Origin of the sequence: Nonomuraea diastatica (assembly GCF_004349015.1) — a bacterium.
Classification (GTDB): Bacteria; Actinomycetota; Actinomycetes; order Streptosporangiales; family Streptosporangiaceae; genus Nonomuraea; species Nonomuraea diastatica.
Window position 1 is genome coordinate 1 of the sequence record NZ_SMKP01000027.1, and the last position, 53971, is coordinate 53971.

The 53971-nt window shown below is 69.3% G+C and carries 65 protein-coding genes, 1 tRNA gene and 1 pseudogene (1 of these 67 cut by a window edge); 22 read left to right on the forward strand and 45 right to left on the reverse strand.

Translation table 11 applies throughout. The features are described 5' to 3' along the window. From E1294_RS12165 to E1294_RS12175, 3 genes are all read right to left on the reverse strand, one after another. The coding region (locus E1294_RS12165; RefSeq protein WP_132507895.1) for an MFS transporter at positions 1–327 on the reverse strand (327 nt) is incomplete at its 3' end. Then, complete coding sequence (locus E1294_RS12170) at positions 324–974, reverse strand: LppX_LprAFG lipoprotein (RefSeq protein ID WP_132507897.1); 651 nt, start codon at positions 972–974, stop codon at positions 324–326. The genes E1294_RS12170 and E1294_RS12165, both read right to left, overlap by 4 nt. Before the next feature lie 59 nt (positions 975–1033). Next, positions 1034–1492 (reverse strand): MarR family winged helix-turn-helix transcriptional regulator, encoded by a 459-nt coding sequence (locus tag E1294_RS12175; protein ID WP_181958489.1) that lies wholly within the window; start codon positions 1490–1492, stop codon positions 1034–1036. Between the two features lie 33 nt (positions 1493–1525). Between E1294_RS12175 and E1294_RS12180 the strand changes: the two genes are divergently transcribed. Continuing rightward, the gene (locus E1294_RS12180; protein ID WP_132507901.1) at positions 1526–2440 is read left to right on the forward strand and encodes a cation diffusion facilitator family transporter; all 915 of its coding nucleotides are present in this window, start codon (positions 1526–1528) and stop codon (positions 2438–2440) included. A gap of 13 nt (positions 2441–2453) precedes the next feature. Here E1294_RS12180 and E1294_RS52635 read toward each other — a convergent pair whose 3' ends face one another. From E1294_RS52635 to E1294_RS12235, 12 genes are all read right to left on the reverse strand, one after another. Continuing rightward, the gene (locus E1294_RS52635) at positions 2454–2630 is read right to left on the reverse strand and encodes a hypothetical protein (protein WP_165977244.1); all 177 of its coding nucleotides are present in this window, start codon (positions 2628–2630) and stop codon (positions 2454–2456) included. Beyond that, the gene (locus tag E1294_RS12185; RefSeq protein ID WP_246082961.1) at positions 2608–3207 is read right to left on the reverse strand and encodes a 4'-phosphopantetheinyl transferase family protein; all 600 of its coding nucleotides are present in this window, start codon (positions 3205–3207) and stop codon (positions 2608–2610) included. Before E1294_RS12185 ends, E1294_RS52635 begins: the two co-directional genes overlap by 23 nt. A gap of 38 nt (positions 3208–3245) precedes the next feature. Then, positions 3246–4121, reverse strand: coding sequence for a hypothetical protein (locus E1294_RS12190; protein ID WP_132507905.1), 876 nt, complete (start codon positions 4119–4121; stop codon positions 3246–3248). Next, entirely contained in the window at positions 4118–5560 is a 1443-nt protein-coding gene (locus E1294_RS12195) for an MlaD family protein (RefSeq protein ID WP_132507907.1), read from the reverse strand. The genes E1294_RS12190 and E1294_RS12195 overlap by 4 nt, the downstream gene beginning before the upstream one ends. Further along, positions 5557–6570 (reverse strand): MCE family protein, encoded by a 1014-nt coding sequence (locus tag E1294_RS12200; protein WP_132507909.1) that lies wholly within the window; start codon positions 6568–6570, stop codon positions 5557–5559. The genes E1294_RS12195 and E1294_RS12200 overlap by 4 nt, the downstream gene beginning before the upstream one ends. Then, positions 6567–7586 carry an MCE family protein gene (locus tag E1294_RS12205; protein WP_132507911.1) on the reverse strand — a complete coding sequence of 340 codons (1020 nt, stop codon included), beginning with the start codon at positions 7584–7586 and terminating at the stop codon, positions 6567–6569. The genes E1294_RS12200 and E1294_RS12205 overlap by 4 nt, the downstream gene beginning before the upstream one ends. Next, positions 7583–8608: an MlaD family protein gene (locus E1294_RS12210; protein ID WP_132507913.1), complete on the reverse strand. Its 1026-nt coding sequence runs from the start codon at positions 8606–8608 to the stop codon at positions 7583–7585. The genes E1294_RS12205 and E1294_RS12210 overlap by 4 nt, the downstream gene beginning before the upstream one ends. Then, positions 8608–9651 (reverse strand): MCE family protein, encoded by a 1044-nt coding sequence (locus E1294_RS12215; RefSeq protein WP_132507915.1) that lies wholly within the window; start codon positions 9649–9651, stop codon positions 8608–8610. The genes E1294_RS12210 and E1294_RS12215 overlap by 1 nt, the downstream gene beginning before the upstream one ends. Next, positions 9651–10670, reverse strand: coding sequence for an MCE family protein (locus tag E1294_RS12220; RefSeq protein ID WP_132507917.1), 1020 nt, complete (start codon positions 10668–10670; stop codon positions 9651–9653). The genes E1294_RS12215 and E1294_RS12220 overlap by 1 nt, the downstream gene beginning before the upstream one ends. Before the next feature lie 4 nt (positions 10671–10674). Beyond that, complete coding sequence (locus E1294_RS12225) at positions 10675–11532, reverse strand: ABC transporter permease (RefSeq protein ID WP_132507919.1); 858 nt, start codon at positions 11530–11532, stop codon at positions 10675–10677. Further along, a complete protein-coding gene (locus E1294_RS12230) occupies positions 11532–12323 on the reverse strand; it encodes an MlaE family ABC transporter permease (protein ID WP_165977245.1) in 792 nt (263 codons plus the stop codon). The genes E1294_RS12225 and E1294_RS12230 overlap by 1 nt, the downstream gene beginning before the upstream one ends. A gap of 141 nt (positions 12324–12464) precedes the next feature. Then, the gene (locus E1294_RS12235) at positions 12465–13877 is read right to left on the reverse strand and encodes an aminopeptidase P family protein (RefSeq protein WP_132507921.1); all 1413 of its coding nucleotides are present in this window, start codon (positions 13875–13877) and stop codon (positions 12465–12467) included. Between the two features lie 132 nt (positions 13878–14009). Here E1294_RS12235 and E1294_RS12240 point away from each other — a divergent pair, with 132 nt between their 5' ends. From E1294_RS12240 to E1294_RS12250, 3 genes are all read left to right on the forward strand, one after another. Further along, entirely contained in the window at positions 14010–14438 is a 429-nt protein-coding gene (locus tag E1294_RS12240; protein WP_132507923.1) for a CBS domain-containing protein, read from the forward strand. A gap of 90 nt (positions 14439–14528) precedes the next feature. Beyond that, positions 14529–15095 carry an Rv1352/Rv1906c domain-containing protein gene (locus E1294_RS12245; protein ID WP_132507925.1) on the forward strand — a complete coding sequence of 189 codons (567 nt, stop codon included), beginning with the start codon at positions 14529–14531 and terminating at the stop codon, positions 15093–15095. Between the two features lie 443 nt (positions 15096–15538). Beyond that, on the forward strand, positions 15539–16273 hold the full coding sequence (locus E1294_RS12250) for an endo alpha-1,4 polygalactosaminidase (protein WP_281284424.1): 735 nt from the start codon (positions 15539–15541) through the stop codon (positions 16271–16273). Between the two features lie 46 nt (positions 16274–16319). On the opposite strand, the gene E1294_RS57125 is transcribed toward E1294_RS12250, so the two are convergent. Then, positions 16320–16442, reverse strand: a complete 123-nt coding sequence (locus E1294_RS57125) for a hypothetical protein (RefSeq protein WP_281284418.1) — start codon at positions 16440–16442, stop codon at positions 16320–16322. 28 nt (positions 16443–16470) lie between these two features. On the opposite strand from E1294_RS57125, the gene E1294_RS55675 reads away from it, so the two are divergent. From E1294_RS55675 to E1294_RS12285, 9 genes and pseudogenes are all read left to right on the forward strand, one after another. Continuing rightward, entirely contained in the window at positions 16471–17034 is a 564-nt protein-coding gene (locus tag E1294_RS55675) for a carbohydrate kinase family protein (RefSeq protein ID WP_281284419.1), read from the forward strand. Continuing rightward, on the forward strand, positions 17031–17267 hold the full coding sequence (locus tag E1294_RS54445) for a hypothetical protein (RefSeq protein ID WP_220447691.1): 237 nt from the start codon (positions 17031–17033) through the stop codon (positions 17265–17267). Before E1294_RS55675 ends, E1294_RS54445 begins: the two co-directional genes overlap by 4 nt. Then, complete coding sequence (locus E1294_RS54450) at positions 17183–17485, forward strand: family 4 glycosyl hydrolase (protein WP_220447694.1); 303 nt, start codon at positions 17183–17185, stop codon at positions 17483–17485. The genes E1294_RS54445 and E1294_RS54450 overlap by 85 nt, the downstream gene beginning before the upstream one ends. Positions 17486–17503: 18 nt before the next feature. Then, a complete protein-coding gene (locus E1294_RS54455) occupies positions 17504–18319 on the forward strand; it encodes a family 4 glycosyl hydrolase (RefSeq protein ID WP_220447692.1) in 816 nt (271 codons plus the stop codon). Beyond that, positions 18316–18978: pseudogene (locus E1294_RS57985) on the forward strand (ABC transporter substrate-binding protein); the annotation flags it as partial. The gene E1294_RS54455 and the pseudogene E1294_RS57985, both read left to right, overlap by 4 nt. A gap of 67 nt (positions 18979–19045) precedes the next feature. Beyond that, complete coding sequence (locus E1294_RS57140) at positions 19046–20206, forward strand: extracellular solute-binding protein (protein ID WP_281284425.1); 1161 nt, start codon at positions 19046–19048, stop codon at positions 20204–20206. Next, complete coding sequence (locus tag E1294_RS12275; RefSeq protein WP_246082962.1) at positions 20203–21015, forward strand: carbohydrate ABC transporter permease; 813 nt, start codon at positions 20203–20205, stop codon at positions 21013–21015. Before E1294_RS57140 ends, E1294_RS12275 begins: the two co-directional genes overlap by 4 nt. Positions 21016–21081: 66 nt before the next feature. Next, complete coding sequence (locus tag E1294_RS12280; RefSeq protein WP_132507931.1) at positions 21082–21843, forward strand: cyclase family protein; 762 nt, start codon at positions 21082–21084, stop codon at positions 21841–21843. Continuing rightward, entirely contained in the window at positions 21840–23483 is a 1644-nt protein-coding gene (locus tag E1294_RS12285; protein ID WP_132507933.1) for a thiamine pyrophosphate-binding protein, read from the forward strand. Before E1294_RS12280 ends, E1294_RS12285 begins: the two co-directional genes overlap by 4 nt. A gap of 160 nt (positions 23484–23643) precedes the next feature. Here the strand turns inward: E1294_RS12285 and E1294_RS12290 are convergent, their stop codons facing one another. From E1294_RS12290 to dhaK, 4 genes are all read right to left on the reverse strand, one after another. Beyond that, on the reverse strand, positions 23644–24018 hold the full coding sequence (locus tag E1294_RS12290; protein WP_132507935.1) for a PTS-dependent dihydroxyacetone kinase phosphotransferase subunit DhaM: 375 nt from the start codon (positions 24016–24018) through the stop codon (positions 23644–23646). Further along, the gene (locus E1294_RS12295; RefSeq protein ID WP_132507937.1) at positions 24018–24251 is read right to left on the reverse strand and encodes a hypothetical protein; all 234 of its coding nucleotides are present in this window, start codon (positions 24249–24251) and stop codon (positions 24018–24020) included. The genes E1294_RS12290 and E1294_RS12295 overlap by 1 nt, the downstream gene beginning before the upstream one ends. Beyond that, positions 24248–24865 carry a dihydroxyacetone kinase subunit DhaL gene (gene dhaL, locus E1294_RS12300; RefSeq protein WP_132507939.1) on the reverse strand — a complete coding sequence of 206 codons (618 nt, stop codon included), beginning with the start codon at positions 24863–24865 and terminating at the stop codon, positions 24248–24250. The genes E1294_RS12295 and dhaL overlap by 4 nt, the downstream gene beginning before the upstream one ends. Before the next feature lie 143 nt (positions 24866–25008). Then, complete coding sequence (gene dhaK, locus E1294_RS12305) at positions 25009–25983, reverse strand: dihydroxyacetone kinase subunit DhaK (RefSeq protein ID WP_132507941.1); 975 nt, start codon at positions 25981–25983, stop codon at positions 25009–25011. A 172-nt stretch (positions 25984–26155) separates the two neighbouring features. Between dhaK and E1294_RS12310 the strand changes: the two genes are divergently transcribed. Next, positions 26156–26902 carry a lysophospholipid acyltransferase family protein gene (locus tag E1294_RS12310; protein WP_132507943.1) on the forward strand — a complete coding sequence of 249 codons (747 nt, stop codon included), beginning with the start codon at positions 26156–26158 and terminating at the stop codon, positions 26900–26902. 45 nt (positions 26903–26947) lie between these two features. On the opposite strand, the gene E1294_RS12315 is transcribed toward E1294_RS12310, so the two are convergent. The 5 genes from E1294_RS12315 to E1294_RS12335 all read right to left on the reverse strand — a co-directional run bounded on the left by E1294_RS12315 (position 26948) and on the right by E1294_RS12335 (position 32226). Continuing rightward, entirely contained in the window at positions 26948–27754 is an 807-nt protein-coding gene (locus E1294_RS12315; protein WP_132507945.1) for a serine/threonine-protein kinase, read from the reverse strand. A 215-nt stretch (positions 27755–27969) separates the two neighbouring features. Then, on the reverse strand, positions 27970–28593 hold the full coding sequence (locus E1294_RS12320; RefSeq protein ID WP_132507947.1) for a DJ-1/PfpI family protein: 624 nt from the start codon (positions 28591–28593) through the stop codon (positions 27970–27972). Between the two features lie 2 nt (positions 28594–28595). Further along, positions 28596–29555, reverse strand: coding sequence for a GlxA family transcriptional regulator (locus E1294_RS12325; protein ID WP_132507949.1), 960 nt, complete (start codon positions 29553–29555; stop codon positions 28596–28598). A 127-nt stretch (positions 29556–29682) separates the two neighbouring features. After that, positions 29683–31308, reverse strand: coding sequence for an L-glutamate gamma-semialdehyde dehydrogenase (pruA, locus tag E1294_RS12330; protein ID WP_132507951.1), 1626 nt, complete (start codon positions 31306–31308; stop codon positions 29683–29685). After that, complete coding sequence (locus E1294_RS12335; protein WP_132507953.1) at positions 31309–32226, reverse strand: proline dehydrogenase family protein; 918 nt, start codon at positions 32224–32226, stop codon at positions 31309–31311. 75 nt (positions 32227–32301) lie between these two features. Between E1294_RS12335 and E1294_RS12340 the strand changes: the two genes are divergently transcribed. After that, positions 32302–33369 carry a PucR family transcriptional regulator gene (locus E1294_RS12340; RefSeq protein WP_132507955.1) on the forward strand — a complete coding sequence of 356 codons (1068 nt, stop codon included), beginning with the start codon at positions 32302–32304 and terminating at the stop codon, positions 33367–33369. Here the strand turns inward: E1294_RS12340 and E1294_RS12345 are convergent. The 3 genes from E1294_RS12345 to E1294_RS12355 form a co-directional block, all read right to left on the reverse strand. After that, positions 33354–34073 (reverse strand): glycoside hydrolase family 16 protein, encoded by a 720-nt coding sequence (locus tag E1294_RS12345; RefSeq protein WP_165977246.1) that lies wholly within the window; start codon positions 34071–34073, stop codon positions 33354–33356. The two genes, E1294_RS12340 and E1294_RS12345, sit on opposite strands and share 16 nt — an antisense overlap. Before the next feature lie 153 nt (positions 34074–34226). Next, positions 34227–35330 carry a glycosyltransferase gene (locus E1294_RS12350; RefSeq protein WP_132507959.1) on the reverse strand — a complete coding sequence of 368 codons (1104 nt, stop codon included), beginning with the start codon at positions 35328–35330 and terminating at the stop codon, positions 34227–34229. A 104-nt stretch (positions 35331–35434) separates the two neighbouring features. Beyond that, entirely contained in the window at positions 35435–37270 is a 1836-nt protein-coding gene (locus E1294_RS12355; protein ID WP_132507961.1) for a SpoIIE family protein phosphatase, read from the reverse strand. Between the two features lie 58 nt (positions 37271–37328). Here E1294_RS12355 and E1294_RS12360 point away from each other — a divergent pair, with 58 nt between their 5' ends. After that, positions 37329–38045 (forward strand): ANTAR domain-containing response regulator, encoded by a 717-nt coding sequence (locus tag E1294_RS12360; RefSeq protein ID WP_132507963.1) that lies wholly within the window; start codon positions 37329–37331, stop codon positions 38043–38045. 3 nt (positions 38046–38048) lie between these two features. Here the strand turns inward: E1294_RS12360 and E1294_RS12365 are convergent, their stop codons facing one another. After that, positions 38049–38405 (reverse strand): STAS domain-containing protein, encoded by a 357-nt coding sequence (locus tag E1294_RS12365; RefSeq protein ID WP_132508033.1) that lies wholly within the window; start codon positions 38403–38405, stop codon positions 38049–38051. A gap of 175 nt (positions 38406–38580) precedes the next feature. Between E1294_RS12365 and E1294_RS12370 the strand changes: the two genes are divergently transcribed. Both E1294_RS12370 and E1294_RS12375 read left to right on the forward strand, forming a co-directional pair. Further along, positions 38581–39351, forward strand: coding sequence for a SigB/SigF/SigG family RNA polymerase sigma factor (locus E1294_RS12370; RefSeq protein ID WP_132507965.1), 771 nt, complete (start codon positions 38581–38583; stop codon positions 39349–39351). Positions 39352–39368: 17 nt separating this feature from the next. After that, positions 39369–39779: an ATP-binding protein gene (locus tag E1294_RS12375; protein ID WP_132507967.1), complete on the forward strand. Its 411-nt coding sequence runs from the start codon at positions 39369–39371 to the stop codon at positions 39777–39779. 99 nt (positions 39780–39878) lie between these two features. Here E1294_RS12375 and E1294_RS12380 read toward each other — a convergent pair whose 3' ends face one another. The 4 genes from E1294_RS12380 to E1294_RS12395 all read right to left on the reverse strand — a co-directional run bounded on the left by E1294_RS12380 (position 39879) and on the right by E1294_RS12395 (position 41869). Further along, positions 39879–40073, reverse strand: a complete 195-nt coding sequence (locus E1294_RS12380; protein WP_132507969.1) for a hypothetical protein — start codon at positions 40071–40073, stop codon at positions 39879–39881. Positions 40074–40079: 6 nt separating this feature from the next. After that, a complete protein-coding gene (locus tag E1294_RS12385) occupies positions 40080–40823 on the reverse strand; it encodes a hypothetical protein (RefSeq protein WP_132507971.1) in 744 nt (247 codons plus the stop codon). A 5-nt stretch (positions 40824–40828) separates the two neighbouring features. Then, complete coding sequence (locus E1294_RS12390) at positions 40829–41374, reverse strand: hypothetical protein (protein WP_132507973.1); 546 nt, start codon at positions 41372–41374, stop codon at positions 40829–40831. Between the two features lie 69 nt (positions 41375–41443). After that, a complete protein-coding gene (locus E1294_RS12395) occupies positions 41444–41869 on the reverse strand; it encodes a helix-turn-helix domain-containing protein (protein ID WP_132507975.1) in 426 nt (141 codons plus the stop codon). A 95-nt stretch (positions 41870–41964) separates the two neighbouring features. Here E1294_RS12395 and E1294_RS12400 point away from each other — a divergent pair. Further along, positions 41965–42038: transfer RNA gene (locus E1294_RS12400), tRNA-Pro, on the forward strand. 74 nt (positions 42039–42112) lie between these two features. Here the strand turns inward: E1294_RS12400 and E1294_RS12405 are convergent. The 8 genes from E1294_RS12405 to E1294_RS12440 all read right to left on the reverse strand — a co-directional run bounded on the left by E1294_RS12405 (position 42113) and on the right by E1294_RS12440 (position 47288). Further along, on the reverse strand, positions 42113–43237 hold the full coding sequence (locus E1294_RS12405) for a tyrosine-type recombinase/integrase (RefSeq protein WP_132507977.1): 1125 nt from the start codon (positions 43235–43237) through the stop codon (positions 42113–42115). Positions 43238–43545: 308 nt separating this feature from the next. Then, positions 43546–43743, reverse strand: coding sequence for a helix-turn-helix domain-containing protein (locus tag E1294_RS12410; protein WP_342775046.1), 198 nt, complete (start codon positions 43741–43743; stop codon positions 43546–43548). Positions 43744–43866: 123 nt separating this feature from the next. Then, positions 43867–45657, reverse strand: a complete 1791-nt coding sequence (locus tag E1294_RS12415) for a cell division protein FtsK (protein WP_246082964.1) — start codon at positions 45655–45657, stop codon at positions 43867–43869. Between the two features lie 26 nt (positions 45658–45683). Then, positions 45684–45953, reverse strand: a complete 270-nt coding sequence (locus tag E1294_RS12420) for a hypothetical protein (protein ID WP_132507983.1) — start codon at positions 45951–45953, stop codon at positions 45684–45686. A gap of 103 nt (positions 45954–46056) precedes the next feature. Then, the gene (locus tag E1294_RS12425) at positions 46057–46245 is read right to left on the reverse strand and encodes a hypothetical protein (protein WP_132507985.1); all 189 of its coding nucleotides are present in this window, start codon (positions 46243–46245) and stop codon (positions 46057–46059) included. A 229-nt stretch (positions 46246–46474) separates the two neighbouring features. Beyond that, positions 46475–46687, reverse strand: a complete 213-nt coding sequence (locus E1294_RS12430) for a hypothetical protein (RefSeq protein ID WP_132507987.1) — start codon at positions 46685–46687, stop codon at positions 46475–46477. Positions 46688–46713: 26 nt separating this feature from the next. Further along, the gene (locus tag E1294_RS12435; RefSeq protein ID WP_132507989.1) at positions 46714–47070 is read right to left on the reverse strand and encodes a hypothetical protein; all 357 of its coding nucleotides are present in this window, start codon (positions 47068–47070) and stop codon (positions 46714–46716) included. After that, a complete protein-coding gene (locus E1294_RS12440; protein WP_132507991.1) occupies positions 47067–47288 on the reverse strand; it encodes a hypothetical protein in 222 nt (73 codons plus the stop codon). The genes E1294_RS12435 and E1294_RS12440 overlap by 4 nt, the downstream gene beginning before the upstream one ends. A gap of 176 nt (positions 47289–47464) precedes the next feature. On the opposite strand from E1294_RS12440, the gene E1294_RS12445 reads away from it, so the two are divergent. Continuing rightward, on the forward strand, positions 47465–47794 hold the full coding sequence (locus E1294_RS12445; protein ID WP_132507993.1) for a hypothetical protein: 330 nt from the start codon (positions 47465–47467) through the stop codon (positions 47792–47794). A gap of 1 nt (position 47795) precedes the next feature. Next, positions 47796–48335 carry a hypothetical protein gene (locus E1294_RS12450; RefSeq protein WP_132507995.1) on the forward strand — a complete coding sequence of 180 codons (540 nt, stop codon included), beginning with the start codon at positions 47796–47798 and terminating at the stop codon, positions 48333–48335. A 346-nt stretch (positions 48336–48681) separates the two neighbouring features. On the opposite strand, the gene E1294_RS12455 is transcribed toward E1294_RS12450, so the two are convergent. Further along, positions 48682–49137: a hypothetical protein gene (locus E1294_RS12455; protein ID WP_132507997.1), complete on the reverse strand. Its 456-nt coding sequence runs from the start codon at positions 49135–49137 to the stop codon at positions 48682–48684. 1080 nt (positions 49138–50217) lie between these two features. Between E1294_RS12455 and E1294_RS12460 the strand changes: the two genes are divergently transcribed. Next, the gene (locus E1294_RS12460; RefSeq protein ID WP_132507999.1) at positions 50218–50697 is read left to right on the forward strand and encodes a GntR family transcriptional regulator; all 480 of its coding nucleotides are present in this window, start codon (positions 50218–50220) and stop codon (positions 50695–50697) included. Between the two features lie 304 nt (positions 50698–51001). Here E1294_RS12460 and E1294_RS12465 read toward each other — a convergent pair whose 3' ends face one another. The 3 genes from E1294_RS12465 to E1294_RS12475 form a co-directional block, all read right to left on the reverse strand. Then, positions 51002–51169, reverse strand: coding sequence for a hypothetical protein (locus tag E1294_RS12465; RefSeq protein ID WP_220447693.1), 168 nt, complete (start codon positions 51167–51169; stop codon positions 51002–51004). 107 nt (positions 51170–51276) lie between these two features. Then, positions 51277–52461 carry a cytochrome P450 gene (locus E1294_RS12470; RefSeq protein ID WP_132508001.1) on the reverse strand — a complete coding sequence of 395 codons (1185 nt, stop codon included), beginning with the start codon at positions 52459–52461 and terminating at the stop codon, positions 51277–51279. Positions 52462–53045: 584 nt separating this feature from the next. Further along, positions 53046–53971, reverse strand: the 3' portion of a protein-coding gene (locus E1294_RS12475; RefSeq protein ID WP_132508003.1) for an acyltransferase family protein. The gene runs 232 nt beyond the window's last position; 926 of the gene's 1158 nt are visible here — the last part of the coding sequence; its start codon lies beyond the right edge, outside the window; it ends in the stop codon at positions 53046–53048.

Sequence of the window (53971 nt, forward strand, 5' to 3'; positions counted from 1 at the left end):
CCCCTGGACGGCGCGCCCGGTCACCACCATGATCTCCCCGGTCGCCAGCGCCGTCAGCACTGAGCCGAGGGCGAAGGCCGCCAGGCACGCGTGGATGAGCGGCCGCCGGCCGTAGCGGTCGGAGAGCCGGCCGAGCAGCGGCATCGCGGCGACGTATCCCAGCAGGAAACCCGTCACGATCGGCGTGGCCCGCTCCAGGTGGTTCAGCGGGATGCCGACGTCCTCGGCGATGTCGATCAGGACCGTCACCACGACGTACGCGTCGAGCGCGGCCAGCAGCACCACCGCGCCGCCCGCGCCGAGCACGACCCGGCGGGCGCGCCTCATTTCGCAGCGGGCGGGGTGATCGTGACCGGCGCGTCGTAGTCGCTGAACGACACCGTCACCGTGCCGCCCTGCAACGGCAGGCTGGCCCTGGTGAGCCGGCTGGACGCCTGGTCGAGCCAGACCTTGCCGGTGACGCCCTGCGTGACGCCGGGGACGATCTGGCCGACGACCTGCCCGGGGAACGTCGTGGCGACGCGGTAGGCGCCGTTTTCCACACCTTCCACCTTCGGATCCGTGGCCGAGGCGAGCAACTGGGCGATGCCCTTGGTCGGCTCGAGGATCACCGAAGGGTCGTAGAACTGCGCCAGCTGCTGCCGGGTCATCTTCTGGAAGCCACCCGTCGGGCCCTTGAAGTGCACGGTCTCCCCGACCAGGGCGAAGCTGACCTCCTGCAGGGTGCCCAGCACGTCAAGCGTGATCGTGCCGTCGGCGTCTCCAGCGGCGGTGAGCCTGCCGTCGGCCTTCTTGACCGGCACCTTCGGCTCGCCCTCGGTCGCGATCGAGAAGGTGGCCGACTTGACGGCCTTCATGGCCTCGGAGGCCTTCGTCATCAGCTCGGGCCCCGCGGGCAGCTCGCCGGCGTCACCGCCGGACGAGCACGCCGCCGCCAGCGCCAGCACGGCCACGATCAGTAGCTTTCTGAGCATGAGCGGATCGTAGCGAGCGGTACGGAGGTGCGCGCACCCTCGCCGATATCGGTTGGGTGTCAGCGCAGCTTCTTCAGCTGCTCCACGATCGGCGCGTAAGCCGCCTCGATCGTTTCGAGCTGATCGTCGGTGAGCCGGTCGACGAAGTGCTCGCGCACGCTGGCCACGTGGAACGGCGCCACCCGCTGGATCGTCTCCCACCCTTCGTCGGTCAGCACCGCGAACGTGCCCCGGCGATCGTCGTGACAGTCTTCCCTCGTGACCAGGCCCTTGGCCTCCATGCGGGAGATCTGGTGCGACAGCCGGCTGCGTGACTGGATCGTCGCGTCGGCCAGGTCGCTCATGCGCATGCGCCGGCCGGGGCTCTCGGAGAGGTCGACCAGGATCTCGTAGTCGTTGACCGAGAGCGAGAACTCCTGGAGCTCGCGGTCGAGCCGGTGCATGAGCAGCTTGTGCAGCGCCAGGTGCGTGCGCCAGGCACGCTGCTCGGCGGGAGAAAGCCAGCGAGGCGCGCTCATGATCCCAATCTAGCGCACCTAAAGTCGTACACCATGAAGGGGGAGAGCCTGCGGACCGTGCTCGTGGCAGCCGCGGCCAACCTCGCCATCGCCCTGGCGAAACTCGTCGCGGGCCTGGTGGGCGGCTCGGCGGCCATGCTGTCGGAGGCGGCGCACTCGGCCGCCGACACGGTGACCGAGCTGCTGTTGCTGGTGGCGGTGCGCCGTGCGGGCAGGCCCGCCGACCGGCGGCATCCGTTCGGGCACGGCAAGGCGGGCTTCGTCTGGGCGCTGATGGCCGCGGTCACGACCCTGGTGGGCGGGGCCGGGTTCTCCATCACGAACGGCCTGCACGAGATCGGTCACGGCGAGGACCTGGCGAACCTCACCCCGGCGTACATCGTGCTGGCGGCCTCGTTCGTGTTCGAGGGCATCTCGTTCGCGCGGGGGCTCACGCAGTTGCGCGCCGAGGCCGCGCGGCACCGGGTCGGCATGCTACGCCTGGCGCGCATGACGTCCGACACCGCGTTGAAGGCCGTGTTGTTCGAGGACGCGGCCGCGTTGTGCGGACTGCTGGTCGCGGCCACCGGGCTGGTCGCCTCGCAGCTCACCGGCTCGGCTCTATGGGACGGCGCGGCGTCGGTCGTGATCGGCCTGCTCCTGCTGGTCGTCGCGCTCACCCTGATCCAGGCGAACATGTCGCTGCTCATCGGCCAGGCCGCGACCCAGCGGACCGAGACCGGCATCCGCGCGGTGCTGCTGGCGCAGCCGGAGGTGGAGGACGTGGTCGAGCTGCTGACGATGATGATCGGCCCGGGGGAGATCCTGGTCGCCGCGAAGATCGATTTCAGGGACGAGTGGAGCGCCGCGGGCGTGGAGCGGGCCTGCGAGGAGGTGGACCGCCGGCTGCGAGCCCAGATCCCCGGGGTCAAGCACGTCTTCCTCGACCCGACCCCGACCCGCCGCTGAGGTTGCGCGCCGCTCAGGTGAACGCCATGACGATCGCGACTCCGACGACGTGCATCAGCACGACCGCGACGATGAGCGACACGAACACGAACTTGGCCGGTCCGTGCTCGAAGGTCTTGCCCTCTTCGAGGGGCCTGCGCTGCGCCATGCGGTCGGCAATGCGCTCCTCAAGGGACTTGCGGTAGAACATGGGATCGATTCTCTTCGGGGAGAGGCACCCTCCTCGCGGGGGTGTCCGTGATGACCGCCACCCTGATGTCCGGCCCGACGCTCCACTCCAGCAGATGCCGGCCCGACAGGTCGTCGTCGCAGGCGCGCAGTTTGTCCATGGTCAGCTCGCCGCGCTTGATCAGCGCCTCCTTCCGCGTCCAGTGCCTGATCAGCTCGTCGTTGCCGGTGACCAGCGAGCGCTCGCGCGGGTTGAGCACCCGGTCGGCCAGCAACGTGTCCAGCGGGCCCGGCGGCACGTGCTCGGCGTCCACGCCGACCTTGCCCGGCCCGGCGGCCGCGCACACGTAACCGCGGGTGTGGCTGAAGCTGACCCCCAGCTCGGGGGCCTGCTCGATGGAGGGTCTGCCGTGTCCGGGGCCGTGCAGATGGCAGTGCTGCAGCAGTGTCAGCTCGTGCGGTTCGACGCCGAGCACGGCGGCGGCGCAGACGCGCACGAGGAGGTGCGCGGCGACGAAGCAGTCACGGTCGGCCTCGAACCTGAACCGCGCCGCCCGCTCGCGTTCCACCTCGGTCAGCCAGTCATCTGGGGCTCGCACCTCGTCGGGGCGGCCGCCCATCGCTAAGGGGCCGATCGTCAGTCCTTCTTCTTCTCGTCGCCGTCGAGGGTGTACTGGTCCTCCGAGGACGCGCCGAGCACGGTCACGTCGTGGATCTTCCAGGTCCCCTTCTCCTTCACAAGAGAGATCTTAAGGTGCGAGTCCTTGACCGAGCGGATCGCTTCCGAGGTGTTCACTTGCTGATCGACGACCACGATGGCGTGCGCGGTGGTCTCGTCCACGTCGGCGAGGTAGACCTTGCGCACCGTGGCCTGCGAGGTCGCCTTGAGCTTGACGATGACCTGCGCCATCGCGCCGCCGAACGCCGCGTCGTAGGTGCTCAGGAAGTCGCCCGTGGCCTGGGCGGCCAGGGTGGAGCGGGTGGTCTGCAGGTTCTGGTAGTCGTAGCTGAGCAGGGCCTTGCTGAACGCGCCCGCGGCTCCCGACACCTCCAGGCGCAGCGACCGCTCGGTCTCGAGCGCGGCGCGGGCGTCGCGGGCCTGGGCGGCGGAGATGCCTTGCAGGACGGCCGTGGCGGCGATCGCGGCCACCACCATGGCCGCCAACGTCCACAACACACGAGCCCTGGAGAAGCGCCCGGCCACGGCGACGTCCCGCCGCCCGCCGTCATCCGCCTCCACCTGCTCCTGAGCCTCAGGTTCGCCGTCTCCGGCTTCCGCGGTGCCCCTCGGGGCGGGCTCGCCGTCCACCGGAGTCACGGCCTCGGGTGGTGCGGCCTCAGGAGTCACGGCCTCAGGAGTCACGGCCTCGGGTGTCACGGTCTCGGGTGGTGCGGCTTTGGGTGGCGCGGCCTTGGCCGGTGTGGTGCTCGGAGGCGGGGTGTCGGCGAGTGGGGTCTCCGGACGGGCCTCGTCGGTGCGGGGGGCTGCGGAGAGGTCCTGCTCGGTGGTCATCGTGACTCCTCACGGCGGCGGGCGGCCCGACCCGCGGCGATCCAGCCCACCATGCCACCAAAGGCCACTACGGCGAGGAAAATCGCGGCGATCAGGGGGGCGGTGGTCGGCGGGTCAGGGGACGCGGCGCCGGTGGCGGCCACGTCACTGGACGATGGTGCGGGCTGCGGGCTCCTGCCCGGCCTGATGGTGTCCCCGGCGTCCGGTCGTCCGGAGCCCGGCGGTGCGGTGCTGTCTGGCCGTGCGGTGCCGTCCGGTCGTGCGGTGCCGTCCGGCCGGCCACCGCTGTCCCGCCGGGCCGAGCCGTCGGATCGCCCGGCGGTGTCCTGGCGATCTCCCTCGGACCGGTCGCGGCCGGCGCGGGCGCCGTCCTCGGAGGCGTCGGAGACGGGATCGCGGTCCGGGCAGGCGCGCAGCTTCGGCACGGTGGGCGGCCCGGCCGCCCGCGCGTACTCCTCGGCGGGCTGCGGCCCGCCAGGGACGCTGAAGATGAACGACGCCCTGCCGTACACGGTGTCGCCGCGCCGGTCGCTGATGTCGTCGGCCAGGCTCAACGCGGTTGGCATGACGCTCAGGAGGTGGTGCACGTTGCGTTCGGTCTCGGGGGAGAAGACCGGCTTGTGCGGCAGGCCCGCCGCGGTCAGCAGGCACGAGAACCCCGGCCTCGACCGCCGGACGGCCTCGTCGAGCTGCGCGAACACGCCCGGCCCCCGGTCGAGGAAGGTGTTCAGGTCGGCGCGGGAGGCGCGCAGGGTGGCCGTCACCGTGCTGAGGTCGGTGATGCCGGAGGCGAGCTCGCCCCGCTTGCCGGCCAGCGTGTGGGTGAGCCGGGTGAGCTGCACCGCCAGCTCGTCGAGCACCTCGGTGTTGTCGGCGAGGGTGCCGGTCAGGGTGTGGGCGTCGTCGATGATGCGCCTGATCGCCGGCGCCCGGCCGTCGAGGGCGACGGCCAGCTCGTGGGTGATCGCCTTGGCGTCCTCGGGGGGCACCGCGTTGAGCAGCTTGCCGACGCCCTCGAACAACTTCTTGTAGTCGAGCGGCACCGACGTCTTGGCCAGCGTGATCGTGTCACCGGCCGCGAGCGGCGGGCCGCCCGCTCCGGTGGCGGGCGGCGAGAGCTCCACGTACGGCTCCCCGATGGCGGACCTGCGCCGCACCTCGGCCGAGACGCCCTTCGGCAGCCGGATCTCCCGGTCGATGTCGAGCCCGACGACGATCTTGCCGGGCGCCAGCCGCACGTCGCCGATCTTGCCGACCCGGACGCCCAGGTAGGCCACGTCGAACCCGCGGACGAGACCGGGCGACGAGACGAACTCGGCCGACACCCGGTACGGCCGCTCGATCGCGTCGAGCCGGATGATCGTGCTGAACGCCCACACCGTCATGACGACGCCGAGCACGACGAAGAACCCCAGGTTCAGATAGATCCGTTTGCTCATCGCGGCGGCTCCAGGAGCAGGCGGAAGTCCTCGATCCTGTTCGGCAGCGCCGGCCGGTCGGCGTCGCGCCGCTGGGGCAGCAGCACACCCTTGAGCCACAGGTAGATCAGCACCTGCCCGTTCACCGTGATCGGCGGGGCGTCGATGAACTTCCGCAGCTCGGCCACCAGCGCCTTCAGGTCCTCCCCGCCTCGCTGCATCGCCGAGGAGATGGCCGCCAGCTCCCGCAGCAGCGTGCGCAGCCGCGCGGCGTGCCGCGGGTAGACGGTGAGGTTGGCCTCCTTGGCCAGTCTGGTCAGCGCGACGATGGCCTTCTTCACGTGCTTGCGCCCGTGCGCGATGCGCGTGGTGGCCGAGGCGAGGGTGCCCGGCAGCCGGTCCAGCTCTGTGCTGCCCTTGGCGAGGTCGTCGCCCAGCTCGGCCAGGGCGTCGATGCTGGTGCCCAGGTCGCGGCGGGCGGCGGCGTAGGCGTCGGTGACCTCGGCCGTCTGCTTGATCAGCTTGTTGACGTCGTCGCCCTGCCCGGCGAACGCGGTCGAGGCCGCGTCCAGGATGGCGTTCACGTCCTGCGCGCCGAGCGCCTCGATGAGCGGTCCGGCCTTGGCGGTGACCTGCTCGATGTCCGGCTCGACCGAGGTGTCGGCGATGGTGGCGCCGCTCTTCAGGTACGGCCCCGCGGAGAGGTTCTTGCCCTTGGGCGGGGCGAGCAGCACGTAGTTCTCGCCCAGCACGGACGTCTTGGCGACGGTGGCCGTGCTGCCCTCCGGCAGCCGGTGCTCCGACTTGATCGACATGGTCACCCTGGCCCGGTAGCCCTGCAGCCGGATGCCGGTGACGGTCCCCACCCGTACGTCGGAGATCTGCACGCTGTGCCCCGCCACGAGGCTCTGCACGTCGTCGAAGACGGCGTGCAGCGTCAGGTCGCCGGTGGTCGCGCCGAGCGTCTGCAGTGAGCACGACGACGTCGTGAGCGCCAGCACGAGCAGCCCGGCCGGCGCGCCCGCCCTCATCGCGGCCTCCTCTGGTAGGGGCAGTTGCTCAGCCCGGCGGGCAGGCACGGCACGTCGCCCAGGTTCAGCGAGTCGAACAGCGGCGTCAGCCACGCCCTGGTCAGGGCGTTGAGCACGACGCGGATCTTCAGCACGTGTTGTTTCCTGTCCCACGACTCGATGATCACGTCGGCGAAGTCGGCCGCGCCCTTGACCGCCTGCGCCGCGGACGCGCTGTTGGCCCTGACCGTCAGGACGAGCTCGGCCAGGGTGCTCGCGGCCTGCGGGAGCCGTTGCGCGTACTGCTCGATGATCACGTCGCCGCGGCGCACGAAACCGGCCATGCTGGAGACGAACCCGCGCAGCCGGCGTCGCTCCTCCGCCAGGATCGCGCTCGCCTCGGCGAAGGAGTCGATCGCGCCCGTCACCTGGCGTTCCCGTTTGTTGAGGCCGGCGGCCAGCCGGTTCAACCCCTTGGCCAGGGCGACGAGCTGCTCGTCCTGCTCGGCCAGGACGCCGGTGAGCTTGGAGGTGTCGGAGACGGCGTCGCCGATGGTCCTGCCGCGTCCCCTCACCCCGTCGGCCAGGTCGCCGGCCACGTCGCCGAGTTTCTCGTCGTCCAGCGCGTCGGTCAGCTTGGTGAACGCGTCGAGCGCGTCGTCGATCTCCACCGGCAGCTCGGTCCGCTTCAGCGGGATCGTCGTCCCCGGCTGGATCCGCCGGTCGCCGGGCTTCCAGGGGGGATAGAGCACGACGTTGCGCTCGCCGAGCGTGTTCTGCGGCGCGACCACGGCCTTCACGTCCGCGGGGAGCGGCACCTGGCGGTCGACGCGGAGCGAGACGCGTACGCGGTCGCCCTCGATGCGGATGTCGTCGACGTACCCGGCGTCCAGCCCCATCACCTTCACCCGCGCCTCCTCGTAGAGGGAGGGGGCCTTGCTGAAGATCGCCACCAGCCGGTACGGCTCCGCGCCCAGCACGGAGCAGCCCGACGCCAGCAACGCCCAGGCCAGCAGCGCCGTGACCAGCCGGGTCATCGGGCGGCCCTCCTGCCCTTGGCGATGGCGGCGAGCACCTCCGGGTCGATGGGGCCGAGGCCCGTGGCGATGGCCTCGAGCCACGGGCCCTGGCCGCCCATCGTGGACAGGCCGGAGAACGTCGGGCCCGCCCACGCCAGCAGTGAGTTGAGCTGCTTGTTGCTGTCGCCGAGCTTCGTCGTGATGGCCGCGTTGTCGTCGAGGACCTGCACGAGGCTTTTCTCGTGCCGGTCGATCAGGCGTGTCGTGCTGCGTACCAGGTCGCTGCCGTCGCCGAGGAGCGTGCGCAGCTCGGCGCGGCGGTGGCGCAGCTCGGCCAGCATGACCTCGATGGCGTCGACGAGCCGGGCGAGCTGCTCGTCCTTCTTCTCGATGACCTTCATGATCTTCGTGCCGTTGTCGAGCAGCCGGCGCAGCTGCGGCTCGCTCTTGCTGATGGTCTCCGACAGGTCGCCGACGTTCTCGAGCAGCCGGGTGACGCGGCCGCGCTTGAAGGTGTCGATCTTGCCGAGCTCGGTGAGCAGATCGTCCACGGCGTCGGTGTCGAGCCGCTCGACGAGCCGGGTCGCGTCGTTGATGGCGTCGTTGATCAGGGTGGGCACGCCGGTTCGCGTCACGGGGACGCGCCGCTGGGCCTCGGGCAGCTGGTCGAGGTACGGCGGCGAGACAGGCCCGGTGAGCTTGACGTAGCGGCCGCCGAGCAGATTGGACAGCGCGATGTCGGCGCGGGTGCTGCGGCCGAGGCGTACGTCGTTGTCGACCTTCCAGGTGACGACCACGTGACCTCGCGTGTAGTCGGGGCGCACCTCGGTGACCTTGCCGACGCGCACGCCCGCGACCCGTACGTCGTTGCCGGTGCGCACGCCGCCGGAGTCCACGAAGATGCCGGACATGTGGTAGCCGCTCTCCAGCAGCCCCAGGTTGCCGACCAGGAAGGTCGCGACGAGCAGCGTGGCGAGCGTGGCCACCGACACCAGGCCGACGGCGATCTTGTTGCGGTCGCGGAAGGACTTGAGCGCCATCAATCGCCCACCAGGAGCTTCTGGAGGTCCTTGGTGCTCTGCACCCTGGTGTTGCGCAGCGGCGGCGGCGCCTTCATCGGGTACGGGCAGGGCGCGGGCCCCAGCGCCACGCACGGGACCGCGGTGATGAAGTAGTGGCCGCGGTCGACGGTGGAGTGGGCGCGGGTGAACAGCGGCGGGAACGTGCTGACCGTCCTGCCGATGGTGTCCACGTTCCTCCTGATGCCGCCGGTCAGGCCGGACAGGTTGTCGACCAGGGCGCCGAGCTCGTCGGCGTTCTTGCCGAGCACCTCGTTGGAGGTGCGCATGGTCGCCGACAGCTCCACCAGCGCGTCGTCGATGAGCTCGCGGTTGTCGGCGAACGCCTCCGTCAGCGTGACGAGGTTGTCGACGAGCTGCTCGAGCTGCCTGTCGCGCCTGGCGACCACGCCGGTGACGGTGGCGTAGTCCCGCAGGAGCTGCTCGATGGTCTTCTTGCGCGCGTTGACCGTGGTGGTGATGGCGTTGACGTTGTCGAGCAGCCTCGGAATGTTCTTGTCGTTGCCCTTGAGCGACTTGGCGGCCGCGGTGAGCAGCTGGTTGATCTGGTCGGGGTCGAGGCTCCGGGTGAGCGGGCCGAGATCGCTGACCAGCTCGCCGATGTCCACGAGGGAGGAGGTGCGGGCGATGCGCGACCCGGGCGGCAGCATGCCGGGCGCGGTGCCGGGCAGCAGGTAGATCACCCGCTGGCCGATGGCGTTGCGCCAGCGGACGGCGGCCTCGGTGTCGGCGGGCACTCTGACCGCGTCCTGCACCTCCATGGTCACCTCTGCCCGGCCGTCGACCACCCTGATGGTGTCCACCTGGCCGACGGGCGCGCCGGCGATCTTGACCTGGTCGCCTTCGACCAGCCCTGACACGTCGTCGAACATGGCGACGAGCCGGTAGCCGCCGCCCGTGCTCACCCGCGCGATCTGCACGCTGATCACCACGATCAGCGCCACGGCCAGGCCGACGAAGAGCACGAACCTGGCGAACGTCCACCAGCGGCGGGTGCGCTCCATCAGCGCCTCCCGTCGGTGGGACCGCAGAGGCCGACGATCAGCTCGCAGACGTCGGTCGCGACGAACGCCTCCACCTGGAGCTGGCGGGTGCCGCCGGGGCCCGGCGCCTCGATCAGCTCGTTGAGCAGGTCGACCAGCCGGTTCAGGCCGCGCACGCCGTCGCCGGCCAGCCCGAGCTGGGCGTAGATGAGCGCGGCGACTCGCTCGCCGGAATGTACGCCGGCCCGCAGGTTGCGCCGGTGCTTGGCCAACCCGTGCGCGGTCTGGCCGCTGACCGAGGTGACCTCCCCCAGCAGCGCGCGCACCTTGTCGGCCCGCTCCAGCAGATCGGGGGTGATCACGTTGACGTCGGACGAGATCCCGACGATCTCGTCGCCCTTGTCCGACAGCGTGGTGCCGAGCAGGGCGCCGTCGCGCAGGAACCGCCTGGCCCTGTCCCGGTGCCGGTGCGCGACGCCGACGAGGTCGCCGGCGTCGCCGATCAGCTCGCGCAGGTGCTGACCCTTCCCGTCGAGGCCCTTGGCCAGGGTGTGCACGATGACCGTGACCTCGCGAGGGTCGACGGCGTCCAGGCCGCGGTAGGCGGCGCCGAGCGTGTCCGACAGGTCGAGCGGGCCCTCGGTGTCGGTGATGACCGCGCCGCTGCTCAGGTAGGGGCCGGTGGTCTCGCCTGATCCGGGCTTGAGGTTGACGTACTTGGGGCCGAACACCGACGTCGGCTCGACGGAGGCGACCGTGGACGCGGGCACCTTGACGCCGGGCTCGACGTGCATGGTCACCACGGCGTCGCCCTTGGCGTCGAGCGCCACGCCCGTTACGTCGCCGACCGTGATGCCACGGATCTTGACGGGGGAGTTGGTGTCCAGGCCCTGCCCGGCCCGGGCGAACACGGCGTCGATCCTGGTGCCGCTGATCTCGGTGGCGGTGCGCACGACGTACAGCGTGGCCGCGGCGAGCACCACGAGGACGGCGAGCGCGACGCCGGCCCGGGCGGGGAGGGAGAGTTCGGATCGGTGCACCGGCTCACCCCGTCAGCGGTATGTTGCCCCCGCCGCCCCAGAACAGGTACGACAGCAGCAGGTTGAGCAGCACGATCGTGACGATCGACTGGCGGATGGCGCGCCCCGCCGCCACGCCCACGCCCACCGGCCCTCCGGTGGCGTGGAAGCCGTAGAAGCAGTGGATCACGATGACGGCGAAGGCGAACACGCCCACCTTGGCGACGCTGAACACGATGTCGCTGACCGGCAGGTACAGGTAGAAGTAGTAGTCGTAGACGCCGGGCGCCAGCCCGAACAGGGCCGTGCACATCAGCCGGGTGGCGAAGAAGCTGGCGAACAACGCGATGAGATAGATCGGCATCAGCGCCAGCAGCGCCGCCACCACGCGGGTGCAGACGAGGTAGGTGAAGGCGTTGATGCCCATCACCTCCAGCGCGTCGATCTCCTCCGAGATGCGCATCGCGCCCAGCTCCGCCGTGAACGACGAGCCCACCTGCGCCGCCAGCGCCGTGGCCGCGATGATCGGGGTGATCTCGCGGACGTTGGCGAAGGAGCCCACCAGGCCCATGAACGACTCGGCGCCGATCGCCTGCAGCCCCTGGTAGCCCTGCAGGCCGACGGTCGCGCCCACGACGAACGCCATCGTGAACACCACGAAGATCATGCCGCCGCCGATGACCGTCGCCCCGACGCCGACCACGACGTCGCTGACCTGCCTGACGACGACCTTGGCGTACTTCAGCCGCAGCACCACGTCGCGTACGGAGTAGAAGAGCACCTTCCACACGAACAGCGGCCAGTCGGCCAGCGTCGCGAACCGCTCGGCGATGTCCCGGCCACGTAAGGCGAGCCTGAGACCTGCCGTGCGCGTCATGGCCATCAGAGCGACCTCGGCGGGTAGGCCAGGAAATAGACGGCGGAGATCACGTAGTTGAACGTGAACACCAGCATGAACGTCACCACGGTCGACTGGTTGACCGCCCGGCCCACGCCGACCGGGCTGGTCGCGCAGGTCATGCCCTTGTAGCAGGCGACCGCCGCCGCGATGAACCCGAAGATCCACGCCTTGAACAGGGTGACGTACAGGTCGGAGGCGACGACCAGCGACAGCGCGCCGTCGAAGTACGCGCCCGGCGTGACGCCCTGGACGATCACGTTGAAGAAGTAGCCGCCGCTCGCGCCCGCCAGGATGACCAGCGGGCACAGGCACACCGCGATCGTGCTGGCGGCCCACATGCGCGGAGTGACCAGCCGGTGGATCGGGTTGACCGACATGACCTCCATCGCGCTCAGCTCGTCGCGGATGTTGCGCGCGCCGATGTCGGACGCCATCGCGCTGCCTCCGGCCCCGGCGATCAGCAGCGCGCTGGCCAGCGGCGCCACCTCGCGGATGAGGCCGACGAAGACCGCGCTGCCGGTGGCCGAGCCCGCGCCCAGCTGCCAGGCCAGCTCGCCCACCTGGAGCGCCACGGTCGCGCCGAGCGGCAGGGAGACGAGCAGCACGGGCACGCTGGTGACACGGGCCAGGAACCAGCACTGGTCGACGAACTCCCACCACCAGCGGCGCACGTCCCAGCTGCGGCGCAACCCCTCCAGGACGATGACGAACAGGTCACCGACCTGGCCGAGCACCGACCCGGCCCTACGTCCGACGAACCCGGACAAGGCCATCAGCTGACCACCTCCGCCGCCTACGGATCAGTCACCCTACTGACGGGTTGTCCAGCAGTCGATGCTCTGGCGGTAATTTGAGGAAAAGGTATGAGACGCAGCTCACACCTTGTCAGCTCCGCACGAAACGTGATCGGCCCGTTACGCCAGGGTGGCCATCCAGGACTCGATCTCGTCCGGGTGACGGGGGAGCCCGCCGGACAGGAGGGTGGCGCCGCGGGCGGTGACGACCAGGTCGTCCTCGATGCGGATGCCGAGGCCGCGCAGCTCCTCGGGCAGCGTCAGATCGTCGGGCTGGAAGTACAGGCCGGGCTCCACGGTGAGCACGTGGCCCTCCTCCAGCACGCCGTCCAGATAGACCTCCGCCCGCGCCCGCGCGCAGTCGTGCACGTCGAGGCCGAGCATGTGGCCGCTGCTGCACAGCGTGTAGCGCCGGTAGAGGCCGCTCTCCAGAAGGGAGTCGGTGGAGCCCTTCAGCAGGCCCCAGTCGCGCAGGCCGTCGCAGATGACGCGCATGGCCGCCAGGTGGAAGTCACGGAAGCGGGCCCCCGGCCTGAGCGTGGCGGTGGCCGCCGTCTGCGCTTCGTACACCAGCTCGTACGCCTGCCGCTGGATCGGGCTGAAGCGTCCCGACAACGGGAACGTACGGGTGACGTCGGCGGTGTAAAGCGTGTCGGCCTCGACGCCCGCGTCCATCAGCAGCAGGTCGCCGGGCGACAGCCGGCCGTCGTTGCGGATCCAGTGCAGCACGCAGGCGTGCGACCCGGCGGCCACGATGCTGTCGTAGCCGGTCGCGTTGCCCTCCAGACGCGCTCGCAGCGCGAACACGCCCTCCAGGTAACGCTCACCGCGCGGGTGCCCGAGCGCCTGCGGCAGCGCGCGGACCACGTCCTCGAAACCGCGTGCCGTCGCGTCCACGGCGTGCCGCAGCTCGCCCAGCTCCCACTCGTCCTTGACCAGCCGCATCTCCGACAGGAAGGACTCCAGCTCGGCGTCGCCGCGCGCCGCCCGCGCGTCCCCTGAGCGGACCACTGCGGCGTCCACTGCGGCGTCCACGCCGCGCAGCACCCTGGCCGGTCGGCCCTCCAGGTCCAGGTCACGGATGTGCGCGCAGCGCAGCTGGTAGAGCTCCTCGGCCTCCGCCAGGTCCGGCCTGGGACCGGCCCAGAACTCGCCGTAGCGGCGGTCGCGGTAGAACTCCTGGCCCTCCTCGCGCGGCGCGCGCGGCCTGACGTACAGGACCGCCTCGCCGGACGGCTCGATCACCAGCACGTCGTCCGACTCTCCCGCGCCCGTCAGGTAGGAGTACGCGCTGTGCGGCCTGAACCGGTAGTCGCTGTCGTTGCTGCGCACCTTGAGCGTGCCCGACGGGATCACGAGCCGCTCGCCGGGGAAGCGCGCGGCCAGCGCGGCGCGGCGCTTGGCCGCCCACGGCGCGATCGGCCGCGCGCGCACGTCGTCCCGCCGGGCCGGCGCCCAGCCAGTCCGCATGAACGCGGCCAGCTCGTCGGTGACGGGCAGGTCGTGGCTTCCGATGTTGAGCGGCTCGGTCATGCGGCGGTCCCCTGGATCTTCGTGCCGGACGTGGTATATGGCAGGCAGCCTACGTGAGCGCTTGACTCCTTCCTCAAGGGGCAGTTTGCCTTGACGCAGGGGTTGGAACACTGAGGGGCAGAGGTGATGCAGATGCTCATCGGGACGATCCTTCGCGGCAAGGGCAGTGAGGTCACGACCGTGACCCCGGCGGCGACCGTGCGGGAGCTGCTCGCCAAGCTCGCCGAGCACAACATCGGGGCCGTCGTGGTCTCCAGCGACGGGGCCGTCATCGAGGGCATCGTGTCGGAGCGCGACGTCGTACGCCGCCTCCACGACCGTGGCGCCGCGGTGCTGGACGACCCCGTGTCCGCGATCATGACCGCCGAGGTCCACACGGTCGGCCCCGGCGAGAACGTCGAGTCGCTGCGGCGCACCATGACCACCGAGCGGGTCCGGCACATGCCCGTGATCGACGGCGGCCGGCTCGTGGGCATCGTCAGCATCGGCGACGTGGTCAAGAGCGCGATCGAGGAGCTGGAGACGGAGAAGGCGTCGCTCGTCGACTATCTGCATCGTTGACAGTGATGGGACGCTTGGTCCGTGATGTACGGGCCTCCTCCTCCACCTGAGTATCCCCGGGCGACGAGCAGTCCGACGATCATCCTGCTCGTGTCGGGGCTCGCCGCCCTCCTCGGGTTCCTGCTGGGGGTGTTCGTGGGGTTCGGCGCGAGCACGTCGACGGAGGCGCCCCCGCCCAGAATCACGGTGACGACCGAAGTGACGAGCGCGCCCGATTCCACGGCGCCCACCCAGACGGCCCCGTCGCAGCCCGTTCCCTCGCAACCCGTGCCGTCCGAGACGGCTCCCTCGCAAACCGTTCCTTCTCAGCCCGTTCCCTCGCAAACCGGGCCTACGCAAACTGGGCCTACGCAAACTGGGCCCGCGCAGACCGGGCCCGCGCAGACCGGGCCCGCGCAGACCGGCGGGGCGAGCACCGCGCCGGTCGGCAATCCCGCGTCGCTGCGGACACTCGTCGTGGGCAAGGACGTCCAGCCGGGCACCTACAGAACGTCGGGGCCGGCGGCCGGGTTCAGCATGTGTTACTGGGCCCGCATGAGGAGCGCGGACGGCGATGTGATCGCGACCGGCATGCCGGCCGGTGCCGCCACGGTCACCATCGAGGCCACGGACGAGGCATTCCAGACCGGCGGATGCGCGGAGTGGACTCGCGTATGACGCTTTTGTGCGTCAAAGTCTGGACAACAGAGCAGAAACGCGCAATTCTGGCGGGCAAGAGAAGGGAGGCATGCCTGAGCGTGCTGGCGTGACGTCCTATGGTATGGGCCACGCCACTCCGGTGTCCCTGGCCCGGACACGCAGCGGAGAGTGCGGAACAGCGCGCATCGCCACTTGTCCCGAACTGTGTCGTTCGCGAGGAGTGTCCATGCGTCGTCCCGCCCTGAAACTCGCAGCCGCCCTGGTGGCCGCACTGTCCGTCCCTCTGTTCGGCCCCCTGAACGCCCTCCTGAACGCCCCCCTGAACGCCACTGTGCCCGCCCCCCTGGCCGCCGCAGTGCCCGCCGCCGCATCGGCCCAGGCTCAGGCTCAGGCTCAGGCCGCGACCGCGGTCGCGACCGGACTTCCCGCGCCGGTCGTGCGACGGGTGCTGGCGGCCCGCGCTGAAGACGAGCTGGCAGTGGCAGCTCTCCTCACTCCCCGTCAAGCCCTATCCGAACGTGCAGATGTTCGACATCGACGGTTTCGACGCCGCCGAGGACGGCACGATCGTCGCGTCGCTCAAGGCCGGCAGGCCGGACCGCGGCCTCGTCTGCTACATCAGCGCCGGCACGTTCGAGGACTGGCGCCCCGACGCGGGGCGCTTCCCTGAGGAGGTGCTCGGCTCGCCCCTTGAGGAGTGGGAGGGCGAGCGGTGGCTGGACGTCCGCGCGTACACCAGCACGCTCGGCGAGATCATGAAAACCAGACTCGACATGCGCAAGGCCGCCGGATTCGACGCGGTGGAGCCCGACAACGTCGACGGGTACAGCAACGACAGCGGCTTCCCGCTCAGGGCGGCCGACCAGCTGGCCTACAACGCCTGGTTCGCCAACGAGGCGCACAAGCGGGGGGTGTCCGTCGCGCTGAAGAACGACGTGGCGCAGATCCCGCGACTCCTGCCGTACTTCGACTTCGCGGTGAACGAGGAGTGCTGGCAGTACACCGAGTGCACCACCGCCCAGAACGGCGGAGACTACGGCTACGACCAGTTCGTCAAGGCGGGCAAGGCGGTGTTCCAGGTCGAGTACGACCTGGCGCCCTCCGCCTTCTGCCCCCGGTCCAACGCTCAGGACTTCAACTCGCTCAAGAAGAAGTACGAGCTCGGCGCCTACCGCGTACCCTGCCGTGGCGCGTGACTTCGACCTGCTGGTCGTGGGTGACGCCAACCCCGACGTGGTGCTCTCAGGGGCGCGGCGCGGGCTGGCGTACGGCCAGCGCGAGCAGCTCGTCTCCGGCGGCGACCTGGTCCTCGGCGGGTCCGGCGCGATCACCGCGTGCGGGGCGGCCAGGCTGGGCCTGCGTCACCTCACCCGGCTGCCTGCCCGACCTGACCGTGGACGACGTGCCGCGCGGCCTGGCCGGCCACGTGCACGTGTCGTCCTATTTCCTGCAACCGGCGCTGGCGGCCGGTCTGCCCGGCTTCCTGGCGGGAGAGCGGCGGGCCGGCGCCACCACCTCCCTGGACACCAACGACGACCCGGCGGGCGCGTGGGACGGCGTCGGCGACGTGCTCGGCGAGGTGGACGTGTTCCTGCCGAACGCCGCCGAGGCCGTCAACATCGCCCTGTCCATCGCCGCCCGGCCGTCCGGGACGGGTCCGGAGAGCGTGGAGGCCGCCGCGGCGCGGCTGGGCGCGCTCGGGCCCGCCGTGGTCGTCAAGGACGGCGGCGACGGCGCGCTGGCATGGGAGCGGGGACGGCTGGTCCGCGCGCCCGCCGTGCCCGTGGAGCCGGTCGACACCGTCGGCGCGGGCGACAGTTTCAACGCCGGGTTCCTCGCCGCGCGGCTGCGCGGGATGAGCCTGCCCGAATGCCTTCGCGTGGCCGTGACCTGCGGCTCGCTGTCGACCCAGGCGGCCGGAGGCACCGCCGCCCAACCCACGTGGAAACAACTATGAAGATCGTCTTTCTCGGCGCAGGCAGCGTCGAGTTCACCCAGGGCCTGCTGGCGGACCTGGTCGCCTTCCCCGACCTGGGGAAGTTCGAGGTGGCGCTGCACGACTCCACCCCGAGCGGCTCGACACCGCCGAGGCCGCCGCCCGCGTCATCGCGGCCGACCGCCCCGTCACGATCACCGCCCACCTCGACCTGCGGCGGGCGCTCGAAGGCGCCGACTTCGCGATCAACATGATCCAGGTCGGCATGATCGACGCCACCCGCGTCGACTTCGAGGTGCCCGCCCGCCACGGCCTGCGCCAGACCATCGCCGACACCATCGGCGTGGGCGGCGTCTTCCGCGCCCTGCGCACCTTCCCCGCGCTGGACCGGATCGGGCAGGCCATGGCCGAGGTCTGCCCCGGCGCGTGGCTGCTCAACTACACCAACCCGATGGCCATGAACGTGTGGTAGCTGGCCGCCGCCACCCCCGTGCGCAACGTGGTCGGGCTGTGCCACTCCATCTACTGGACGGCCCACGGCCTGGCCGAGCTCGTCGGGGTGCCGTACGAGGAGGTGTCGTACCTCGCGGCGGGCGTCAACCACCAGGCGTGGATGTTGCGCTTCGAGTCCGGCGGCGAGGACCTCTACCCGCGGCTGGACGACGCCATCGCCCGCGACCCCGGGCTGCTGCGCCGGGTGCGTGTGGACATGTACCGCAGGCTCGGCTACTACCCGACCGAGACCAGCGAGCACTCGGCCGAGTACGTGCCCTGGTACCTGCGCGACGAGGCCGAGATCGAGCGCCTGCGCATCCCCGTCTGCGCCTACGTCGGCATCAGCGAGGAGAACGTGCGCCAGTACGAGGCCACCCGCGACGCGCTCAGAGCGGGCCGGCCGATCACCGTGGAGGGGACCATGGAATACGCCCCGCAGATCATCCACAGCATCGCCACCGGAACCACCCGGACCGTCTACGGCAACGTCCAGAACGGGGGCCTGGTCGGCAACCTGCCGGCGGACTGCGTGGTCGAGGTGCCGTGCGTCGCCGACGCGCTCGGCGTACGGCCTCTCGCGGTCGGCGACCTGCCCGCCCAGTGCGCCGCGCTCAACCGCGCCTACGTCAACGTCAACGAGCTCACCGTGCGCGCCGTCACCGAGGGCCGTCGCGACCACGTGCGGCACGCCATGATGGCCGACCCCAACACGGCCGCCTCCCTCACCGTCGAGCGGATCGACGCCCTGTGCGAGGCGCTCCTCGAGGCGCACGGCGACCTGCTCCCCGCATCGCTCAGGAGGCGGTCATGAAGGTTCACGGCGCGGCGGCGCTGCTCCTCGTCGCGGGGCTGCTGACCGGCTGCGGCTCGTCCTCCTCGGACGAGGCCGGCGGGCCGGTCGAGATCACCTGGTGGCACGGCCAGGTCGAGACCCAGGCCAAGGTCATCGAGGAGTTGGCCGCCGACTACAACAGGGCCCACCCGGACGTGAAGATCACTCCCGCGGTCGGCACCACGAACGTGGACGACATGCTGCAGAAGGTCCAGGCGGTGCTGGCCGGCGGCAAGGCGCCCGACATCGCGTACATGTACGGCACCTGGATGCCGCACCTGGCCAAGAACCCCAAGGTGTACGACCTGACCGCCACCGTGAAGGCGCCGGAGTTCGGCTGGGACGACTTCTGGCCGTCGGAGCGGGCCGTGTCCGAGGTGAACGGCAAGATCGTCGGCGTCCCCGCGGCGGTCGACAACCTGGGCGTCATCTACAACAAGAAGCTCTTCGACGCGGCCGGGCTGGAGTACCCGGACAAGGACTGGACCTGGGAGGACTTCCGCGCCGCCGCCAAGAAGCTGACCAAGGACGGCGTGTACGGCACCGCGTACCCCGTCACCGGCACCGAGGACACCGTGTGGCGGTTCTGGCCGATGATCTGGCAGCGGGGCGGCGCCATCGTGACGCCCGACGGCAGGAAGCCGGCGTTCAACACCCCGCAGGCGGCGCAGGCGCTCGGCCTGTGGAGCGCCATGGCCCGCCAGGATAGATCCCGTCTATCTCGACCAGAACGGCGAGAAGTTCCTGCCGCTGTTCCAGAGCAGCAAGATCGGCATGATCATCGCCGGTCCGTGGGCGCTGCTCGACATCATCGACCACAAGATCGAGTACGGCGTCCAGGTGCTGCCCGGCTACAACGGCAACCACGAGACCATCGCCGGGCCGGACAACTGGGTCGTGTTCGACAACGGCTCGCGCCGGGCCAAGGCCGCCACCGACTTCCTCACCTGGCTCACCCGGCCCGAGCAGGACGCCCGGTGGACGCTCGGACTGGGGAACCTGCCGATCCGCAAGGCCACGACCGAGCTGCCGGCGTACGAGAAGTTCATCAAGGACATCCCCGACATCGACGTGTTCACCGCGAACCTCGACAACGCCAAGCAGGCCAGGCCGCACCTGCCCGCGTACCCGGAGTTCTCCGAGAAGGTCGGCGACGCGATCAGCGAGGCTCTCGTCGGCGGCACGCCCCCGCAGGAGGCGCTGACCGCGGCCGCCACCGAAGCCGGCACGGTGCTGTTCGTGCCCGGCTCGGTGGTGCTCGGGCTGGCGCTTGCGCTGGCGCTGAACCTGAAGATCCCGCTCATCGGCTTCTACCGCACCTGCTTCTTCGTCCCCTACGTCGTCTCGGCCGCCGCCACGGGCATCCTCGCGAACTTCGTGTTCGACCCCGACTTCGGCATCGTCAACGCGGGGCTGAAGGCCATCGGCCTGCCCGCCATGGGGTTCCTCCAGGACCCGGACCAGGCCATGCTCACGCTCGTCCTGATCTCGATCTGGGGCGGCGTCGGGATGCCCGCCGTGGTCTACCTCGCCGCGCTCCAGGACATCCCGCGCGAGCTGGTCGAGGCGGCCAAAGTCGACGGCGGCGTGGGCCGGCACCTGCTGCGCCACGTGGTGCTGCCGCAGCTGCGCCCGGCGACCGTCTTCCTGCTGATCTGGCAGACGATCACCGCGCTGCAGCTGTTCGACCTCGTCTACACCACGACGAAGGGCCAGCCGCTCGACTCCACCACGACGATCGTGTTCTACCTCTACCGGCAGGCCTTCCAGCTGTTCCACTCCGGCTACGGCACGGCCATCGCCTACGTCCTTTTCCTCGTGACGCTCGCGATCTCGGGCGCCGTTCTGTGGAGGAGTGCACGGTGAAGCGGCGCCACCTCGCCCACCTGGTCCTGATGCCGGCCGCGCTGCTGTTCGTGGCGCCGCTGGCCTGGATGGTGCTGACCGCCTTCATGCCGGACAGCGACATCAACACCTATCCGCCCAAACTCTGGCCCGAGCACTTCACCACGGCCGGGTTCACCCGCATCTTCACCGAGGACGACTATCCGCTCTGGCTGGCCAACACGGTGATCGTGGCCGTGGCGGCCGTCGCCGGGCACGTGGTGCTCTGCTCGCTGGCCGGCTACGGCTTCGCCCGGATCGCCTTCCGCGGCCGGGGGCTCACCTTCGGCGCTCTCATGGCGACCATCATGGTGCCCACCCAGGTGCTGATGATCCCCACGTTCCTGCTGTTCAAGAACATGGGGCTGATCGACACCCTCGGCGCGGTCATCGTCCCGTGGCTGGCGTCGGCGTTCGGCGTGTTCCTCATGCGGCAGTTCTTCCTGTCGCTGCCCAAGGAACTGGAGGAGGCGGCGACCATCGACGGCTGCTCCCGGCTCGGCGGGTTCTTCCGGGTGGTGCTGCCGCTGGCGCGTCCCGCGCTGGCCACGCTCGTCGTGTTCACGCTGCTCGGGGCCTGGAACGACCTCCTGTGGCCCCTCATCGCCATCTCCTCCGGGGACAGCTACACGCTGCAGCTCGGCCTGGCCACGTTCTCCGGGGCCCGGCACACCGAGTGGTCGGCCCTCATGGCCGGCAACGTCGTGGCCGTGCTGCCGCTGGTCGCCGCCTTCGTGCTGGCGCAGCGTCACTTCGTGGCCACCATGAGCTTCAGCGGCCTCAAGGGCTGAACGTGAGAGGTTTGCACTGGTAGGGCGTGCGTAGGAGGATGCGCACAGCCCACGAAGGAGGAAGTCATGTCGGTGTTGAAGAGCCTTGTCGACAGCGTGCGCGGCGGTGCGATCGAGGTGGTCGACCTCACCGCGCCCCTGTCGTCCGACACGCCGATCCTCCAACTGCCCGAGCCGTTCAGCAACACGATCCGGTTCTCTCTCGAGGAGATCAGCCGCTACGACGACCGCGGCCCCGCCTGGTATTGGAATGACATCCACACCGGCGAGCACTCTGGGACACACTTCGACGCGCCCGTCCACTGGATCACCGGGCGCGACGGCGAGGACGTCTCCCAGGTGCCCCCTCGCAACCTGATCGCGCCCGCCGTCGTTCTCGACTTCGCCGACGAGGCGGCGAAAGACCACGACTTCCTGCTGCGCATCGACCACGTCAAGGAGTGGGAGCGCGCCAACGGCCCGCTGCCCGACGGCGGCTGGCTGCTCTACCGCACCGGCTGGGACACCCGCTCCGGCGATCAGGACGACTTCCTGAACGGCTCCCACACGCCCGGAATCTCCGTGGAGTGCGCCGAGTGGCTGGCCGCCGAGACGCCGATCGCCGGGCTCGGCGTCGAGACCGTCGGCACCGACGCGGGCGCCGCCCACTCCTTCACCCCGCCCTTCCCCTGCCACTCCTTCCTGCTCGGCGCCGGCAAATACGGGCTCACCCAGCTGCGCAACCTCGACCGCCTGCCCGTGACCGGCGCCGTGGTGCTCGCGCCGCCGCTGCCCATCGTGGGCGGCTCCGGCAGCCCGGTGCGCGTGCTCGCCCTGGTGGAACGTTGATCGTCGCGGAGGCCGTGGGCCGGGCCCTGGCCGCCCGCGGGGTCGAGACCGCCTTCGGGGTGGTCGGCAGCGGCAACTTCCACGTCACCAACGCGCTCGTGGCCCACGGCGTGCGTTACATCGCCGCCCGCCACGAGGGCGGGGCCGCCACCATGGCCGACGCCTACTCCCGCATGAGCGGGCGCGTCCCGGTGGTGTCGGTGCACCAGGGGCCGGGGCTGACGAACGCGATGACCGGCGTCGCCGAGGCGGCCAAGAGCCGCACGCCGCTGATCGTGCTCGCCGGGGAGGCCACCGACGTGCACTCCAACTTCCACGTCGACCAGGACGCGCTGGCCAGGGCGGTGGGGGCGGTGCCGATGCGGGTCACCTCGGCGGGCGCCGCGGCGGCCCAGGTCGCCGAGGCCTTCCGGGTGGCCGTGGAGGAGCGACGTACGGTCCTGCTGAACCTGCCGCTCCCCGTCCAGGCCGCCCCCTTCGACCCCTCTTCACCCGGGGACGCCGAGCCCGCCGTCCGGCCGCTCACCGCGGCGGCGGACCGAGCGGAGGGCGGCGAGGCGTTCGACGAGCTGGCGCGGCTGCTGGGGGCGGCCCGGCGGCCGGTGTTCATCGCGGGGCGCGGAGCCCGGCACGCGCGTGGCGAACTGGAAGGGCTGGCCGGCCGGGTGGGCGCGCTGCTGGCGACCTCCGCGGTGGCCAAGGGCCTGTTCCGCGGTAGTCCCTGGGACCTCGACGTGAGCGGCGGCTTCGCCACCCCGCTCGCCACCGAGCTGATCAGGGGAGCCGACCTCGTCGTCGGATGGGGATGCGCGCTCACCATGTGGACCACCGGCCACGGCGCCCTGATCTCGCCGGGGACGAAGGTGGTGAAGGTCGATCTCGACCCGCACGTCTTCACGGCGTACACGTCCACCGACCTCGGCGTGGTCGGCGACGTGGCCGCCGTGGCGAGATCCGCGACCGCCCGCGTCGCCGAAGCCGGCGGTTACCGCTCGACCGAGATCGGGCGGCGCATCCAGGCCGAGGGGCGCTGGCGGGACGTCCCGTACGCCGACGAGAGCGCAGGCGGCCGGATCGACCCGAGGACGCTGACTATCGGGCTGGACGACCTGCTGCCGCACGAACGGATCGTCTCTCCCGATTCCGGAAATTTCATGGGATACCCCTCGATGTTGATGGATGTCCCCGACGAGTTCGGGTTCTGCTTCACCCAGGCGTTCCAGTCGATCGGGCTGGGCCTCGCGACCGCGATCGGCGCCGCCGTGGCCCGTCCCGACCGGCTGCCGGTGGCGGCGCTCGGTGACGGCGGTGCCCTCATGGGCCTCGCCGACCTCGAAACCGCTGTCCGGCTGGGCCTGCCCATGGTGATCGTGGTCTACGACGACGAGGCGTACGGCGCCGAGGTCCACCACTTCGGCCCCCACGGGCACCCGCTCGGCACGGTCACCTTCCCGCCCGCCGATTTCGCCGCTATCGCCAGGGGCCACGGGCTCGACGCGGTCACGGTCACCGAGCAGGCCGACCTGGCGGGCGTGGCCGCCTGGCTCAAAGGTCCCCGGGAGCGTCCGCTGCTGGTACACGCCAAGATCACCCGCGACCACGGCTCCTGGTGGCTGGAGAATGCCTTCGCCACCCACTGACCCCCATGCGCCTTCGCACGGGGTCTCTTACGCGACACCCCGCCGGGCAGGTGTCAGGGACGCAGGCCGGTCCGGGCGCCTGCCGCAGGAGCACGGTCCGGGCCGGAGCCGGTCCCGGCACCTGCCGGACGAGCACGGGGTGGGGGCCGGAGCGTGCGGGTCAGAGCTTGCGGAAGGTGCGGGACTCCTCGGCCGAGGCGAGCACGTCGGCGAGTGGTGCGTCCGCCCCGGCCGCCACCGCCGCCGCGATCGCGCCCTCCACGAACGGGACGTCCGCCACCACGATGCGCCCGTCCTCCTCCAGCAGGCGGGCGGTCAGCACCGAGCTGCCCAGGTCGGGGATGAGCACCACCCCGTCGCCCTGGTCGACGCCGCGCACCGCCTCCTCGACGAGGTCCACGCTCGTGCCGAGACCGCCGTCCTCCGTGCCCCCGGCGGCCGCCACAGGCACCCCGGCACCCGCGATCCCCTTGGCCAGCGCCACGGCCTCCGCCGCCAGCCCGGCACTGTGCGAGACCAGCACCAGCCCCACCATCACGCCACCCCACCGGCGGCGCACACCCATGGCCGCCTGGTCACGCCTCCGTTGTGCCCGGTCATGACGCCTCCCGCGGCACCGGTCGTGGTGTCTCCGGCGTGGCCGGTCGCGGCGCCTCTCGCGTCACCGGTCGTGGTGCCTCCAGCCTCGCCGGTCCTGGTGCCTCCAGCCTCGCCGGTCCTGGTGCCTCCAGCCTCGCCGGTCCTGGCGCCTTCTGTGCGGCCGGTCATGACGCCACGTTCGCCAGGGCCGCCATGAACAGCGCCGACGACGCCGCCCCCGGATCCTCGTGCCCGATGCTCCGCTCACCCAGGTAGCTGGCACGGCCCTTGCGCGCCTGCATCGGGATCGTGGCTTTCGCGCCCTCCGCGGCCGCCCGTGCCGCCTGCTCGAACGCCTCGCGCACCCCTACCCCATCGCGTACGGCCAGCGCCAGGGCCCGCGAGGCCGGCGCCAGCGCGTCCACCATGGTCTTGTCACCAGGCGCGGCCTTGCCCAGCCGCTCGACCGCCACGACACCCTCATCGAACGCCGCCGAGAACCCGGCCAGCGTCACCGGAGACCGCAGTGCCTTGCCCATCTGCCGGAACACCGACCCGTACAGCGGCCCCGAAGCGCCGCCGACGCGGCGGATCAGCGCCGTGCCCGCCGAGGTCAGCACCTGCACCGGCGATTCGGGCGGCCATTCGGTGAGCGCCTTGCAGACCTCCGTCAGCCCGCGGTCGAGGTTGGTGCCGTGGTCGGCGTCGCCGATCGCCGCGTCGAGCCGGGTCAGGTGGTCGCGGTCGCGGCGTACGAGCCGGGCCGTCTCCTCGAACCAGGCCACGAACAGGTCGGTGTCCATCGGATGCGCGCGGAGCGCCCCGCCTGCTTCAGCCGGCGGGGGAGTCCGCGCTCCCTCCCTTCAACAGGTGTCCTGGCGGATCGGTGGTCGCACGGTGCGCCTCGCGCTCCGGCACGCCGCGGGTCGCCCGGGGAGCGGAGACGTCACCATCGCAGGCCCGGCGTATCGACCGGGGCGTCCCACAGGCGGGTGAGCGTGTCGTCGAGCCGGCAGACGGTGACGGAGAAGCCCTGCATGTCGAGACTCGTCACGTAGTTGCCGACCAGCGACCGTGAGACCCGCGCTCCCTTGCCCTTGAGGTACGCCGCCACCTCCGCGAAGACCACGTACAGCTCCATGAGGGGTGTGCCGCCCATGCCGTTCACCATGACGAGCAGGTCGCCCTGCACCGGCAGGTCGCCGTGGATCGCCTCCATGGCGGTGGCCGCCAGCTCGCGCGCCGGCGCCATCGGCACCCTGGCCCTGCCGGGCTCGCCGTGGATGCCGATGCCCAGCTCCACGTCCGTCTCCGGCAGGTCGAACGTCGGCTTTCCCGCGTGCGGCGTCGTGCACGAGGTCAGCGCGATGCCGAACGACCTGCTGCGTTCGTCGACCGCGCCGGCCACGGCGGCCACGTCGTCCAGCGGCGCGCCCTCCTCGGCCAGTGCCCCCGCGATCTTCTCGACGAACAGGGTCGCGCCGGTGCCACGGCGGCCCGCCGTGTAGAGGGAGTCCTGGACGGCCACGTCGTCGTCGACCAGCACGCTGGCCACCTCGACGTCCTCGACCAGCTCGGCGGCCATCTCGAAGTTGAGCACGTCGCCGGTGTAGTTCTTGACGATGTGCAGCACGCCGGCGCCGCCGTCCACGGCCTTGGTCGCCTCGATGATCTGGTCGGGCACCGGTGAGGTGAAGATCTCGCCGGGGCAGGCCGCGTCGAGCATGCCGTACCCGACGAAACCGGCATGCAGCGGCTCATGCCCCGAGCCGCCGCCCGACACCAGGCCGACCTTTCCCTGGCGCGGGCCATCGGCCCGGTAGACCACCTGGTCGCGGATCCGCAGCGTGGGATGGGCCGCGGCCATGCCCTTCAGCGCGTCCTCAACGACGGAGTCCGCCGAGTTGATGAGCTTCTTCATGGTGAGTACATCTGCCCGTTTTCACGGCCACGCAAGCGTCGTGACGCGGACGGGCGGAGGCCGCCCGTCCGCCACGCGAGGACGGGCGTTCGGGCCGCGGCGAGGAGGGGCGTCACCCGGCGCCTCGGGCCCCGACTACCGTGAGACCCGCCTGAGCAGCTACCTTCTGCTCATGGCTGAGATCGTGTACCCGCCGGTGATCGCCGCCGCGCGGACCCTCTTTCGCGTGCTCGACATCCGCTTCCACATGGAAGGGACCGAGCACGTGCCGCGGACGGGGGGAGCGGTGCTGGTGAGCAACCACATCAGCTACCTCGACTTCATCTTCGCCGGGTTCGCCGCGCTGCCGTCGAAGCGGCTGGTGCGCTTCATGGCCAAGCAGGACGTGTTCGAGCACCGGATCTCCGGCCCGCTGATGCGGGGCATGCACCACATTCCCGTCGACCGGGGGGCGGGCGCGGGCTCGTACGCGACGGCGCTGCGGATGCTCAAGGCCGGTGAGGTCGTGGGCGTCTTCGCGGAGGCCACGATCAGCCGGTCGTTCACCGTCAAAGAGATCAAGAACGGCGCGATCCGGATGGCCCAGGCGACCAACGTGCCGGTGATCCCGGTGGCGCTGTGGGGCGGCCAGCGGCTGTGGACCAAGGGGCGGCCGAAGAAGCTCCTGCAACGGCACGTGCCGCTCACCATCCTGGTGGGCGAGCCGATGCACCCCAAGCGCGGCGAGAACGTCAACGATCACGTGACGGACCTGCACACGCGGTTGTCGGAGCTGGTCGACAGGGCGCAGCGCACCTATCCGGAGGTGCCGCAGGGCGTGTGGTGGCAGCCCGCCCATCTCGGCGGCACCGCGCCGACCCCCGAGGAGGCGGCGGCCATGGACGCGGCCGAGGCGGAGGCCCGGGCCAAGAACGACTGACCGCCGACGTGCGTGACCCCCGCCCGATGAATCGGCGCGGGGGCGTCAGATGGCGGCCTGGTAGGCGCTGGCGCGCATGCCCGCCAATAAACCCGCCGTCTGCTCCGGGGTGTAGCGGCGCACCGGGTCGTGGTGGAGCAGCCCCTCGATCAGCGGGCGCATCACGCCCGCCCGCCGCGGCGGCGGATAGGGCCCGCTGCGGGCCATGCCGAGCACGGTCGCCGCGTCCTGCCCCGGGTAGGGAGGCTGGCCCTCGACGGCGCTGTAGAGGGTGGCGCCGAAGGACCACATGTCGGCCTCCTTGCTGGCCGGACCCCCGTGCAGCCGCTCGGGCGCCATGAACGCGGGTGTGCCGCGCAGGCGCCGCGACGTCGTCATGCGGATGTCGCCCTCGGCGGTCGCTATGCCGAAGTCGGTCAGCACCACCCGGTCGCCGGTCAGCATGACGTTGGCCGGCTTAACGTCGCGGTGCAGCACGCCGGCCTGGTGGGCGGTGCGCAGCGCGGCGAGCAGGTGCTGGCCGATGGCCGCCACCGACTGCGCGGGCAGCGTGCCCACCTGGGAGAGCAGCTGGTGCAACGACAGCCCGTCGAGATATTCCATCACGATCCAGAGCTTGCCGCCCTCCTCGATCAGGTCGTGCACCGTGACGATGTTGGGGTGCGTCAGCCCGGCAGCCATCCTGGCCTCACGCAGCACCCGGCGGCGCACCATCTCGGCCTCGCCGGACAAGGTCAGCTCCTTAAGCGCCACCGTACGGTGGAGGAGCTGATCGAACGCGCGCCAGACGACGCCCATACCCCCACGACCGGCCTCCTCGTTCAGGAGGTACCGTCCGCCGATCTCCCGCATACCATCCCCTCAAGCTCGGGGATAATCATGTCACCTCAGCACAGGCCTTAGGGTGCCTAACGTGATCTGGATATGTCGGAATGTGCGGGTGCGCTGGTCAACGGCCTAGAAATTCGATCCGACACAGCGCGCCACACCAGCCCGACCGCCGCCGAACATCCGCATGACGCGGGCGCCGCCGTCCCCATGGTGGGACGACGGCGCCCCCGCGCCGGTCAGGTGAGGAGGCCGAGCGCGCGCTCGGCCACCCCCTCCGGCGCCGTCTTCGGCGACCCGCTCGTGAAGGGCGGCTGCGGGTCGTACTCGATCACCAGCTGCACGCTCTGCGCGGTCAGCTCGTCCGTGGCCTGCGCCAGCAGCGTCAGCGCCATGTCGATGCCCGCGGACACCCCGGCCGCGGTCACGATCTTGCCTTCTGTGACCACACGCTCGCTGACCGGTTCGGCGCCGGCCTGCTTGAGGAAGTCGAGCAGGGCCCAGTGCGTGGTCGCCTTCAGCCCCTTCAACAGCCCCGCCGCGCCCAGGAGGAGCGAGCCGCTGCACACCGAGGTCGTCCACATGGTGTGCTCGTGCGCCTCCCGGATCCAGCCGGTCAGAGCGGTGTCGGACATGACGTCCAAGGTGCCGAGGCCGCCGGGGACGACGATCACGTCAGGCCGGGGCATGTCGGCGTAGGAGGCCGTGGCGGCCAGCGTGAGCGTGCCCTGGTCGTCGGTGACGGGGCCGGGCTCCTCGGCGACGAACGTGACCGTCCAGCCTGGCGCGAAGGCCATCACGGTGTAGGGCCCGACCGCGTCCAGCGCGGTGAAACGGGGATAGAGCGGGATGGCCACGTGCATGGTCAACTCTCCTTCGACTGGAACCGGCGACGGTGGTCGCCGGGTGAGATCCGCCAGTGACGGCGGAAGACGCGGTAGAGCGTCTCCGGCGTCCCGAGCCCCGACTCCCTGGCCACCGTGGCCAGCGGGTGACCGGTGACCTCCAGAAGCCGCCTGGCGGCGTCGGCCCGGCTGCGCTCGACGTACCTGCCGGGTGACAGGCCCGTCTGCTCGGTGAAGACGCGGGAGAAGTGGCGCTCGCTCATGCCGGAGCGCGCGGCGAGCGCGGCCACGCTGAGGTCGGCCGCGGGGTTGGCGTCGATGTAGGCCTGCAGCTCCCTGATCGGCTCGCTGCGCGGCGTCATGGCCCGCATCGGCGTGCTGAACTGGCTCTGCCCGCCCGGCCGGTGCAGGTAGACCACGAGCCCGCGGGCGACGTCGCGGGCCAGCTGGTGGCCATGGTCCCTGGCCACCAGCGCCAGCGCGAGGTCCACCCCGGACAGGACGCCCGCGGACGTCCAGACGTGGCCGTCCTCGATGTAGAGCGGGTCGGGGTCCACCTCGACGCACTCGTAGCGGGCCGCGAGCTCGTCCGCGGCCAGCCAGTGCGTGGTGGCCCGCCGGTGGTCCAGCAGCCCGGCCTCGGCCAGCACGAACGCGCCGTTGCAGACGGAGGCGACCCGCCGCGCGGAGCCGGCCAGCCGGGCGACCTGCGCGACCAGCTCGCCGTCCGCGATCTGCTGCGGCACGGACCACCCGCCCGCCACCAGCAGCGTGTCGACCGGCCCCTCGACCTCGCCGAGCGGCGCGGCCATGACGGTGACGCCGTTTCCCGCTGCCACGGAGCCGCCGCCCACGGCCGCCACCTCGACCCGGTAGCCGCCGCGCGCGATCAGGGCCGCCGTCGCGAACACGTCGGCGGGCCCGGCCATGTCGAGCAGTTGGAAGCCCGGAAAGACGACCACCAGGATGCGTCGCTGCATGCCCTCATGCTGGTCGCGCGGCACGGTGGCGTCAACGACGCATCCATTGCAGATCACGCCATGCGTCCGGCCCCCGCACGACGAACGCCTCCGGCACACGCGGTGGCCGGGGGCGTTCGGAGGACGCTCAGCCCATGTGCGGATAGCGGTGGTCGGTCGGCGGGACGAAGGTCTCCTTGATCGAGCGGGTGTTCACCCAGCGGATCAGGTTGAAGATCGAGCCCGCCTTGTCGTTGGTGCCCGAGGCGCGTGCGCCGCCGAACGGCTGCTGGCCGACGACCGCGCCTGTCGGCTTGTCGTTGACGTAGAAGTTGCCCGCCGCGAAGCGCAGCCGGTCGGTGGCCGCCTTGATGGCGTAGCGGTCCTGGGCGACGATCGCCCCGGTCAGCGCGTACGGGGCGATGCCCTCCATCTGGTCGAGCACCGCGTCGTAGTCGCCGTCGTCGTAGACGTGCACCCCGAGGATCGGCCCGAAGTACTCCTTGACGAAGATCTCGTCCGCCGGGTCGGCGCACTCCATGATGGTCGGCTTCACGAAATAGCCGACGGATTCGTCGTACGAGCCGGTCAGCACGTCGATGGCCGAGGACGCCCTGGCCCGGTCGATGGCCTCCTTGTGCCTGGCGAAGGCCCGCCCGTCGATGACCGCGCCCATGAACGTCGACAGGTCGCTTGCCACGTCGCCCACGCTCAGCGACTCGGCCACGGAGACGAAGTCGTCGCGCATACCGTTCCAGACCGAGCGCGGCACGTACGCCCGCGAGGCGGCCGAGCACTTCTGCCCCTGGTACTCGAAGGCGCCCCTCATCAGCGCCGTCGAGAGCACCCCAGGGTCGGCCGACGGGTGGGCGAGCACGAAGTCCTTGCCGCCGGTCTCGCCGACGATGCGCGGATAGCCGTGGTAGGAGGCGATGTTGGCCCCGACCGCACGCCACAGGTGCTGGAACGTCCCGGGCGAGCCGGTGAAGTGGATGCCCGCCAGCGCGGGGTGGGCGAGCGCCACCTCGGAGACGGCCTGGCCGTTGCCGGTGACGAGGTTGATCACGCCCGGCGGGAGCCCCGCGGCCTCCAGCACCCGCATCGTGAAGTGCGCGGCGAACTGCTGGGTGGGCGACGGCTTCCAGACGACGACGTTCCCCATCAGCGCGACCGACGTCGGCAGGTTTCCGGCGATGGCGGTGAAGTTGAACGGCGTGATCGCCAGCACGAACCCTTCGAGCGGGCGGTATTCCATCCTGTTCCACACGCCGGGCGACGAGTTCGGCTGCTGGGCGTAGAGCTGCCGCGCGTAGGACACGTTGAACCGCAGGAAGTCGATCAGCTCGCAGGCGGCGTCGATCTCCGCCTGCTGCACCGACTTCGACTGGCCCAGGACGGTCGCCCCGTTGATCGTGGCCCGCCACGGCCCCGCCAGCAGGTCGGCGGCCCTCAGGAAGATCGCGGCCCGGTCGTCGAACGGCAGCGCCTGCCAGTCGGGCGCCGCCCGCAGCGCGCTGTCGACGGCGTCCCGCACGTCCTGGGCCGTGGCGTCGTTGGCACGGCCCAGGACGTGGGCGTGGTTGTGCGGCTGCACCACGTCGATGGGCGCGCCGCCGCCGAGGCGCTGCTCGCCTCCGATGGTCATGGTCAGGTCGATCGGCGACCCGGCCAGCTCCTTGATGCGGTCCTCCAGAGTGGTCCGCTCGGCGCTGCCGGGCGCGTAACCGTACACCCGCTCGTTGACGGGGACGGGGACGTTGCTGATGGCATCCATTTACTTACCCCCAAGGGCACGAAGGAAGAAGGCGACGTTGGCCGGGCGCTCCGCGAGACGGCGCATGAAATAGCCGTACCAGTCGTCGCCGTAGGGCACGTACACGCGGACCGCGTGGCCGGCCCCCGCCAGGGCCTCCTGCAGGCCGGTCCTGATTCCGTAGAGCATCTGGAACTCGTGGTCGCCGATCGTCCGCCCGAACCGGTCGGCGAGCAGCTCCGTGATCGCGATCATGCGATCGTCGTGCGTCGCCACCATGGGGTAACCCTTCCCCGCCATGAGGATGCGCAGGCATCGTACGTACGCTTTGTCCACGGCGGTCCGGCCCTGGTGGGCGATCGAGGCGGGCTCGCGGTAGGCGCCCTTGACCAGGCGCACCCGGGAGCCCTCCGAGGACAGGTCGCGGCAGTCCTGCTCGCTGCGGAACAGGTAGGCCTGGATCGCCACGCCCGTCGATGGGTGGTCCTCGCGCAGCTTGCGCAGCACGGCCAGGGTGGAGTCGACGGTGGTGTGGTCCTCCATGTCGAGCGTCACGGCCGAGCCGGCGACCGCGGCGGCGGCGCAGATCTCGCGGGCGTGCTCCAGCGCCATGGTCTCGTCGAGCCGCTGCCCGAGTGCCGACAACTTCACCGACACCTCGCCCCTGGCGCCGAGCTCCAGCGGCCTGATCGCGCGGAGCAAGGTGAGGTAGGCGTCCGTGGTGGCGGCCGCGGCCCGCGCGTCGCGCGTCTCCTCGCCGAGATGGTCGACGGTCACGGCGAGCCCGGCGTCGCGCAGCCGTTCGACCGTGTCGCGAGCCTCCTCGACACCCTCCCCGGCGACGAACCTCCCGACCACTCTCCTGGTGAGCGGGAAGCCCGACACGGCGCGGCGCACGGCACCGCTCCTGGAAGCGCTGAGCAGCAGTTGACGCAGCATGCTTCCAGTCTAAAAACCCAGCTCAGCGGGGGCCATCGACGCGCGTAACGCCGGATGTGGCAGGCTGTCATACACATGCACAACTCGGCAGACCTGCAAGAGATCGTCGACGAGATCGCCGCCCGGCTGGGGGCGTCCGCGACGCTGGAGGACCGCTCGTTCCGGCTGCTGGCCTACGGCGCGCAGCACGGCGCCATCGACACGGTCCGCCAGGAGTCGATCCTGCGCAGGCGCGCGACGGGGGAGGTGCGCGACTACTTCGAGCGCTACGGCATCGCCGGGGCCGAGGGCCCGGTCAGGATCCCCGCGGACGCCGAGCTGCAGGTCCTGGCCAGGGTCTGCTGGCCGCTGCGCCACCGCGGCGTCACCTACGGCTACCTGTGGCTGCTCGACTCGGGCGAGCTGGACGACGTGCCCCTGCACGCCGTCGCACCGCTCGTCGCCAGGGCGGCGGGAGTGCTCGCCCAGGAGGCCAGGAGCCGGCAGGACGTCGGGCGCGGGCTGCTCGGCCTGTTCTCCCCGGACCCCGAGGAGCGTGCCGAGGCCGCCATAGAGGTTCCTGGCCCGGTCGCGGCCGTCGCCGTACGCGAGTCGCATGAGCGCGTGGCCGCCCTCTGGACGTTGCCGCGCGGCGTGCTCGCCCGCGCCGGCTCACCGGTCGCCCTGCTCGCCCCCGCGCACCTCGCGGGCGAGGTCGCGCAGACCCTCCAGAGCGCGTACGGCACCGCCGCCGGCATCGGCGGGCCACGGAGCGACCCCGCCGAGGCCTGGCTGAGCTGGCGCGAGGCCCGCCATGCCCTGCGCATCGCCGAGCACTTCCCCCGCCACGCGCCGGTCGCCCGGTGGGAGGACCTCGGCGTGCACCGCCTGCTGGCCCGGCTCGGGCCGAGCGACCTGCGGGAGCTGGCGGCCGAGACCGCGGCCCTCGACGGGGAGCTGGCCCACACGGTGGAGGCCTATCTCGACCGCGGCGGCCACGCCCAGAAGACCGCCGCCGAGCTCGGCATCCACCGCCAGACGCTCTACTACCGGCTGGGCAAGGCCGAGCGCCTCACCCACAAGGATCTGTCCGACGGCGACGACCGCCTGGCCGTGCACCTCGGGCTCAAGGCCGCCAGGCTGCGCGGTCAGGACGCCCGGTAGACCTTCACCCAGTCGACGTACATCGACACGGTGCGGGGCGTGGAGGAGTCACGGCAGCGGGGCTCGCACACCACGTCGTTCTGCAGCGCCAGGCCCATGCGGTGACCACTGGGCACGTGCGCGCCGCGGTAGTCCCAGTACTTCTCGCCGTCCAGCCAGACCGTGAGCCGGCCCGGCAGCCAGTCGACCGCCACCGTGTGCCACTTGGTGAAGTCGGCCTTGAGCGTCTTGCGCGCCCGGCTGTGCCCGTCGTGCACGAAGATGCCGCCGCCCTGCCGCTTCGGGTCGACGATCTCGGCGAAGTCGACCTCGGCGTAGTCGCCGCCCTCACCCTGCCGCGTCGGCCACAGCAGCGCCACCGGCGTGTACCCGGCGCCCGCCTCGGCCTTGAACCGGACCTCCCACCGGCCGTACTCCTGCGCGAGCCGGGTGGCCACGCCGCCCGACAGGTCCTTGCCGCCGTACATGCCGCCCTTGAGGCGCAGCACGCCGTCCGAGACGGACGCGGCCTTGCCGGTGCGGGGGTTCCGCTCGGCCTGGGGGGAGTGGTAGATCATCCACTTCTTGGTGTTGATCGACGAGCCGTTGAAGTTCTCCACGAGGACCGGGTCGCCCCAGCCCGCCGTCTGTGCCTGCGCGGTCTGGGGGAGGGCGGCGACGCATGCGAGCGCCGCGGCCGCCAAGATCGGACTGCGTTTGGACATGCGCTCCATCGAAGCAAAGATTTCACACTGATAACACCCCATCTGTCACATCGGTCAGTTTCGTCACAAACGAGCGGATCCGTCATCGTGCTCCGGACATGGTGCCGGCAGGTGGCTTGCGCCACCTGCCGGAGCATGTGATGGATGACCGCGTCAGGCGCAGGCCGCCTCGTAGACGCGTACCAGCTCCTGGCTGACCCGCTCCCAGGAGTAGCGCGAGCGCGCCCGGTCGGCACCCGCGTAGCCGAGCGCGGTCCGCAACGTCGGGTCCCACAGCAGCTCGCGTGCCAGGCGCGCGGTGCGCGCCGGCTGGTCGGGCGGCACCAGCAGGCCGGTGACGCCGTCGACGATGGAGTCCAGGTGGGCGCCGACGGCCGAGGCGATCACCGGCACGCCGCAGGCCATCGCCTCCAGGGCGACGATCCCCGTGACGGCCTCCCGCGGCACCGACACCACGGCGTCCGCGCTGCGCATCAGCTTCGGTACGGAGGCCCGCCTCACCTGGCCGAGGAGCGTGACCCGGTCGGCCACGCCGAGCTGCTCGGCCAGGTCCCGCAGGCGCTGCGCGTCCTTGTCGTTCCCCAGCGCCTCGGGGTCGGGGCCGCCGGCGATGACCAGCTCGACGTCGCCGAGACCCTGCAGCGCCCGCACGACGGTGTGCGCGCCGCGTTCGGTGGAGAGGGGGCCGACATGCAGGAGCCGCTTGCGCGAGCCCTTCGTGGCCACCGCGCCGCGGCGGTGGAACCGTTCGGTGTCGACGCCGTAGGGGACGATGGCGATGTTGTGGCGCGGCACCCCGAGCCGGATCAGCGCCGACTCCTCGTCGCCCGAGCCGGCGATGACCGCGTCGGCCCGGCGGCCCAGCGCCCGCTCCAGCTTCTGGTGGGCGGTGTCGACCGTGTGGAACGTCTGCGTGACCGGCACGTCGAGCCCCTTGGCGCCCGCCACGGCGGCCAGGCCGCTGGTCCACGAGTGGGCATGGATGATGTCGGGCCTGTCCTGGCGCCAGCGCTTCATCAGGTGAACGCCGACGTCGTTGAGGTAGGGAACGACGTCGTCGGCGGGAAGATCACAGGCCGGGCCCACGTCGATGTGCTCCAGTGTGACTCCCGGGGCCACCCGCGTCCTGGGCTTGCCCTCGGAGCCGTCACGGCGGGAGTAGATCGTGACGTGGTGTTCGCGTCCCAGCTCACGTGCGACCGACAGGATGCGGTGGCGCTGGTTTCCGTTGGACGAAGCGACGATCGCGATATTCATGGCACACCTCAGCGTGGAAAGCTTCAAAGGTGTGCCTGCGTCTTAGGCACGTCGTTCTGAGTCCGACCATACCCAGGTTTCTCGGGAACGCAAACCCCTACAGATCAGACACCTCGGAGCGCGAACACCACGATCTCATCCCACACCTGGCCCTCCGAGAACGCGTGCCGGTCCGCCTCCACCGCCTTGACCACGGTGGACGGCGACTGGCCCGCGCAGCGGCCGAGCACGTCGGCCAGCCGCTCGTCGCCGTACGGCTCGCCCCGGGCGTTCCTGGAGGAGACCAGGCCCTCCGAATAGAGCACCAGCGTCTCGCCAGGGGGGACCGTCAGCGTCTCGACCTGCGTCTCCGCCTCGGCCGCGATGCCCAGCGGCACGCCGCCGCCCGCGACGAAGCGTACGGTGCCGTCGTTCCGCACCCGGGCCGCCGGATGGTGTCCCGCCGACGACAGCCGGATCGTACGGCCCTGCACGAACCCCGCCACGGCCATCACGAACAGGCCGGAACCCTGCGCGACCAGGGCCTCGTTGACCTTCCGTATCACCAGATCGGGGTCGGACTCCCAGACGCTCAGCACCCGCAGACCGCCCCGCACCATGGCGGTGACCGACGCGGCCTCCTCTCCCTTGCCCGCCGCGCCGCCGAGCGCGAACCCCCACCCGCCGGCGACCGGGAACACGTCGTAGAACTCCGCGCCCACCGACGCCCCCGGGTGGTAGACGGCCGCCGCCTCGTAGCCGGGGATGTCGGGCAGGTTGCGCGGCGCGACGCTCGCCGACAACGCGTCGGCCGCCCGCGAGCGGCTCTGGAAATTGCTCTGCGCTCGTATCGCCAGGCCCAGCTGCAGCCCCACCTCCTGCATGACGGCCAGGTCGGCCAGCGCGAACGGCTGCCTGTCGTGCGTGCGTACGAGCGTCAGCACGCCGTCGGCGCAGCCGATCGGGACGCTCAGCAGCGAGCTCGCGCCCATCGCCGTCAGCACCGGCCCGTCGGCGCAGAAACCGAGCAGCGTCTCGTCCTCCACCATCTCGTGCACCACGCCGGAGGCCCGGTCGAGTACCTGCAGCACCACCTGGCTGGTCGCCGGGTCGGCGGACTCCACCTGGCGGGCGAGCTCACTGAGAGGCTGGTCCTTCGGCGCCATCACGGCCGAACGACGGGGCACCCCGTCGCGGACCACGTCGGCGATCACCCAGTCGGCCCATTCGGCCGCCAGCAACCGCGTCGCCCGAGGGAGCGCGACCGGACGCCGCAGCGCCTCCTCGTCGAGCAGCAACGTAGCCATCTTGACCAGCAGATCCTGCCGCTTGGCCGCCGCCAGCAGCAGCGCTCCGTCGGACTGCTCGGGCCGGCGCGCGCCCGGCTCGGGCAACTGCACCTCGGTGGGCAGCGCGATCGCCGCCACCATCTGCTGCGGCTCGCCCGGCATGGTCAGCCTGATCATCGCCAGCTGCACGGTGTGCGTGCGCCCCTGGTGCGCCAGCCGTGTCTCGAACGCCGACGGCTGCCCGGTCTGCAGCGCCGACGTCAGGTGCGACCGGAACGCCGCCCGCCGCGACACGTCCACCAGCAGCGGGAACGACCGGCCCACCAGGTAGCCGTCGGGGCTGCCGAGCATACGCGAGGTCTCCGGGTTGATCCGCCGCACCACGCCGCCACCGTCGAGCACGATGACGGGCACGGGGAAGGCCCTGAACACCTGGCGCAGCAACTTCAGCTCGCGCTGCGCGCCGCCGTCCTTCTTCGCGCCTGCCCGCTTCGGGGACTTGCGTACCTGCTCCCTGGCCTCGGCCAGCAGCTCTGCCGCGGTGTCGAGCTCCGCGAGCGCCGCGTCCAGCGTGGGCGCGAGGTCCGAGGGATAGGCGGCCCTCGCCGCACGCAGCGATGAGACGCGCCCGGCCAGCGCGTCCAGCGCGTGTTCGAAGTCCGGCGTGGTCATGGTCTGACGCTACGCCACTCGGGATAATGCCAGCCATAAGGGGTAGAGCGTTGTTGCTATGGAATCCACCGCGATGCTCACCCCCGGACTCGCCCGTGACCTCGCGGCATTGGGCCGCCTCGGAGAGGACACCTCGACAGAGAGCGTGCTGCGCGGCCTGACGACCGCGCTGACCGCAGGAGTGCCCGGCTGCTCCGGAGCCTCCGCCGAGCATTGGCGCGATCACCGGGTCCTGGTCTCCGGCTCGCACAGCGAGCTGATCATGCTCGTCGAAGGCGAGCACGAGCTGGGGGAGGGGCCGTCCACCGAGGCCAGGCAGAGCGGCGGGCGGGCCACCGTCACCGACGTGCTCACCGAGACCCGCTGGCCGCGCTACGACGCGCTGGCCACCCGCTGGGGCGTGCGCTCCGTGCTGGCCGTCCCCATCGACGTGGCGCCCGCCGTGCTGGTCGTCGGCCTCTACTCGGTGCGTCCCGGCGCGTTCTCTCCGCAGGGCGCCCACTCGCTCTCCGACATGCTCACCGAGCAACTCGGGGTGGCCATGGCCAACCTGTCGGAATTCGACGAGGTGCGTACGGACGCCGCCCAGCTGCAGGAGGCCCTCGCCGGCCGGTCGGTGATCGACCAGGCCAAAGGCATCATCATGCAGACCAGCAGATGCACGGCCGAGGCCGCCTTCGAGGAACTGCGCAGGATCTCACAACACCACCAGATCAAAGTGGCCGACCTGGCCAGGCTCCTGGTCGAGGAGCACCAGCGCAAGTCGAAGGGCTGAGCCTCACCCGATGGCGGCCAGGGCGTCGTCGAGCGTGTCGTAGATCGGCAGGCGCTGGGCCAGCCCGGTGATCCACATCACCTTCGACTTGGAGTATTCGACCCCGATCAGCGCGAACTTCGCGCCCGAGGCCAGACTCGTCTGCCAGTGGTGCACGATCAGGCCGAGCGCGCGCGAGTCCATGAACGTCACTCCGGCCAGATCGAGGATCAGGTCGGCGCCCGCCAACGACAGGTAGTCGGCGAACTGCTCGCGCGTCGTGGCGTCGAGCACGCCGTCGACCCGCACCACGGTGACCGAGTCGACGGTCGACGACGTCAGGCTCAGGGCCGCCGCGGGCCCGTCGCCGTTTTCCGGCATTGTCACGGAGCAACCCTACTGTCACCACGCGAGGGAGGAATACTTCTGGCGGCACGGGGGACACTTCTCGCGAGGTCCAGCAGAGGGCTTCCGTCTCGAGAGTTGAGCGAGGCGTGCCTCTGCCTGGGCTTTTTTTGCTTGGGGAGGCCGCCTGCGAGCCACACGAGGAGCAGCCATGGCTGTGCAGGAGTACATCCTCGAGGAGATGAGCGCGGAAGAGCTCCTGGCCGAGATGGTCAGGGAAAGCACCTCCAGCAGCCACCGCGAGCGGCTGCGCGAGCGCATCGTCGAAATGCACCGTCCGCTCGCCATGGAGATCGCCAGGCGATACCGCTACCGGGGCGAACCACTGGAAGACCTTCTCCAAGCCGCGTACGTGGGCCTGATGAAAGCCGTCAACGGTTTCGACCCCAGCCTCGGACACGCGTTCAGGGGCTACGCGGTCGTCACGATGACCGGTGAGGTCAAGCGGCACTTCCGCGACCGCACCTGGGCCATCCGGGTGCCGCGCCTCTACCAGGAGCGCCGCTCCGAGCTCAACAGGCTCGTCGCCGATCTCAGCCAGGATCTCGGCAGGTCGCCCACCGTGGCGGAACTGGCGGCGAAGATGAACATCACCGAAGAGGACGTCCTGCTCACGCTCGACGCGTCCGCCGCCTACAGCACCCTGTCGCTCGACGCCCCGCTCGGCACCGACGACGACGCGGCCTCGCTCGGCGACGTCATCCCCGAGGACGACGACACGCTGAGCACCATGGTCGACAGGGAGGCCGTCAAGCCGCTCATCGACGCCCTGCCCTCCCGGGAGAAGCACATCCTGCTGCTGCGCTTCTTCGGCAACATGACGCAGGCCGAGATCGCCGCCGAGTTCGGGATCTCGCAGATGCACGTGTCACGCATCCTGCGCAAGGTCCTTGATCAACTACGTGCCGAACTCGTCGGCTGAGCAGGGGCGGTCGCCGGGTGAGCGAGGACGTGCCCCAGCCGGGCCACACGGGCCCGCCCCCCGGCGCGCCCGTGAAACGCCTGCGATTCCGGCTGCCGGACCTGCCCCAGGTCCGGCAGTTCGCCGAAGACGAGGCCCGCGAGGCCGGCATGGCGGAGGACGCCGTCGCCGACTTCGTCATCGCGATCAACGAGATCGCCACCAACGCCGTCACCCACGGCAGCGATCAGGCCCTCCTGCGCACCTGGGCGGCGGGCGGTGACCTGGTCGTCGAGGTTCACGACAAGGGCGCCTGGAGACCTGGGCCCCTGCCGGGGGCCGTGGGCGGCATGGGGCTCTGGGTGGCCCGCCTGCTCGCCTCGGAGCTGACCGTGCACGCCGGCGACAAGGGCAGCAGCGTCTTCATGCGCTTCCCCGGCAAGGCGTGATCAGCCGCCTGATCGCGCGCCTGATCAGCCGCGTGATCACGCGCGCGATCAGGTCAGGGTGCGCGACCCGGAGAAGGGCGGCGCGCGGACCGCGTGCCTTCAGCGCCTGGCGCGGCCACGCCAGGCGCCGTAGTTGCGTACGCTCGCCGTGCCGATGCCCGCCTGGTGCAGGGCCAGCAGGGTCAGCCCCAGCAGGACGAACGTCATACCGGAGACTCCTCCGGGGATGTTCACGCCCAGCAGGTCGAGCAGTAAGCCCAGCCCGAAGACGATCGCCGCGACTATCGCGAGCATGTCAGATCACCTCGTCCCGTGGATGTGGCCCTGGTCGTGCGCCTGGATAGGGCCCTGGCCGGGCGCCTGGACGGGGCTCTGGCCGGGGGCTCCCGACAGGGCCAGCAGGTGTTCCAGGACGTTCCGGTAGTCGCGCAGCGCCAGCCGCAGATGCTCGGTGTCCCGCGCACCAGTGTCCTTCCAGCCGTCACGCAGGGCGTCCGTGCGGCTCGCGAGGCTGCTGGTGAACGACTCCACCACCTCGCCGAGCAGACCGTCGGCGCGCCGTACGGCCTCGCCGGGGTCGTCCACGAACGACGCCTGCAGATCGCGCCAGCGAGCCTGCACCTGAGTGGGGTCCTGGTCGAACAGGACGACGTCCGTGGGAGCCGCGTGCGCCGGAATCTCCTCGGGCGCGGCCTGGACGCCGACCGGGCCGGGCTCCGGCTCGGCCGGCATGTCGCCGCCGGTCCTCGCGTACGGGTCCCGATAGGCGGCGTCGTCGTCACCGGCCTCGGGCGGTGGGACGGCGCCGGGAACAGCGCCCGGGACGGCGCCGGGGACGGCGGTGTCGTACTCGTCGGCGGAGCGCTCCAGACCTTCGGGGTGGCCTGCGGCGCCCCCCATGCTCTCCGGACGGCCGGCGATCGGCCCTCCGGCCTCCTCGCCGGGCCTGCGGTCCCCGACGGCCCGGTCGTTGTCACGGTCGTCGCCACGGGCCTTGTCAGCGCGTTGCGACGGCACCTTCAGCTCGTCGTGGCTGTTCTTCATCACCCTCACCGTCCTCGCGTGGTCTCGTGCAGCAGCTCCTCGAACAGCGCGCGGTAGTGGACCATGGCCTGACGGAGCTCCTCCGTGGAGGCCTTCTTCTCGGCCGCCCGCCCGCTGATCTCGTGAGCCGTCCTGTAGTGATCGAGGGTCGCCGCGTGTCCCACCGACAGGTCGGACAGCCGCTGCTCGAAGTCCTCCGTCGGATAACCCCGCTCCGCCATGACCGCGGTGACCAGCTGGTCCGCCTCGGTCACCGCGAAACTTGGCGCGTCGACGAAGCGCTCCTGCACCTCGGTCCACCGGTTGGCGTACGTCTCACGCGACTCCTCCGGCAGGGGACGGATGTCGAGCTCGGAATGCCGCTGCTCGCGGTCGAGCAACTCCTGCTCGGCGTCGCGGCGGTTGTCGTGGTCGGCGACTATCCGTTCGTACTCGGGGCCGAAACGTTCACGGAGGTGGTTACGGCGCTTCTGCTGCTGCACGACGTAGGCAACTGCGGCGAGCGCTACCACCGCGATGACGACGACGGCCACCCAGATGTAGGTGGTCATGATGTTCGCCTCCGGTCTCTTTGCCGAGACCGGCGACTTCCCTGGAAAGCCCTGCCGAAACTTTTGCCTTCAGCGCGGTTCGAGCGCCTTTCGCGCCGCGGCCAGCACCGATGCGACATGTGAGCCCGCTGGTGAAGCGGGGACTTCGCTGAATCCCGTAGCGGGGTCGTACCGCACGTCCAGCCCCTCGTCCACCAGCCGCTGCGCCCACCGCAGCGCCGTGTTCAGCCGGTCGGACGCCGGCGGCCTCCCCTGAGCGGCCGCCGACAGATTGCGCAGATTGGTGGCGGGCCCTGACTGGGCGTGCGCGCGGGCCAGCTTCCACGGGACGGCGGCGCGGTGGTCGAGCATCGGCTTGGCCAGCCCGGCGGCCCGCTTGGCCTGCAGCACCCCGGACACGCTGACGCCGAAGTGAGCGGCCAGCTCCTGCACGCTCCTCCCCTCGGCGACCAGCCTGGCCAGCTCATCCCGATCGATGGTCGGCTTACGCCCCACCCGGCCCCCTCCGCTCCCGCTCTCCGTGTACGCGTGCACTTTCGATGTGCGCTAAGGTTATGACGTCCCGCCCCACAGGGGGCGGCCGACACAACCGGGACGTAGCGCAGCTTGGTAGCGCACTTGACTGGGGGTCAAGGGGTCGCAGGTTCAAATCCTGTCGTCCCGACTGGTCAGAAGGGGTATCAGAGGTTATCTGGTGCCCCTTTTTGATCTTTGGGAGCCAAACGGGGAGCCACTGCTCTACCCGGCTCGCGGCTTGAAGATCTTGTCCATGACGACCGCGCCATCTGTTAGCGCTGGTCGGATCTCCTGCCGGTAGACGGTCTCGGTTACGTGCGTTGACGAGTGCCCAACGAGGCGTGCGATCTCTTCAATCGCTACCTTGTGGGCGGACAGCAGGGACACGAAGCTGTGTCGCAGTTCGCGCGGGCACCAGTCATCTCCGATGCCTGCGGCTTTTGTGATCTTCTGGAATTCACGCCGGACATACCAGCGGTCCAGTGGACGTCCGTCTTCCCGACGGAATACGTGGGTGTTATCTACTCCCCTTTCGCCCGATGCGAGGCGTTCGGCCGCCCTGGCCTTATGTAGCTCCTTCAGGACTTGGATGCCCAATTTCGAGACTTTGAGAACCCGCCGAGATTTCTTCGTCTTGGTTTCTCCTTTCACTCGCACAGCACGGTAGACCGCCACCGTGCGTTCCTTGAGATCCACCTCCGTCCACAGGAGGGCGCGAGCCTCTTCTGTCCTTATCCCGCAGAGCAGGCATATGATTACGTATGCCATGATCGGTGAAGACAGCGCGGCGTGAATCACCGTCTTTGCCTGTTCGAGGTTTAGTGCCTTTGACGGACGGCCCTCTTGTCCTTCAGGGATATCGACTAGGTCAGCTACGTTTCGCTTGACTTTGTCTCTTCTCTGAGCGTGGCGTATTGCGCGCTGGATGATTTGATGAATGAGGCGGAGTGAGCGTGTTGCAAGTATTTCCGCCCGTCCATCTAGCCAATCGTCGAGCTCGTCGGCGGTCAGCTTCTTGATCTTGATCTTGCCGATTTGGGGGATGATGTGGTGGATAGCCATTGATCGGTAATTGGCTATCGTGCCCTGGTCGCGGCCCTTGAGCCCCTTCTCTAGCCAGTCGTTGATGCAGTCTTCGACGGTATAGTCTTGCTCTGTCGTAATGCCTGCGTCTAGCTCATCGACTGCTTCTATGAGCTTTGCCTTGACCTCTGCCTTGGTCCTTCCTTTCCGCTTGACGCGCTGACGCTTTCTTTGGGCATCGAAGCCGAGCGATAGCGCTCCCGTGTATCCCTTCCCTTCGGGATAGATGCTGGCCTGATACTTGCCGATGTGGATAGTTGCCATTCGCTCTCCCTTCACTTGGTTTTGGCGGGGCGTGTCCCAGTCTGCGTTTGAGGCGTACCACCGGTTTCGTGGGGACTGGGACTCTTCTTGTGTCGGTCTACGTATTCGTCGATGGCCTTACGGATGACATAGGCCATGTCTCGATCCTGTTCGTCTGCGATCTCATGGAGTTGCCTCCGACGTTCACTGTCGAGTCGCAGGGTGTAGTTTTCGGTGGGCAACTTGGTCCCCTAGCTCTCGGGTTGGATGCGGTGGTTCTATCGAGAGCGTGAACCAGGGTGCATTGCATTGCAATGCACTTGCGGGAACTAGTCTTGATCGACTTGTTCCAGGGATGCGATGAAGTCGGCTAGATGTTGATCGGTGATCCTTCGAGATCGCCCGATCTTGATGCTGTGAAGTTGGCGAGTTCTGATCAGTTCATAGATCTTGTCTCGCCCTACCCCCAGCAGTTCGGCCACCTCCTCGACTTTGTATGCCTTCAGGTGCTCACCTCCCTTCGTCAGCTCCCGTTTCCTCGTTGGGCATCACCACCCTTCGGTCGCTACGCTCCGTGATTGTCCACGCGAACGTCCATGGACGATGCGTCGCCCATATGTGCAGACGCGCGTGGACGTGGACGTGGACGATTACCCTGTGCTGTCGGACGGCTGGCAACCGCGCCAGCGTCCGCGTGCTACTTGAGTAGCGCGACCGGTACGGGCGTGCTCCTGGAGTCGGTAGTAGATCCAGGACCGCCGCATGCCGGTTGCCTCGATTAGGTCATCGACCGATGCGCCCGTGTCCGGGGCGGCGTCGAGGGCGGCGATGAGTGCCCTCTCAGGGGCATCAGAGGCGTTGGAACGTGATGGCCCCTCCGGGTCTTGTACGGCGCTCTGCGAGGCTTTCAACGCGTCGCGTGCCTCCAGAGCGGCAGCCGAGATCGCGTCGAGCTGGGGGCGGTAGGGCGCGTGCCGTTCGGCGGTGCGCTGCACGCCCTCATCGTCGAGCAGGTAGGTTCGCGCGCGGCGGGGCACGTCGTGTTCCGGGGCGCTGATCAGGAACTTGCCGGGGGCGTCGAGCCGGTGAGCGTGCCATCCGGCCTTGAGCATGCCCTGTCCAAGGATGAGATCCACGTCGCGCTGTTCGCGTACCCGGAAGGACACACGGATGTCCATCTGCGAGCGCACGGCCCCCTTGCCCATGGCGCGCTGTGAGGGGCGTTGGGTGGCCACTACCAGGTTGACGGCGGGGGCGCGCCCCCGCCGTGCGATGGAGTCGGTGGAGCGCTCCGCCCCGGGGGCTTCCTCGATCAGTTCGGCGTACTCGTCGACCAGGATGATCAGGGCGGGGGCGTCGGGGCTGGGTTCCCACACACGCAAGCCCTGTTGGGCAAGGTGATCGGCGCGACCGTCGAGAATGGCGACCGCATCGGCCAACAGCGCATCGGCCGCCTGTGGCGTGGTGGCGAGCCGATCAAGGCAGGATGCCCAGGGCATGAGTTCCATGCCGCGCTTGAGGTCAATGCCCCAGATGATCACGTCCGGGCAGGCTGTGAGGTCGCCTAGCAGGACGTTCACGCCGCCCGACTTGCCTGCGCCGGCGATTCCGCCGAACAGTCCATGCCGGCGCTTGAAGGACACCCGTACGGGGCTGCCGTCCTCGAACACGCCGAGCTTGACCGGTTGGGTCACCGATGTGACGGATGGACCTGGCCAGGGGATCGCATCGGCGTGTGGATCCTTTTCGATCACCCGCACGTCGGCGCGATTGGCTTGTTGGGGAACGGGCTGGATGCGCAGCGCGCCGCGCCGCGTGCCCAGGGCGGACTCCAGCGCGGGCAGCTTGTTGATCGCATCCTCTACCGTCTGGCCGCGCGCCAGCTTGAGCCGCACGCGGTAACCCCACAGATCGACCATGGCCGATTGGATGCGAGATCCCGCCAGGCCGACGGCTTGGGCGATGTCCGGCCAGGCGGCCAGCGTGCGCTCCACACGCACGCGGGCACGCCTGCGACGGTGCGCCCACCAGGGCACGGCCAGCACTAGCGCGCCGACGCTCAGAACAGCGGGCAGGGGTGGCATGAACGGCCCCAGGTAGGCGGCCAGCGTGAGCCACGTTCCGGCGAACACCGTGGTGACGACGGCATAGCCGCGTTCGATCGGGCGGGGAAGGTTGACCCACCGGCCCCCGATGGCCAGAGCGGCAGAGCTCCCGATCGTGCTGATCAGGACGGACAACCACCATTCGGGGAACCACCGACGCAGGATCACGCCCGTAAGCAGAATCGATGCGGTGTAGGTGATGGGCGCGAGTTCGGAGCGATAGCGCCAGATCAGGCGGGCAATGCCGACGATGACCAGGGGCGCGACACCCAGATCGTTGACATTGGCGACGGGTTGGACCCCGTAGCGGCGCATCCGGCGCGCGTTGCGTCGCATCTCGTAACGCGATGCCCGATGCCTGGTCATCGGCCCTCACCGGCCGTCTGGTCGGGGTGGATCTGGGCGTGCAGCTCGTCACGGACGTAGTACAGGGGGTCGTCGTCGCCGTCGCGGTCGGCGGCTAGCGTGGCGCGCATCGCCGCCAGGGCGTTGGCGCGCTGGTAACGGACGCTGGACAATTCGGCGCGCAGGCCGGTGACCTCGTCAATCAAGGCGTCGATGTCGTCGAGGGCGGAGATCACGTACGCCCAGGTGAGCCGCAGAGGCAAGGGCGCTTGGGCGAGTGCCGCCATGATCTGAGCGGCGGTGTGGTTGCGGGAGCTAATCTCCTGGAGATCGGTGTGCGGGTATGGGTGGCGGTTTGGCACTAGGCATCACATCCTTTCGAGGTCGGGGTCATTGGCCGGTGATCCATTTGGAGATGCCGTGGATCACTGTGCGGACGCTGGGCGCAAGCGCGGTCGCGGCTAGCAGGAAGCCGAAGACGAGCGCGACGATCGCGTGCCACAGGCGCAACCCGAGGTAGCGCCAGGCAATGAACACGATCAGGCCCACGATCACGACAAGTGGAACGGTGACTTCCAAGGGGCTCTCACCTCCTCTCACGCTGGAAGGGGGGGTGGACTTCGGCGCGTTCCGGGGGCGCGGATTTGATCACCCCGGAACGCAGCAGGCGGGCGTCAGATGCCGTCGTGACGGGCCTTACGGCGGCGCCAGCGAGCGCGGGCACGGCACTTGCGGCAGCGCTTGCTACCGGACTCCAGCGCGGCCCCACAGGGGCACCCACGCGTCAGTGGGATCGTGTGCAGCGGTATCACCTCCATCTCTCTCGGTCGGGGGATGAGGTAGGGGCGGAGCCCCCGGGGCGATCCCGGGAGCTGGCGTAGAGCAGCAGACGCCGTGTCAGTTGCTCGATCTCGGTACGGGGGCCTGTGTGGGGTTGCCTGGTGCGGTCTTCGGCGCGGATGCCCCAGACCAGGGCCATGAACAGCACCAGCACGGCCAGCGCGGCTATGACGGTGAGCATGATGATCATTAAGGGGATGTCCACTGTCACGCCCCTGAGGGCGGGTCGGGGGAAACGGCGTCGCGGTAGGACCACACGGCGTCCCATCGCGCAGTAGCGGCTTCCGTGATCGCTGTGACGCTGTACTCCACCGGCCCGAAGGTCACCTTGACCTTGTGGTGACCCTGGCCCGCCGCCGTGGGGTCGGGGGCCGAACCGATCAAGCACGCGATGCGCTCGACCTCGGCCTTCTTCTCCTCATCGGTGCCGTGCAGGACACTCACAGCGACGTTCGCGCCGTGTGGTACGGGCAGTTCTGGCCGATCCTCCAGGTAGGTGGCCAGGGCGCGAAGCCCGTCGATGAGGCGAACGCGGTGACCTTCGCGGTACTTGCCGTAGATCATCGGAGATCAGCTCCCTTCAAGCGTGGGGTGTAGAGGGTCAGCACGTCAGGGCAGCTCTCCAGCGCATCCGCCACCCCATGAAGGGCGATGATCACGAGCAGCAGCATCGTGGCGGCGATGACGCTGGAGACCAGGCCATCCGTGCAGTTGTCGAGCAGTTCGGCCACGGTGCGGATGACCGCGACCAACCGGGCGAGTCGTGCATCTTCGAGACCCATCACCGTTGATCACCCCAATCCGTCATCTCTGGCCTTAGCTGCCGTTTCCCCTGGTCGGTTGCCCGTACAGGGGGGACTACACGAGAGACCGTACAGGCCCCCCTACACGGCCGTCAAGGGGTCCCTATACGGTTTGGGTATAGCCCCCCCTGTGCGGAGCGCGTACGCTGGCGCGCATGGCAAAGGAAGACGTGAGCGAGGCGGTTCAATCCGCGCTTGCTGACCTCGAACACGCCTTCGATGCAGCGCGTGAGGCGATCAACGCAGAGCCCGACCACGATCGGGCGTATGTCGGTGCAACAGAGCTGGTTGAGACGCTGAGACGGCTCTTTGAAGCCTCAGGAGATCAGCGAGCCATGTCGGCGGCCCGGATTTTCGAGAGAGAGCAACTGTCATTGGCTGGCCTGGCTGACCGCATCAGCGTGTCTAAAGCACGGGCGGCTCAGCTCATGAAGACCGCTAAAGACGCCAGCGATCGCCATGGAAGTGCAAAGGAGGCGAGTTGAGATGAATAAGCTAACAGAAGTCGTCATTGAGGTCTGGCCTGTCTCGGCCGACGACGTTGGACTGTGGCTGGTTAGCGGTAATGACGCATGGCGTTCAGAGCCAGTTCGGAAGAACAGCGATCCTCATGCCACCGTCACCAACCTTCTCGAAACGAACGGAGTCGCAGAAGGCGTAAAGCTTCTGCACTCGACTTCCTGGCGTGCCGATGAAACCGCCGTAATTCTCACCTACATTGCAGTCATCGAATGCAACGCATTCGTACTCGACCAATGGGCTCATGCGGCGCCAATCAGCCCGGTTATTCCCGACGCCGTAGGTAAGCCGATTCCGGTGGAGGCGACGGAAGCGCCAATCCCTCGGTACATCGACGTGCTTATGCATGGACTGCGGCATCTGCAATTCCTGCTTCAAACGGATTCCGCCGCGCGCTCGGCTCTCAATGGCCGGTGGCCGGACCATCTAGCGGTATTCCGTCCAGCCCTCGCGGGCATGTATGACCACGAACACGGCCAAGAGCCGATCACCCTTTCAGAAGGGTAAATGGCGCAACAGAAAGGGCGCAAGAAAGGCGGGGTAACAAGAGATGCAAGATAAAGAGGGGCAAGAAAGGTTGGCGTCGCAAGTGCAAGCTGAGAAAGCTCTGAAGGATCAACTGCACTTGCAGCAGCGAACTGCGGATGCCCTTAGAGACCTTCTGGCACGTACCGCAAATGAACACCTACCGGTAATTAGCTGGTCGATTCACAGCAGCCCGGCTAAGGAAGCGCTTACTGGAACGTGCGACGCGGAAAATGTCGACCAGCGACGCAAGGACTTTGAGGCGTGGCGCGAAGCGCTTAACGCGGACCGCCTCCCCGACGAGAAGAATAGCGGCGGCGAAACAAGGCTACGCGCTTCGGTGGCGGACAACTATCTGGACCTGACTATTCTGTTTGTCGCAGACGTCTAAGACGACAACACGATGCCGTCGTGGCGCGGGCTCAACCTCGCTGGCCAGTATGTCGTGACCGGGTTCAGGCTCCTCGCCCCGAGCGCTGTTGCGAGCCGCCTTTAGCAGTTGGCTAGCCCGCGCCTTTGACACGCCCAGTCTCGCCGCAAGGCCGCTCAAAGACAGTTGCTCTGTATCGCATATCCGGGCGGCGGATTTGGCGCGGGCCAGTGCCGCCGCATCGGCCAATTGCCGCATGCCATCCGCCAGTTGGGTAGCGATCTGGTATGCCGCTTCCAAATCATCCATGGACTGTAGGGCTGCGTTCACCTTCTTGTATTCCTGTTTGATGGAATCAAATCCATCATCCGGCTCTTGTGGCTCGAATGCTATTTTGTCGCTGGCTCTCTCCATGGGAATACTTCCTTTGGCTGTAAGGGCGACTTTGCGAGGAGGGGAGCTAAACCTCCCACGGTGGCTTGACTGGATTCTCTAGAGCTATCTGAAAGATGTCATCGTCCGGCATCTTGAGAGTCGGCACTAGTTGGTCCGGGTGGATTGACGTAATGATGGAGTCGCCGCAGGGAAATTCGCAGATTACCCAAATCTCGGCCTTGGTCTGTACACACCGGCGAAATGAACGGCCGCCGTAACGGCGCTCAAGAATTCTTCCCCAAACGCGCTGCTCCTCATTGGAAGGCTCGCGCGTTCGTGCGACCCGCAGTTCGAATGGCTGACCCGTAATGCGATCGAATGCCAGGAGCATGTTCTTTCGAAGCTTGTTGGCCTTAACCATGCTTTTTTTTACTTCATAAGCCACTGAAGGACGCCTTCCTGAATGATGGCAACCGTGTGTATAAAGGGTCGATCTTGAAGAATTGGATCCCATTCCCCTTTTCGCTGAATGTCTCCGCTGATATGCATGTCGTTGCCGTGAGGCAGCTTTTCCAAAGCTCTCTGCATGTGCCGATAGGCAATTAGCGGACTCACGCAGCGTCCGATGGATCCTCCTGCTATAGCCTTGGCCTCATAGCTCAGCGTCCAGTCCCATGCCACAGGAGTGTCTGGACCTAAGGGGCTAGGCATTGATCGCCTCCTGCTGATTTCTCCACACTTCTGACTCCACCAGCGAATTCGCACAGAGATAGGCGCACAACGTCGCGATGAAACCGCTGCCATATGCACAAAATAGCTAGCTGGATCTTGGAATCGGCTATCAGGTGTGGTCGGACGCCGTGGACAATTTCGATTGGTCTCACTTTCGGAAGCGCCTGCGCATGCCAGATTTCGCGCGCGTCATGCCAGACGTAGAAGCGTCTGAAGCAACCGGGCAGGTCCGGGTCGGACGGTTGTTGGAGCGTGGAAGGCACATCGCGGAGGATCACGCTTCCATCCTACCTCTATAGGTATGCCCTCCTCTAGTACTTGTACAGACTCCTGCATATGGGAGTAGTGCTCCCATGGGGCATGAGTGCGCTTCCGTAGTGTGCGAGGGTGCTCGACCGTGAGGGGCCTGTGCTCCTATATGTGCAGATAGCGGACCAGATTAGAGAGCGCATCGCCTCAGGCGACCTCGCGCCCGGCTCTGCTGTGCCCTCTGAAGTCGAGTTGGTGAAGACGTACGAAGTAACCAGGCAGACCGTCCGCCGCGCCATCAAGCTCCTCAAAGAGGAGGGCGCCGTCTACTCGGAGCAAGGGCGCGGGACCTTTGTGGGGCCAAAGAGCGCCCCGCAGGCTCCCCGCCAGGTCCCGGTCTATCAACAGATCGCCAACGAGATCATTGAGCAGATCAAAGCGGGGGAGTACGTCCCCAATCGGCTCATCCCCAGCGAGAAGACGCTTGTACAGCGATTCGACCGGGCGCCAGGCACGATCAGACAGACTGTGGCGTATCTGCGTGAGCTGGGCTGGGTATTCACGGTCCCCCAGAAGGGGACGTACGTTTCCAAGCGCGAGGACTGGCCAGAGAGCTAGCTCTTGGGATCGCCAGAGGGGGGCCAACGGGAGCCAAGTAGGGGAGCCAACGCAGTCAGACCTGCGACGACGGTACCCGACGGCTCAAGACGTTCATGCAGGCAGAGGGCTCCCCGCCCGACTCCCTCAGACCTTGTCGGACCCTCTTCCCGTGCCTGGGGGTCAAGGGGTCGCAGGTTCAAATCCTGTCGTCCCGACGGTAGGGCAAAGCCCGTCATCTGGAGAGTTCTCCAAGGTGACGGGCTTTCGTCGTTCCGGCTACCGATCACCCGCAGGTGGGGACCATCCGGGGACCAACGAGTCTTCAGGCGAGCCCGGTGTGCCGCAGATCATGGCGCCGGACATGCTCATATCCGAGCGCGGTCACCACCTCGTCCCGGAGCGTCGCGTCGCGCAGCACGGCCGTGCTGATCCGCTCTCCGCGAGGACCTGGGAGCGCGAGCTCCAGCGCGCTCTGGCCGTAGTCGGACAACGGCGCCCAGGGCCGGTGCTCGGCAACTACGACCGCGTCAGGTGCGGATCAGCCAGGCTGCCCGCCCCGATGCACACCGATTCATCTGCCTTGATGTCATCCGTGACCTACCAAGTGACAGGGAGGCGGTGCACTCCATAGATGCTCATGTCCGAGCGCATCGGCACCTCCTCGGGTGCTACTGCCAGGCGCAGGCCAGGCAGGCGCCGCAGCAGCGCGGGGTAGGCGATGCGCATTTCCGTGCGGGCGAGCTGCTGGCCGAGGCACTGGTGGATGCCGTGGCCGAAGGCGAGGTGCCCGCCGGCGGGCCGGGTGAGGCCGAGCCGATCGCCGTCGGGGAAGCGGGAGGGGTCGCGGTTGGTGGCGGGCATATGGATGGCGACGTTCTCGCCCGCCTTGATGGCGACGCCCTCGATTTCCATGTCCTCCAGCGCGGTGCGTACCGGGCCGGGGTGGATGATCGTAAGGTAGCGCAGCAGTTCCTCGACGCCGTTGTCCACCGCCGACGGGTCGTCGCGCATGAGGGCGATCTGGCCGGGGTTGGTGAGCAGCGCGTACGTGCCCAGCCCCAGCATGTTGGCGGTCGTCTCGTGCCCGGCGGCCAGGAGCAGGACCCCGACGCCGGCGAGCTCCGCGTCGTTCAGCTCTCCGCTCTCGACGAGTCCGCTGAGCAGGTCGTCGGCCGGCTCCTTGCGTTTGCGCTGGATGAGTCCGCCCAGGTATGACCAGATCCGCCGGATCGCCGCCCGGGCGTCGTCAGCCTTGGTCTCCAGGGTGACCAGGATCTTGGAGTCCTCCTGGAACTGCGCACGGTCGTCGTACGGCACCCCGAGCAGCTCACAGATCACCAGCGACGGGATCGGCAGCGCGAACGCCTGCACCAGGTCCACGGGCCCGCCGGCGGCCTCCATCTCGTCCAGGCAGGTGTTGGTGATCTCCTCGATCCTGGGTTCGAGCAGTTTCATCCTGCGTACCGTGAACTGCCCGGTCAGCAGCTTGCGGAAGCGTGTGTGCTCGGGGGCGTCCATGCGCAGGAAGAACCCGGGCGGGACCTGGAACTCCCTGACCAGCTCCATCCGGGCCGGGATCACCGGGTGCGCTCCCTCCGGCCGGTTGCTGAAGTGCGGGCTCGCCAGGACCGCTCGGGCAGCCGCGTGGCCGGTCACGAGCCAGCCCTGGTGGCCGTCGGCGAACGTGAGGTGGTGCATCGCCCCCTGTTGTCGAAGTGATGTGATTTCGTCGGGCGGGTCGAGCGGGCGCTGGCGGACGGTGGGCAGGGTCAGTTCGGACATGTTTCGGCTCCTTTCCGAGCTCCGTTGCCATAAAATCGCATCAGATGAAAAATTTCAATGCATGAAAAAAGTCAGCGCATGCACTATGGTGCCGCCATGGTGAAGTGCGGGAGCGCAAGAAGCAGCGCACGCGCGCCGAGCGCTGATCGAGGCGGCGCCGAAGCCGAGATCGTGAGCGGCAAGTCAGGTTCCATCCGCCCTGCGGCTTCAGCGGAGGCGTGGAATCGCCACGTCAACCGGGGCGGGCGCGCGTGCCGAATCTCGTGTCCGGGCGCGGTTGCACAGCATGTCAAGGATCTTGGCCCGGCATCCCACACGGAACAGAGGAGTGCTCACAACGCTTGCTCCGCCGCCTCCTGCTCGCTCAGGAGCACGCCTCAGAGCTGTGGGGCAACGGTCGTGACGTGTGGCAGCAGCCCCAGCCCACCGGCCAGATGCCAGCCGACTGACCGAGTGACCATCGCCCGGGCGGCCCTGGAAACGAGATGAAGCCCGCGAATGACCCGTCACACGCGCTGTGACGGCCCCTCGCTGCTGTGATCAGGCAAACGTGACGTGACTCAGCCGTCGGGCACCCGTACGGTCTAGAGCACCTGCCGGGCGCCCGGCAGGGCGCGCACCAGGTACGCCGTCGCCCAGCACAGCGGCAGCCCGATGGCGGTGAGCAGGGCGAACTTCGCGACCGCCGGCGCCTGTACGTCGCGCAGGGCGTAGCCCAGGGCGACCAGCACGGCCGGGTGGATGACGTAGACGGTGAAGGCGTGCGTCGACAGGAACCGGCGGCGGCGTCCCTGGTGGCCGAGGCGCTCCCTGAACAGCACCAGAAGGCCGAGGACGATGCCGACGGCGAGGGCTGTCTCGCAGGTTGCCGCCACCAGGGACGGCAAGGTCCCGTGGCCCAGGATCGCCTCTCCGGAGGAGGCGAGGACGAGGACGAGCCCGACCGCGGCGACTGCCGCGGTGGCGAACCCGGCCCGGCCGGCCGTTCTGGAGAGGTCCTCCAGCCAGCCGCGCCGGGCGGCGATCAGCCCGACGGCGAACAGCGCCGCGTACTGCGGCAGGTAGGCGGGTGTCGGCAAGCCCAGGACCGAGTCGCCCATCGGCACCACGATGCGCCACAGGTAGGTCGCCAGGGCCAGCCCGATGGCGAACCCAGCGATCGCGACAGCGCCGGGCGCCCGGCCCGTGGCCGGAGCCGATGCGGATGCGCGCCGGTCCCCGACGGCCAGGCGCCGCCAGAGGACGTAGAGTGCGCTGAACACGAACAGCACCTCGACGAACCACATCGGCCCCGGTGTGAACGAGAGCAGGTAGTACGTCCAGTAGGGCAGTTCGGTCCCCTGCCGGGCGGCGGCGTCGACCGCGGCGGCGTATCTGCCGAAGGTCGCCAGAGGACGGATCACCAGGAGCCAGAGCAGCAGCGGGACTCCCAGGCGCAGCAACCGCTCCCTCAGGAATGGCGCGGCCCCCTTGCGGTCGTAGGAGCCCGGCACGAAGAGTCCTGAGATGA

Excerpts from the sequence above, each read along its gene's own strand:
- E1294_RS12470 (WP_132508001.1), bottom strand. The coding sequence starts at position 52,461 with ATGTCCGAACTGACCCTGCCCACCGTCCGCCAGCGCCCGCTCGACCCG.
- dhaL (WP_132507939.1), bottom strand. The coding sequence starts at position 24,865 with ATGGACACCGACCTGTTCGTGGCCTGGTTCGAGGAGACGGCCCGGCTC.
- E1294_RS12430 (WP_132507987.1), bottom strand. The coding sequence starts at position 46,687 with ATGCTCACCGTCATAGCCGCGCTGGCCGTGCTGGTGCTGTTCATGGCC.
- E1294_RS12435 (WP_132507989.1), bottom strand. The coding sequence starts at position 47,070 with ATGATCTACGGCAAGTACCGCGAAGGTCACCGCGTTCGCCTCATCGAC.
- E1294_RS12360 (WP_132507963.1), top strand. The coding sequence starts at position 37,329 with ATGGAATCCACCGCGATGCTCACCCCCGGACTCGCCCGTGACCTCGCG.
- dhaK (WP_132507941.1), bottom strand. The coding sequence starts at position 25,983 with ATGAAGAAGCTCATCAACTCGGCGGACTCCGTCGTTGAGGACGCGCTG.
- E1294_RS12345 (WP_165977246.1), bottom strand. The coding sequence starts at position 34,073 with ATGTCCAAACGCAGTCCGATCTTGGCGGCCGCGGCGCTCGCATGCGTC.
- E1294_RS12200 (WP_132507909.1), bottom strand. The coding sequence starts at position 6,570 with ATGAGGGCGGGCGCGCCGGCCGGGCTGCTCGTGCTGGCGCTCACGACG.
- E1294_RS54445 (WP_220447691.1), top strand. The coding sequence starts at position 17,031 with ATGAAGATCGTCTTTCTCGGCGCAGGCAGCGTCGAGTTCACCCAGGGC.
- E1294_RS12380 (WP_132507969.1), bottom strand. The coding sequence starts at position 40,073 with ATGCTCGCGATAGTCGCGGCGATCGTCTTCGGGCTGGGCTTACTGCTC.
- E1294_RS12450 (WP_132507995.1), top strand. The coding sequence starts at position 47,796 with ATGAATAAGCTAACAGAAGTCGTCATTGAGGTCTGGCCTGTCTCGGCC.
- E1294_RS12170 (WP_132507897.1), bottom strand. The coding sequence starts at position 974 with ATGCTCAGAAAGCTACTGATCGTGGCCGTGCTGGCGCTGGCGGCGGCG.
- E1294_RS12315 (WP_132507945.1), bottom strand. The coding sequence starts at position 27,754 with ATGCGGGAGATCGGCGGACGGTACCTCCTGAACGAGGAGGCCGGTCGT.
- E1294_RS12320 (WP_132507947.1), bottom strand. The coding sequence starts at position 28,593 with ATGCACGTGGCCATCCCGCTCTATCCCCGTTTCACCGCGCTGGACGCG.
- E1294_RS12445 (WP_132507993.1), top strand. The coding sequence starts at position 47,465 with ATGGCAAAGGAAGACGTGAGCGAGGCGGTTCAATCCGCGCTTGCTGAC.
- E1294_RS12290 (WP_132507935.1), bottom strand. The coding sequence starts at position 24,018 with ATGGTGGGGCTGGTGCTGGTCTCGCACAGTGCCGGGCTGGCGGCGGAG.
- E1294_RS12325 (WP_132507949.1), bottom strand. The coding sequence starts at position 29,555 with ATGCAGCGACGCATCCTGGTGGTCGTCTTTCCGGGCTTCCAACTGCTC.
- E1294_RS12335 (WP_132507953.1), bottom strand. The coding sequence starts at position 32,226 with ATGCTGCGTCAACTGCTGCTCAGCGCTTCCAGGAGCGGTGCCGTGCGC.
- E1294_RS12280 (WP_132507931.1), top strand. The coding sequence starts at position 21,082 with ATGTCGGTGTTGAAGAGCCTTGTCGACAGCGTGCGCGGCGGTGCGATC.
- E1294_RS12405 (WP_132507977.1), bottom strand. The coding sequence starts at position 43,237 with ATGGCAACTATCCACATCGGCAAGTATCAGGCCAGCATCTATCCCGAA.
- E1294_RS12310 (WP_132507943.1), top strand. The coding sequence starts at position 26,156 with ATGGCTGAGATCGTGTACCCGCCGGTGATCGCCGCCGCGCGGACCCTC.
- E1294_RS52635 (WP_165977244.1), bottom strand. The coding sequence starts at position 2,630 with ATGTTCTACCGCAAGTCCCTTGAGGAGCGCATTGCCGACCGCATGGCG.
- E1294_RS12210 (WP_132507913.1), bottom strand. The coding sequence starts at position 8,608 with ATGGCGCTCAAGTCCTTCCGCGACCGCAACAAGATCGCCGTCGGCCTG.
- E1294_RS12235 (WP_132507921.1), bottom strand. The coding sequence starts at position 13,877 with ATGACCGAGCCGCTCAACATCGGAAGCCACGACCTGCCCGTCACCGAC.
- E1294_RS12205 (WP_132507911.1), bottom strand. The coding sequence starts at position 7,586 with ATGACCCGGCTGGTCACGGCGCTGCTGGCCTGGGCGTTGCTGGCGTCG.
- E1294_RS12355 (WP_132507961.1), bottom strand. The coding sequence starts at position 37,270 with ATGACCACGCCGGACTTCGAACACGCGCTGGACGCGCTGGCCGGGCGC.
- E1294_RS12295 (WP_132507937.1), bottom strand. The coding sequence starts at position 24,251 with ATGACCGGCCGCACAGAAGGCGCCAGGACCGGCGAGGCTGGAGGCACC.
- E1294_RS12370 (WP_132507965.1), top strand. The coding sequence starts at position 38,581 with ATGGCTGTGCAGGAGTACATCCTCGAGGAGATGAGCGCGGAAGAGCTC.
- E1294_RS12455 (WP_132507997.1), bottom strand. The coding sequence starts at position 49,137 with ATGGAGAGAGCCAGCGACAAAATAGCATTCGAGCCACAAGAGCCGGAT.
- E1294_RS12440 (WP_132507991.1), bottom strand. The coding sequence starts at position 47,288 with ATGGGTCTCGAAGATGCACGACTCGCCCGGTTGGTCGCGGTCATCCGC.
- E1294_RS12180 (WP_132507901.1), top strand. The coding sequence starts at position 1,526 with ATGAAGGGGGAGAGCCTGCGGACCGTGCTCGTGGCAGCCGCGGCCAAC.
- E1294_RS12215 (WP_132507915.1), bottom strand. The coding sequence starts at position 9,651 with ATGGAGCGCACCCGCCGCTGGTGGACGTTCGCCAGGTTCGTGCTCTTC.
- E1294_RS12175 (WP_181958489.1), bottom strand. The coding sequence starts at position 1,492 with ATGAGCGCGCCTCGCTGGCTTTCTCCCGCCGAGCAGCGTGCCTGGCGC.
- E1294_RS12195 (WP_132507907.1), bottom strand. The coding sequence starts at position 5,560 with ATGAGCAAACGGATCTATCTGAACCTGGGGTTCTTCGTCGTGCTCGGC.
- E1294_RS12385 (WP_132507971.1), bottom strand. The coding sequence starts at position 40,823 with ATGAAGAACAGCCACGACGAGCTGAAGGTGCCGTCGCAACGCGCTGAC.
- E1294_RS12365 (WP_132508033.1), bottom strand. The coding sequence starts at position 38,405 with ATGCCGGAAAACGGCGACGGGCCCGCGGCGGCCCTGAGCCTGACGTCG.
- E1294_RS12350 (WP_132507959.1), bottom strand. The coding sequence starts at position 35,330 with ATGAATATCGCGATCGTCGCTTCGTCCAACGGAAACCAGCGCCACCGC.
- E1294_RS12230 (WP_165977245.1), bottom strand. The coding sequence starts at position 12,323 with ATGGCCTTGTCCGGGTTCGTCGGACGTAGGGCCGGGTCGGTGCTCGGC.
- E1294_RS12340 (WP_132507955.1), top strand. The coding sequence starts at position 32,302 with ATGCACAACTCGGCAGACCTGCAAGAGATCGTCGACGAGATCGCCGCC.
- E1294_RS12225 (WP_132507919.1), bottom strand. The coding sequence starts at position 11,532 with ATGGCCATGACGCGCACGGCAGGTCTCAGGCTCGCCTTACGTGGCCGG.
- E1294_RS12240 (WP_132507923.1), top strand. The coding sequence starts at position 14,010 with ATGCTCATCGGGACGATCCTTCGCGGCAAGGGCAGTGAGGTCACGACC.
- pruA (WP_132507951.1), bottom strand. The coding sequence starts at position 31,308 with ATGGATGCCATCAGCAACGTCCCCGTCCCCGTCAACGAGCGGGTGTAC.
- E1294_RS12415 (WP_246082964.1), bottom strand. The coding sequence starts at position 45,657 with ATGCGACGCAACGCGCGCCGGATGCGCCGCTACGGGGTCCAACCCGTC.
- E1294_RS12420 (WP_132507983.1), bottom strand. The coding sequence starts at position 45,953 with ATGGCGGCACTCGCCCAAGCGCCCTTGCCTCTGCGGCTCACCTGGGCG.
- E1294_RS12190 (WP_132507905.1), bottom strand. The coding sequence starts at position 4,121 with ATGACCACCGAGCAGGACCTCTCCGCAGCCCCCCGCACCGACGAGGCC.
- E1294_RS12390 (WP_132507973.1), bottom strand. The coding sequence starts at position 41,374 with ATGACCACCTACATCTGGGTGGCCGTCGTCGTCATCGCGGTGGTAGCG.